Raw genomic sequence first — 54,363 nt, 5'->3', positions numbered from 1 at the left:
AGCGGGCTTGCTCGCGAATGCGGTGTGTCAGTCAGCCTATTCTTTTCTGACCCACCGCATTCGCGAGCAAGCCCGCTCCCACATTTGAAATTCTATTGGGTTTGAGAAGTGTGTACGCCCCAACAAAAAATGCGCCCCTAAGGGCGCATTTTTTTGTTGGGGCAGCTATCGCCTATCAGGCAATCGCATCCCAAGCGCGATCACCGTGCTCGTCTTTAATGCGAGTCGGCAATCCCATCACATCCAGCGCTTTCAGGAACGGCTCAGCCGGCAGTTCCTCGACGTTGGCCATGTGCTTCACGTCCCACTCGCCACGGGCGACCAGCAGCGCAGCGGCTACCGGTGGAACGCCAGCGGTGTAGGAGATGCCCTGGCTGTCGGTTTCGGCAAAGGCTTCTTCATGGCACGCCACGTTGTAGATGAACATCTCGTGGGGCTGGCCATTTTTGGTGCCTTTGACCAGGTCGCCGATGCAGGTCTTGCCGGTGTAGCCAGGCGCGAGCGAAGACGGGTCGGGCAGCACGGCCTTGACCAGTTTCAGCGGCACGACTTCCAGGCCTTCGGCGGTGGTGACCGGTTTTTCGGAGAGCAGGCCGAGGTTTTTCAGCACGGTGAACACGTTGATGTAGTGTTCGCCGAAGCTCATCCAGAAACGCACGTTGGGCACGTCGAGGTTTTTCGACAGCGAGTGCACTTCATCGTGGCCGGTGAGGTAGAGGTTCTGCGAACCCACGACTGGCAGGTCGTCGGTGCGTTTGACTTCGAACATGGTGTTGCTGGTCCACTGGCTGTTCTGCCAGCTCCACACCTGTCCGGTGAATTCGCGGAAGTTGATTTCCGGGTCGAAGTTGGTGGCGAAGTATTTGCCATGGGAGCCGGCATTGACGTCGAGAATGTCGATCGAATCAATGCGGTCGAAATGCTGTTGCTGCGCCAGCGCGGCATACGCGTTGACGACACCCGGGTCGAAGCCCACGCCAAGGATGGCGGTGATGTTCTTCTGTTTGCACTCTTCCAGGTGGTTCCACTCGTAGTTGCCGTACCACGGCGGGGTCTCGCAGACCTTGCCCGGCTCTTCGTGGATGGCGGTGTCGAGGTACGCAACGCCGGTGTCGATGCAGGCCCGCAGGACCGACATGTTGAGGAACGCGGAACCGACGTTGATGACGATCTGCGATTCGGTCTCGCGGATCAGGGCCTTGGTCGCTTCCACGTCCAGGGCGTTCAGCGCGAAGGCTTGGATGTCGGCGGGAACCTTGAGGCTACCCTTGGCCTTGACGCTGTCGATGATGGCCTGGCATTTGGAGATGTTGCGCGACGCGATAGCAATACGACCGAGTTCGTCGTTGTGCTGCGCGCACTTGTGGGCCACCACCTTGGCGACACCTCCTGCACCAATGATAAGAACGTTCTTTTTCAATTGCTTTATCTCTCCTTTATCCGCCAGCTTACGAAAGGCTGGACAGGTAGTCGTCGTAACCAAATTCACGAACCACCTCGACTGTACCGTCGAGTTGTTTCACTACGATGGACGGCATTTTCAGGCCGTTGAACCAGTTTTTCTTGACCATGGTGTAGCCTGCGGTGTCGATGAACGACAGCCGATCGCCGATGGCCAGCGGACGATCAAATTGGTACTCGCCGAAGATGTCCCCGGCCAGGCAGGATTTGCCGCACACCATCACAGTGTGTTCGCCATCGCTCGGCGCCAGCTTGGCGTTGAGGCGGTAGATCAGCAGGTCCAGCAGGTGGGCTTCGATGGAGCTGTCGACCACGGCGAGGTTCTTGCCGTTGTAGAGCGTGTCGAGCACGGTGACTTCCAGGGAGGCGCTGTTGGTGATCGCCGCTTCGCCGGGTTCCAGGTACACCTGCACGCCGTATTTTTCAGAGAAGGCTTTCAAGCGCGCGCAGAATGCGTCCACCGCATAGTCTTCACCGGTGAAGTGGATGCCGCCGCCGAGGCTGACCCACTCGACCTTGTGCAGCAGCGCGCCGAAGCGTTCTTCGATGGTGCCGAGCATCTTGTCGAACAGGCTGAAATCGCCGTTCTCGCAGTTGTTGTGGAACATGAAGCCGGATATCTGCTCGATCACGCCTTCGATCTTCACCGGGTCCCATTCGCCCAGGCGGCTGAACGGACGCGCCGGGTCGGCCAGCAGGTAGTCGGAGCTGCTCACCTGTGGGTTGACGCGCAGGCCGCGGGTCTTGCCTTCGGAGCGTACGGCAAAACGCTGCAGCTGGCTGATGGAGTTGAAGATGATCTTGTCGCAGTTATCCAGCATCTCTTCGATTTCGTCGTCGGCCCAGGCCACGCTGTAGGCGTGCGCCTCGCCTTCGAACTTCTGGCGGCCGAGCTTGAGCTCATACAACGACGACGAGGTGGTGCCGTCCATGTATTGCTGCATCAGGTCGAACACCGACCAGGTGGCAAAGCACTTGAGCGCCAGCAGAGCCTTGGCGCCGGACTGTTCGCGCACGTAAGCAATCTTCTGCATGTTGACCAGAAGCTTCTGTTTATCGATGAGGTAGTACGGCGTTTTGATCATTTTTGAGAGCCTGCGGCGGTGCCTGCCAAAAAAGGACACGCATTGTGCCCGCACTTGGATCGAATCGAAAGGTTAGTGGGCGGATTTTGCTGCGCTGCTTTTAAACTGACCCATGGATGTGACAGCTCAACGGTATGATGAGCCGCTGCCGTGATGGAATCCGGTTTGGACGACGAGAGGTAAGAATGGACGCATGGACACTGCATTGGCTGGAAGCTTCGGGCTCCCTGGCCGCGTTTCGCCAGGCACTGACGCAAGAATTCGACATCGCCTACCAGGCCATTTCCCGATGCGTGCCGGCGCCGCGCCTGGATGTGCTCCTCCAACGCCTGCCCGGCGAAACCATCGCTGAGCTTGGCCTGGTCGGGCGTGCGTATCGCAGCACGATGTTCTCGCTGACCCTGGATCCCGACAACCCGAACTTCGCCGCTAGCCTTGAGAGCGGGGCTGTGCGCCGGCATATCGTGCACGAGGTGCACCATTGCCTGCGCATGGCCGGGCCGGGGTACGGCTGGACGCTGGGGGAGGCGCTGATCAGTGAAGGCCTGGCCGGGCAGTTTGTGCAGCATGCACTGGGCAGCGAGCCGGAGCCGTGGGAGAGGGCGCTGAGCCTTGAAGCCTTGCAGGCGGCCCCGGTGAATATGACTGAACTGGCAGCGAACCACTACGATCACAGCGCCTGGTTCTTTGGCACCGGCGACAAGCCAAAATGGCTGGGGTATGCGCTGGGGCACCACATGGTCGGCCGATGGTTGGCCACTGCAGGCATGCTTGATGCAACCACCTGGGTCAACGTGCCTGCCCAAGACGTCCTGGCGGTGGCGGCGGGGCAGGGACTGGTGAAACAGACCTCATGACCACCGCCGATCCCCTGTGGGAGCTGGCTTGCCTGCGATGGCAGCGTATCAGTCACTGCAGAAGTGGCTGACCCACCGCTATCTCAGGCAAGCCACCACCTCTAAACGGCATCCGTCGCAATAAGGTGATGGGCCATCGATGACATCAAATTGTCATCTCCTCACCACCTGGCTGCCACATTCCCTCGCTACTGTCCTCGCCAATGAGATCGATCTCAAGCGAGTGACAATGACTGACCTGAAAGACGTAGCAAGGCTGGCCGGGGTCTCCCGCGCCACCGCCGCCCGCACTTTTGCTTCCCCTGACCAAGTGCGCCCGGCCACCCGTGAACAGGTGTTTGCCGCCGCCCGCGAGTTGGGCTTCCGCCCCAATCTGCTGGGCCGCCAACTGCGCCTGCAAACCACCCAGTTGATCGGCGTGGTGGTGCCCAACTTGCTCAACCCGGTATTCGCTGAACAATTCCAGGCCATGGAGCGCGCGGCTCGGGCGCGTGGCTATAGCCTGTTGCTGGCGACCACCGACTACGACAGCGAACGCGAAAGCAGCGTGGTGGAAGAACTGCTGCGCCAGCGCGTCGATGGCCTGGTGCTGACGGTCACCGATGCCGAAAGCAACAGCGTGCTCAGCAGCCTCAACACCGAACAGACCCCGTTCGTGCTGGCCTACCACCAACCGAGCAACCCCAACTACAGCGCCGTGTCGGTCGACAACCGCGCCGGCATGGCCCTGGCCACGCGTTATCTGCTGGAAGCCGGCCATCGACGCATCAGCATGGTCGCCGGCCCTGCGCTGCAATCCGACCGTGCCCGCCTGCGCTACGCCGGTTATTGCGATGCAATGCGCGAATACGCCCTCGACCCCCGCCCGGTGATTGAAATGCCGGCCCATACCCAGGTCGAGTTCGCCGCCATCGAACCCTTTCTTCAAGGCCCCGGTGCGCCCACCGCGCTGGTGTGTTCCAACGACTTCCTGGCAATCAGCTTGATCGCCGAACTGCGCCGCAACGCCTGGGATGTGCCCGAACAACTCTCGGTGATGGGCTTTGACGGCATCAGCCTCGGCACCCAGATTCACCCAACCCTGTGCAGCGTGGTGCAGCCCATCGCGCTGCTCGCCAGCACCGTGATTGACCAGCTGCTGGCGCAGATCGCCGGCAACGCCCCGATTTCCCACTGCCTGCCTTGCCATATTCGCCCCGGCGACAGTACCCAACCCCATGAGGAGACCCTAGATGCGCGCACTCAGTAAAACCCTCGCCGCCGTGCTGCTGTGCGGAGCGGCCAGCCTGGCCCAGGCCGCCGACACCGCAATTTGCTACAACTGCCCGCCGGACTGGGCCGACTGGGGCACCCAGCTCAAGGCCATCGCCGCCAGCACCGGCGTGCAGGTGCCGCTGGACAACAAGAACTCCGGCCAGTCCCTGGCGCAGTTGGTGGCGGAAAAAGCCGCACCTGTCGCCGACGTCGTGTACTACGGCGTGACCTTCGGCCTGCAGGCGCAAAAAGCCGAGGTGGTCGGCACCTACAAGCCCAAGGCCTGGGACCAGATCCCCGCTGGCCTCAAGGACCCGGCCGGCCATTGGTTCGCGATCCACTCCGGCACCTTGGGCATCATGGTCAACGTCGACGCGCTCGGTGGTTTGCCGGTGCCGCAAAGCTGGGCCGATCTGCTCAAGCCTGAGTACAAAGGCATGGTCGGTTACCTCGATCCCTCCAGCGCCTTCGTCGGCTACGTCTCGGCTGTGGCGATCAACCGCGCCCTGGGCGGTGACCTCGACAACTTCGCCCCCGGCATCGATTACTTCCAGAAACTGGCGAAGAACGCGCCCATCGTGCCCAAGCAAACCGCGTATGCACGGGTGCTGTCCGGTGAGTTGCCAATCCTGGTGGACTACGACTTCAACGCCTACCGCGCGCGCTACAAAGACAAGGCCAACGTCGCCTTCGTGATCCCCCAGGAAGGCAGCATCAGCGTGCCTTACGTGATGAGCCTGGTCGCCAACGCGCCACACCGCGCCAATGCGGAAAAAGTCCTCGACTTCGTGCTGTCGGACGAAGGCCAGGCGCTCTGGGCCAAGGCCTACCTGCGCCCTGTGCGGCCAATGAAAATGCCGGCTGACGTGGCCGCACAGTTCCTGCCCGACAGCGATTACGCCCGTGCCGGTGTGGTGGACTACGAAAAAATGGCCGCTGTGCAGGAAGCCTTCGCCGCCCGTTACTTGAACGAGGTTAAGTAAGTGGCTGCATCGGCAAGGCAGGCAGCCTGGGCACTGGCCCCGGCCTTTGCGGTACTGCTCGCGTTTTGGCTATTGCCGCTGGCGCACTTGGTGCTGCTCGGTGCCGAGAGCCGCGACAGCAACGGCAGCGGCTATTGGCAGGTGCTCAGTAGCGCGCAGTATTTGGGCAGCCTTGGGCAGACCCTGGTGCTGGCGGTGGTGGTGACGCTGGTGGCGCTGGTGATCGGCGGCATCAGCGGCGTGTTCCTCGCCCGCCAGCAGTTCTTCGGGCGCTCGGCGCTGGTGGCGTTGCTGACATTTCCCCTGGCCTTTCCTGGCGTGGTAGTGGGCTTCCTGGTGATCCTGCTGGCCGGGCGCCAGGGCTTGTTTGCCGCCCTGGGCCTGCAACTGGCGGGTGAGCGCTGGATCTTTGCCTACTCGCTGGCGGGGTTGTTCGTGGGCTACCTGTACTTCTCGATTCCACGGGTGATCCTCACGGTGATGGCGGCGTGCGAAAGCCTCGACCGCAGCCTGGAGGAAGCCGCGCACTCCCTGGGTGCCGGGCATTGGCGCGTGGTGTGCGATGTGATTGTGCCGGGCCTGGCGCCGGCGTTGGCGTCGTGCGGGGCGATCTGTTTCGCCACCTCCATGGGCGCCTTCGGCACCGCCTTTACGTTAGGCACGCGGCTGAATGTCACCCCGGTGGCGATCTACAACGTGTTTACCAACTACGCCAACTTTGCCGTGGCTGCCGCGCTGTCGGTGGTGCTCGGCGCGGTGACCTGGGCCGTGTTGCTGCTCACGCGGCGCCTGGTGAAAAACGCGGGGACTGTGCTGTGAAACGCTCATCGCTGTTTGTGCTGCAACTGCTGTTCACCCTGCTGGTGTGTGCCTTCATGCTGGTACCGGTGCTGATGTCGCTGCTGGCCGGGCTGACCCGCAACTTCTTTGTCGGCCTGTCCAGTGGCCTGACCTTCGACTGGTTGATCCAGGTATGGCAGGCCTATTCGCCCACCGTGTGGCTGTCCCTGCAATTGGCCCTGGCCTGCGCGGTGTGCGTCTGCGTGATTGGCGTACCGGCGGCCTACGCATTGGTGCGCCTGAACAACCGCTTCAGCCGCGCCTTTGAAGAACTGATGGTGCTGCCGGTGGCCATGCCGGGTTTGGCCAGTGCGCTGGCGTTGCTGCTCACCTATGGCCAGTTCGGCAGCTTTCGCAGCAGTTGGGTGTTCATTCTGGTCGGCCACGTGTTGTTCACCTTGCCGTTCCTGGTGCGCCCGGTGATGGCGGTGATGCAGCGCCAGCAATTGCCGGTGCTGGAGGAGGCGGCGGCGAGCCTGGGCGCGGGGCCTTTCAAGCGGTTTTTTTCCGTGGTGGTGCCCAACTGCCGCGCGGGGATCCTGGCAGGTGTGTTGATGGTGGTCACCTTGTCCCTGGGTGAATTCAACCTGACCTGGATGCTCCACACGCCGATGACCAAGACCTTGCCCGTGGGCCTGGCGGACAGCTACGCCTCGGCGCGCCTGGAAATCGCCAGCGCCTACACCCTTATCTTTTTGCTGATGATCGTGCCGCTGCTGATTGCGTTGCAGGCCATCAGTGCCCGTTTGTCCCGTGGAGAGCGTCGATGACCGCTATCACTATCCGCCTGCAAGGCTGTCGCAAGGCGTTCGCCGATGGCACCGTGGCCGTGCATGACTTGAACCTGACCGTCGAAGGCGGTGAAACCCTGGCGATCCTTGGCCCATCCGGCTGTGGCAAAACCACGACCTTGCGCCTGATCGCCGGCCTCGAACGCCCGGACGTGGGCCAGGTGCTGTTCGGTGACCAGGACGTGACCCGCCTGCCAATCGAGCGCCGCGATGTGGGCATGGTGTTCCAGAACTACGCGCTGTTTCCCAACCTGGATGTGGCCGGGAATATCGTCTACGGCTTGAAGATTCGCGGCATGTCGGTGCCTGAACGCAACAAGCGCTGCGACGAGTTGCTGGAGCTGGTGGGCTTGCAGAACCACGGCAAGCGCAGCATCCACGAGCTCTCCGGCGGCCAGCGCCAGCGCGTGGCCCTGGCCCGTGCCTTGGCGCCGCGCCCCAAGGTGTTACTGCTGGATGAGCCGCTGGCGGCGCTCGATGCACAACTGCGCGAACGCCTGCGCAGCGAGTTGAATGAACTGCTGCGCGGGCTCGGTATCACCTCGGTCTTCGTCACCCACGACCAGGGCGAAGCCATGGCCCTGGGCGACCGCATCCTGGTGATGGAGCACGGCCGTGTCGCCCAGTTGGCCAGCCCGCGCGACATCTACCAGAAACCGGCCAACGCCTTCGTCGCGGGGTTTGTCGGCAACCTCAATGCCTTCGCCGTGATCGCGTCGTCGGCCCATGGCTTGAAAGTCTGTGGCGGTGAACTGCCGTGGCACACCGCTGACCTGCCCAGCACCGTCTACTGCCGCCCCGAACACCTGCGGGTAATGGAGGGTGAAGGGCACTTGCACGGTCATCTGTTGGCGCAGTTCTTCCAGGGCGCGCAAAGCCGCCTGCTGGTGGATGTGGGCGGCCCGCAGCCGTTGCTGGTCGACAGCAGTGATAACCAGCTGTACGCCGTCGGCGCGCCGATTGCCCTGGCGATTGCGCCGCACATGTTGTTCACCCTGAATGCCTGAGAATCTATTGTGAATCGTCCGTTCCTTGTCGCGCAGATCAGCGACCTGCACCTTAAAGCCGGCCAGCGCCTCACCTATGGCGTGGTCGATACCCTCGGCGCGCTACGGCGTGCCGTCGACCACCTCAACGCCAGCTACCCACGGCCCGATATCGTGGTGATCAGCGGTGACCTGGTGGACTTCGGCCGCGCCGATGAATACGCCGTGCTGCACCCCGAACTCGCGCGCCTGCACATGCCGTGCTACCTGGTGCCAGGCAACCACGACACGCGTGGGCCGCTGCTGGAGGCATTCCGTGATCACCGCTACTTGCCGGCCTCGGCAGACGGCCCATTGGACTGGGTGGTGGAGGAGCACCCGCTGCGGCTGATCGGCCTGGATTCCACTATCCCTGGCGGCCACGGCGGCCAGTTGCTCGATAGCCAGTTGCAGTGGCTGGATGCACAACTGGCACTGCGTCCCGACGCGCCGACGCTGTTGATCCTGCATCACCCGCCCTTCATCAGTGGCATCGGCCACATGGACCGCGAACCTTTCATCAATGCCGCTGCGCTGGAGCACGTCGTGGCTCGCCATCCGCAAGTGGAACGCCTGCTGTGCGGGCACCTGCACCGGCCAATGCAACGGCGTTTCGGCGGCAGCCTCAGTTGTGTGTGCCCCGGCACCTCTCACCAGATCGTGCTGGATTTGCAAGAAGCGGCGCCCGCGCATTTCAACCTGGAGCCGGCGGGCTATTTGTTGCATCGCTGGGAGGCGCAACAAGGTTTGATCAGCCACAACGGCGTGTTCGGGGACTACCCGGGGCCGTATCCGTTTTATGACGCTCATGGATTGATTGACTGAGGTTATACGGAGGTTCACTCGTTCAACTAAGCCGCTAAACGTTCGTTCACGCACCGGCCAACCGAGTTTGGCCGTGTGTTTCCTGCTGCCCATTATTTGCGCCCGGAACTTGGATTCCGCGCCGGAGTTCGTCCTGATGAAAGCCACTTTGAATGTATTAAGCGTATTGACCGGCAGCCTGGGCATTGCCCTGAGCCCCTTGGCCTCGGCTGATTTCCTGGGTGACAGCAAAGCCAACTTGAGCCTGCGCAACTTCTACTTCAACAACGACAACCGCGACGGCGCCGCCGCGCCGTCGAAAACCGAAGAGTGGGGCCAGGCGTTTATCCTCAACTATCAGTCGGGCTTTACCGATGGCACTGTCGGGTTCGGCCTGGATGCGGTGGGCATGCTCGGCCTGACCCTCGACAGCGGCGCCGGGCGCCATGTGGGCAGCTCGATGATCCCCACCGACGACGGCAAGGCCGCCGACAACTGGGCCCGTGGCGGCGCGACAGCCAAGGCGCGTTTCGCCAAGAGCGAGTTGCGCTACGGCTACCTGCGGCCGAACCTGCCGATCCTTGTGAGCAACGATGGGCGCCTGTTACCGCAGTCGTTCGAAGGCGGGCAAATCACCAGCAAGGACATCGACAACCTGACCCTGATCGGCGGCCAACTGCAACACGCCACCGGCCGTGGCTCCAGCGACCGCAGCGGCCTGGCGGCAGCGGGCGGCACCCAGGAAAGCAACACATTCAATTACGCCGGCGCCGATTACCAAGTGACCAAGGACCTGATGGTCCAGTACTACTACGCCAACCTCGAAGACTATTACCAACAACACTTTGCCGGCCTGATCCATGTACTACCGCTGGGTGACTTTGGCTCATTGAAAACCGATTTGCGCTACTTCAAGACCCGCTCCGACGGCAAGAACAGCAGCGCCGCCGGCCGCGCCGAAGGCTACAAGCTCGGCGGCTATACCAAGAACGGCAACGGTGAAATCGACAACAACACCTGGAGCGCGGCGTTCATCTACTCCCTGGGCCCGCACGCGATCACTGCCGGTTACCAGCAAGTCTCGGACGACAGCAATTTCGCCCAGCTCAACCAGGGCGGCCTGGTCAATAAAGGGGAGGGCGGTTCCAGCCTGTACCTCTACACCGACCGTACCGTGCAGACCTTCATCCAGGCCGGCGAACGCACGGCCTTTGCCCAATACGCCTATGACTTCGCCTCGCTCGGCGTACCGGGCCTGAAGGCCTCCGTGATGTACCTGAAGGGCGACCACATCCTCACCACCGGCGGCAACGATGCGAGTGAATGGGAGCGCGATATTTCCCTGGACTACGTGGTGCAGAGCGGCACGTTCAAGAACGTCGGGTTCGGCTGGCGCAACGGAGTGTCGCGCAGCGAAGTGGCGCGGGACCAGGATCAGAATCGGGTGTTTGTGAGTTATTCGATTCCGTTGATGTAACGGCACATTAAGGCGCCACACGGCCAATAGGGGCGCCGTCGAGCCTTAGCGAGGCCGCGATGGCGGAGGCGATGCCAGCGGAGATTCAGGCTGACCCACCGCTATCGTAGCCTGGCTAAAGCTCACCATAATCGACTCACGCGACACACGATTATCGTGGTCAAGCCACGCGGTTCCTGCCCGCGGCCTTGGCCTCGTACAATTGCATATCCGCGCGCTTGAGCAGCGCCGAGGTGTCGCGGTCCGACGGTTCGGCGACGCCCACGCCGATGCTCACGGTCACATGGCCCACGGTTGGAAACACTGCCGTCTCAACGGCCTTACGGATTTTTTCCGCCACCACTTCAGGGCTGTCGGGTGCTTCGACTTCGGGCAGCAGCACCGCGAATTCCTCACCGCCGTAACGCGCCACAAAGTCGGTGGCGCGGGTGGTGTTTTCGATCAGCGCGGCCAGTTGGCACAGCACGTCGTCGCCGATGGCGTGGCCGTACGTGTCGTTGACGCGTTTGAAGTAGTCGGCATCGATCAACAGCAACGCGAAGGTGCGGCCTGTACGTTGGAACAGCAGGCTGTTTTCGGCGAGTTTTTCATCGAAGCGACGGCGGTTGTAGACGCCGGTCAATGCATCGTGGGTGGCGAGCTTGAGCAGCTCGGCATTGGCTTGGGTGAGGTCAGCGGTGCGTTGCGCGACGGTCGCTTCCAGGGAGGCGTTAGCCTCTTGCAACTGGCGCTCCTTGGACAGCAGGGATTGGGTCATGCCGGTGAGCGAGCGGCCCAACTGGGCAATTTCCAGCACCGGGTGATCCTGAGGGAAGACCGCGCCGGGTAGTTGGTCCTGCACCTGCTTGGCGGACCGGGCCAGGCGTTCGATCGGGCGGCTGAGGGTAGACGCCAGGTAGTAGGCGACCAGTCCAAACACCACGGCGGCGATCAGCCCCAGCAGCAACAGTTTGTACAGCAGCACACGCGCCGGTTGCAACGCAACGTCCAGGGGCTGGCGCACCATGATGTACCAGCTCACTTTTGCATTCGACGGGCTGGGCACCGCCACCGAGGCAGTGACGTAGCCATCGCCGGTGGACCAGCCCGACGGCTTGCCCAGGTTGGCCGGCGGCATCCGCTCACCCGTCAGTACTTCCGGGTAGAGCACTTTGCCGTCGAAGTCGACAATCAGCGCTTCAAGGTTCGGCACGGCATCTTTCTGCATCACGGCAGAATCGACGATTTGCGTGACCCAGCGCCAATGCGCATGTGCGCCCAGCACGCCGATGGTCTCGCCCTGGGCATTGCGAATCGGTGCGGCGAAATCGATAAAGCGCAGTGGCTCGCCGTTGGCGGCGCCCGGCAGCAGCTTGGCCAGCAGCACGGCTTCGTGGGGATCGCCGGTGTACTCGCCGCGCATGCCCGCCTGGAACCATGGCCGTTGCTGCACCGACTGACCGACCAGCAAGCCGTTGACCGCCTGGCGCACCTTGCCCTCGGCATCGGCCACGCCCATCCACGCATACTCGGCGCGCGACTGGGTGCGCAGTTCCATCAGGGTGAGGATATCTGGCGCGTCCAGGTCGCCCTGGCGAAACAACGGCGCCTTGCTCAGCAGTGACACTTCCAGCTGTCGCTCGCGCAATTGCACGGCCAGCAGGGCAGCGGCAGAGCGCGCCGTACTCAGCAGCGTACTGCCGCTGGCCTGCTTCACCTGTTCAGTGGCGATGTACCCCACGTAAAAGCCCACGCTCAATAACGTAAGCAACGATAAACCGGCGAACCAGAGGGTCAGGTGACTGCGCAGGCTGGCTTTGATCATGAGGGCTCTATGGAGTGGTCGTTTGGAACCATGGTAGGCGCAATGGATGGGCTGCGGCCAGTGATGGCGTCGCTTATCCAGGGGTATCAACCTGAGCGGTTTTTATGGTTGTCTGGAATATAATGAGTATGGCTCATTATGGACGCCTGTCGACAATGGCTGCCTTCCATCGCTGGCAAGCCAGCTCTCACAGAAAAGCAACCGGGGCCGCTACAGGTATTTGAGCCACGCCAAGTCACGGCGCCGAGCCTTGAGCGCTGCAAACCAGCGTACCGGCGGATACAGCGCCAAGGGCAGGAGCAATGCCACCAGCCAAATAGCGCCGATGCTGTCGAAACCGAAGTAGTTGCCGTGATTAAGCCCAAACAGCGCCACACAGGCAACGTAGAGGATTTTCAGCACATACAGGTGCAGCAGATAGAAGAACATGGGCGCCGCCCCGAACGTGGCCAGGATACCGATCCAGCGTTTTTGCCCCGCACGTTCAAACGCCAGCAACAGCAGCAAGCCAACCCCCAGGGTCAATGCCAGAAACAGCAGCGAAGGCGGGTACTTGGTGATGTTGAAAAAACTCATCAGGGTCTGCACGCCGTTCTCATAGGCATGCCACGGCTTCTCCCCATACCCATTGGCCGTGCGCAACACCACGAACCCCACCAATGCCCCCACACCGGCCAGCAACAGAAAGCGCTGGCGCAACGCCGATGGCATGCCCTGGGCAAACCAGGGGCCCAACCCGTAACCCAGGGCAATCACGCCGATCCACGGCAGCACCGGGTAGGTGGTACGCAGCCGCAGCGAATCGCCGACCTCGATCCAACTGCGTTCATGCAGGATTGTCCACGGCACATGCAGGGCCGAGCCCGCATCGAAGTGCAAGCCATCGAGCAAGTTGTGCCCGCCAATGATCACCAGTGCCACGGCAATCAGCACTGGGCGCGGCAACCACACCAGCGCGGCCAGGGCGAGCATGCTCACGCCAATCGCCCAGATCACCTGCATGTAGATCACGCTGGGTGGCAGTTGGAAGGTCCAGGCAAAGTTGACCAGGGTAAATTCCAGCACCACCAGGAACAGCCCGCGCTTGAACAGGAACGCCGACACATCGCGGCGGCCCGAGTACTTCTGGCCATAGAGCCAGGCCGACAAGCCTGTGAGCAACACAAACACCGGCGCACACAGGTGCGCGAGGGTGCGGCTGACAAACAGCGCGGGCTCGGTGCTGTCGATGATCATCGGGTCGCTGACCTGGCGGTGCAGCAGGAAGGTTTCGCGCACGTGGTCCAGCAGCATGAACAGGATCACCAGGCCGCGCAGGGCGTCGATGGAAAGCAGGCGTTGGCGCAGAGGTAAAGCGTCGGTCATGGGCAAGCATCACAGGGCAGGGCGGAAGTGGGGCGTTATCCTATAACATTAATTTGCGCGTTGCCGCGATTCCTTGGTCAGACTAGAATGCGATCAATTCTTAATTACTCCTTGGCTCCCCGCGCCGGTGATTCGCATGTCGTCCCCCCTCCATTTGCCTATCCAGGACCTGTACTGCGAACACCATGGATGGTTGTACCGCTGGCTCGACCGCAAGCTCGGCAACGCCAGTGATGCGGCCGACCTGGCCCACGACACCTTCATGCGCCTGCTCACCCGCCAGCCCGGCGCCGGTTTCGGCAGCGAGCCGCGAGCGTTGCTCACCCATATCGCCAAGGGCTTGATGATCGACAGTTGGCGCCGCCAGGAAGTCGAACGCGCCTACCTGGAGACCATCGCCCACCTGCCGGAGCAGGAAGTGCCGTCGCCGGAAACCCGTTGGCTGATCCTGGAGGCGCTGTACCGTATCGAAGCCATGCTGCGCGACTTGCCCGAAAAGACCCGCCAAGCCTTCCTGATGTCACAGATCGATGGCCTCACTTACGCGCAGATAGCCGAGCAATTGCAGGTGTCGCTGGTGTCGGTCAAACGCTATATGCGCGATGCGTTCCTGGCATGCCTGAGCGTGGCATGAACCCGTCCATTGACCCGCTGATCCTCGGCGAAGCCGCCGACTGGATGGTGCAATTGCAGTCCGGCAGCGCCACCGATGAAGACCGCCGCGCCATTGCCCAGTGGCAGGGCCGCAGCGCCCAGCACGCCCAGGCCTGGCAGCGCGCGCAAGCGATCCTGGGCGACTTCGACAGCGTGCCCGCCGCGATTGCCGGCGACACCCTCAAGCGCATCGGTCGCAAAAAATCCCTCGGCCGTCGCCAGGCCCTCGGGCTGTTGCTGTTGGCGGGGCCGGCGACCTGGCTGGCGTATCGGCAAAAACCGTGGCAATTGTGGACCGCCGACCAACACACCGCCACCGGCGAACAGCGCAGCCTTACCTTGCCCGATGGCACGCGCCTGCTGATCAATACGGCCAGCTCACTGAACATCGTCTTCACTGACCAAGTGCGGCGTATCGAGTTGCTGCAAGGCGAAGTGATGATCACCACCGCCAAGGATCCTGCACCCAGCCATCGCCCGTTTATCGTGCAGACCCGCCACGGCACCGCCCGCGCCCTGGGCACGCATTTCAGTGTGCGAGTCGGCGAGCAGAGCAGCCGCGTGGCCGTGCTCGACGGGGCGGTGGAAATGCTGCCAGCGCACGCCAACCGTGGGCTGACCCTCAAGGCCGGCGAGCAAGGCGCCTTCAGTGGCGACAGCGTGGCGCCCATGCAGCCGCTGGACATCGGCGCAACCACTTGGGAAAACGGCATGCTGCTGGCCCAACGGATGCGCCTGGCGGACTTGCTCGATGAGTTGGGCCGTTACCGTCGTGGCGTGTTGCGTTGCCACGCCAGTGTGGCCGCGCTGACCGTGTCCGGGGCGTTCCCCCTGCGTGACACCGATGCCAGCCTGCGTCTGTTGCAGGAAACCCTGCCGGTCAAGATAAGCAGCCTCACCGGCTACTGGGTGACCGTCGAGCCGCGCTGAGATTTTTTTCGACGTTCGCTGATACCTTTTTCGTTGTCGCTCGGTGTAGGGGAGAACCCTCAACTTTGCACCGCGCCGACAGGAATCTCCATGACCTTCACACCGCACCCCATCCGTCCCTTGAAGGCCTTGAGCCTGGCGGTTGCCCTGGCAGCCATGGCTCCGTTGCACAGCGCTGTGGCCGCAGACGCAGCGTCGACCAGCGCGGTGCGCAGCTACAACCTGGCGCCGGCGCCGTTGGGCAATGTGCTGGCGCAGTTTGCGGCGTTGTCCGGGGTGCCGTTGTCGTTTGATTCCACGCTGCTCAATGACCAGCAAAGCGCCGGTTTGCAGGGCAGTTTCACCGCACACGCGGGTTTCACGCAGTTGCTGCAAGGCAGCGGCTATGCCCTGCAAAGCACCGGCGCCAACGGCTACACCCTGGTGCCTGAGCCGACGGGCGACGCGTTGCAGTTGGGTGCGACCACCATCAGTGGGGAGAGCGGGGCGCAAGCGGACACCTATGCCGGTGGCCAGGTCGCACGTTCGGCGCGCCTCGGTGTGTTGGGCAACCGTTCGATCAATGACGTGCCGTTCAGCGTGGTCAGCTACACCGCCAAGGCCATCGCCGACCAGCAGGCGCGCACCGTGGGCGATGTGCTGCTCAATGATGCGTCGGTGCGCCAGTCCTCCGGCTTTGGCAATTTTTCCCAGGTGTTCACCATTCGCGGCCTGCCGCTGAACACCGATGACATTGCCTTCAACGGCCTGTACGGCGTACTGCCACGGCAGATCATCACCACCGAGGCGCTGGAGCGGGTCGAGTTGTTCAAGGGCCCCAATGCGTTCGTCAACGGCGTGTCGCCTGCGGGCAGCGGCATTGGCGGCAGCGTCAACCTGGTGCCCAAGCGTGCCGAAGAGGTGCCCACCCGCAGCATCACCCTCGACACCACCACCGATGGCCAGAGCGGCGGCCATCTCGACCTCGGCCAGCGGTTCGGCGAAGACAACCGCTTCGGCGCGCGGGTCAACCTCGCCAAGCATGGCGGCGACACAGCCACTGAGGATGAATTCAAAAGCTCGCAACTGGTGGCGGTGGCCTTGGATTACCGCGGCGATCGCCTACGGGTGTCGACCGACTTTGGCTACCAGAAAGAGCGCATCAACAACGGTCGTTCGGTGGTGTATCCCAATGGCACCCAGGTGCCGAAGGCGCCGTCCGCCAAGCACAACTACGCCCAGGACTGGAGCTGGTCGGAGCTGGAAGACACTTACGGCATGTTCAACGCCGAATACGATTTGAATGAAAGCTGGACGGCGTATGTGGGCGGTGGCGCCAAGCACACGCGGGAAAACGGCCAGTATTCGTCGCTGTATGTGGGCAACGATGGCAGCGGTCGCGTGGGCTTTTTGTACTCGCCCCACGATGAAGATAACAAGAGCGCCATGGCCGGTTTGAATGGGCACTTCACTACCGGGCCAGTGACCCATCAAGTCAACTTCGGCTTGTCGGGTATTTGGGGAGAGCAGCGTTCGGCCTTCGAGGCGATCCTGCAGGCCAACCGTCGGCCGGGCAATCTGTACAATCCAACGCAGATTCCGCGCCCCAGCGTCACGTACTTCGGCAGTGATATCCATGACCCGCGTATTGTCGGCAAGAACCGCATCAAGAGCGCAGCGGTGTCCGACACCCTGGGCTTTATCGATGATCGCGTACTGCTGACCCTGGGCGTGCGGCGCCAGACCATTGAAGTGGATGGGTGGAACACCACCACGGGTGTGCGCACTGCCAACTATGCCGAAAGCATCACCACGCCGGTGTATGGCCTGGTGGTCAAGCCGTGGGAGCACGTGTCGTTCTATGCCAACCGCATCGAGGGGCTGGCCCAGGGGCCGACGGCGCCGCTAACCAACGTCACCAACCCCGGCGAGGTGTTCGCGCCCAACCGTAGCAAACAGACCGAAGCGGGGGTCAAGCTGGATTGGGATACCTTTGGCGCGACCCTGGGTGTCTACCGCATCGAGCAGCCGAGCAGCGCCACCAACACCAACGCCAATGGCACCAACACCTTCAGCGTCGACGGCGAGCAGATCAACAAAGGCGTGGAGCTGAACGTCTTCGGCGAACCGGTCGACGGCCTGCGCCTGCTGGCCGGTGCGACCTGGATGAACACCGAACTGAAAAACACCTCCAACGGCCTCAGCGACGGCAACCGCGCCGCCGGCGTGCCGCGTTTCCAGTACAACATTGGCGCTGACTGGGATATTCCCGGCCTCCAGGGCGCCGCCGTCAACGCGCGGATGCTGCGCACCGGTGGCGAGTACGTCAACGCCACCAACACCCTGAGCATCCCCGCCTGGACCCGCGTCGACCTCGGCGCCCGCTATGGCTTCAAGGCCGACGACAAGTACATCACCCTGCGCGCCAACGTTGAGAACGTGGCGAACAAAGCGTATTGGGCGTCGGCGTCGACCGCCAACAACTACCTGACCCAGGGCGAGCCGCGCACGGTCAAGCTGTCGGCAACGGTGGACTTCTGATCGGCAAACCCAGTATTCCGCCAAGGAATGCCCCCATAAAAACAGCGCATTGTCTTTCTTGTGGCACATCTCGTAGCGTGGTGTTCCCCTCAAGGAGAATCGTTATGCGCCTGTATGTGGATCATCTGTACACCAGCCCTTATGCCATGTCGGTGTTTGTCGCCCTGCGCGAAAAAGGTCTGGCGTTCGACACGATCACCCTGGACCTGGATGCCGCGCAACAGCACGCGGCCGACTTTGCCCAACTGTCCCTGACCCAGCGCGTGCCCACCTTGGTAGAAGGCGATTTTGCGCTGTCCGAGTCCTCGGCGATCACCGAGTACCTGGAGCAGGCCTACCCCGAGACGCCGCTGTACCCGGCCGATCCAAAACAGCGGGCGAGGGCGCGTCAGGTGCAGGCATGGCTGCGCAGCGACTTGCTGGCGATCCGTCAGGAGCGCTCGACGATGGTGGTGTTCTACGGGCAAAAGATGCCGCCACTGTCGCCTGTGGCTGAAGCAGCGGCGGCGAAGTTGATCAAGGCGGCCCAGGCGCTGTTGGCGGGTAATCCGGCGTACTTGTTCGGTGAGTGGTCCATCGCTGACGTGGACCTGGCCGTGATGCTCAATCGCCTCATTCTCAATGGCGACAGCGTGCCTGCCGAGTTGGTGGAATACGCGCGCCGCCAGTGGCTGCGACCGTCCGTACAGGCGTGGGTCAATCAACAACGCCCTGCGCAGTAGAGCGTTCGGTGATCTGCAAGACGCGGCGGTCCAGGTCCTCCCAATCCGCCATGCCCAATACCCGCGTGGTGTTCAAGCCACGCAGGTAACCGCGCAGTTGATGGGCGCTGGCGCGGACCTGGTCGGCACTCGCCGCGGCGTCCTGCAGCACGTCTTCATAGTCGACTAGGTAATCGGCGACGCGCTCGCGAAATTCCGGCAGGACGGCTTCGCGGATGCGGTCGAAGGTTTTCTGGTGAGGCTTCATAGCGTGGTCCTTATAGGTTTTATGGGTGCACTATCGGTTCAGATAATAGTCACCATCACGGATCGCAAGTTCTGTTTTTGCTGGAAAAGCGGAAAATCAGCCCCATCGAGACGCTGTTCAAGGAAATGCGCGATGAGGACGTTTATTCAGCTGGCGTTGATGGCTTTGATGCTGGGCACCGTGGCTATCAACAACGCGGCACTCGCAGACGATCTGCGTACGGGCCATTTGCTACCTATCGGCGCTAGCGTAGAATCCCTGCAGCATGCACAGTCGGTGGGTGTCTTGCTGAGCGACAACACCCGCGACAACCTCGGCTACCTTGAACGCTACCACGACATGGCCTTGAATGGTGCCAAGGATGCCCTCGACGGGCGTATCCGCCAGGCGTTCGTCAACAGTTCCGATCCAGAGCTGGCCATCGACTGGTTGATGAGCTCGTTGCAAGGCACCTTTTTGTCGGTGACTGTCTACGACAACCTGGATGCGTTGGTGCAGGCTCACCCGGATGTGGTGGTGATGCTCGATACCCACAACCAACTGCTGACCCCGCGTAATGATGTGGTCGAGGCACGCTTTGTTGCGCGGTTCTATGACGCGAACCTGCAGTACATCGCCAAGGCCGAAGGCTCGGTGCACAAGCAGGTGCCGTCGGTGTGGGTGCATGACAAAGCCGCGCCGGAGATTGCCGCGCAGATCGAGCAGCAACGTGATGTGCAGCTCGATGCCTTGAAGCAGTTTGATGCGTCGCTCAAGTCTTTGGTCCGTGCCGGTTGATATGAACCTTTATTTTTGTAGTCAGGAATTTTTCATGCGCGCTCTTTTCGTCCCGGCCTTGGCCCTAGCCTCCCTGTTGCTGGCCGGTTGTGTCACCGCCCCCAACGCCCCAACCCTTACCTTGCAAACCAGCAAGGGGCCTGAGGCCTATGTGCAGTGTGTATTGCCCAAGCTGGAAAAGCATGGGATTACCTCGACCGTCACGCAGAACTCGCGTCACGCCAAGGTGGTGTTGACCAGTAAGATTGCTGCCGATGATGTGCTGGAGGCCTACAAGTCCCAGGACGGCGGCAAGGTGTTTCTGTATGAGCGCAAGCCGCTGGCGTCGACGATCACGCCATCGCGGTTGGAGTTGGCGGCGCAAGAGTGCAAATAACTCCGGGGCGTGCATAGCTGATGTGGGTGGGGGCTGGCTTGCGCTGGCGGCCTGATAGCCGACCGCTATCTAACTGTCACCCCACGATCCAAATGTGGGAGCTGGCTTGCCTGCGAAAGCGGCCTGACACCCGACCACAATCTAACTGTCACCCCACGATTCAAAAATGTGGGAGCTGGCTTGCCTGCGAAAGCGGCCTGACACCCGACCACAATCTAACTGTCACCCCACGATTCAAAAATGTGGGAGCTGGCTTGCCTGCGAAAGCGGCCTGACAGCCGACCACAATCTAACTGTCACCCCCACGATCCAAAAATGTGGGAGCTGGCTTGCCTGCCAAAGCGGCCAGACACCCGACCACAATCTAACTGTCACCCGCGATCCAAATGTGGGAGCTGGCTTGCCTGCGAAAGCGGCCTAACAGCCGACCACAATCTAACTGTCACCCCGCGATCCAAATGTGGGAGCTGGCTTGCCTGCGAAAGCGGCCTAACAGCCGACCACAATCTAACTGTCGCCCCGCGATCCAAAATGTGGGAACTGGCTTGCCTGCGAAGGCGGCCTGACAGCCGACCTGGATGTTGGATCAGACCGAGTACATATCCGTTATTTGGGTAACGGCTGCTATGGGTTCCGCCCTTACGGCGGGTCACTTTGGAAAAGCCCCAAAGTAACCAAAGGGCTCTTGCCCCAACACTCGGCACCTCGCCTAGGCTCGGTGTGCCCGTAATCCGACAGGTATTTGGGGGGCCGCCGCCACGCGCCATCCATGGCGCGGGGCGGCTAAACCGGCATCCCTGCCGGTTTACCCCCCAAATCCCTGTCGAATTCCGGCCAGCGTGTTTGACGGGGCGCCTGAGATCAAAAGCAAAATCAAAAGCTGGATCAAGAGCGGCTCGCTTCGCATTGTGGTTAGGTTTGTTGCTACGGGGGGTGTGTATGGCCTACGCAGGCAAGCGCCCCTCCCACTTTTTTTGATTCACGTAGGGCTCATGGTTTGGCTTCGTTACTGAACGCGTTGACTGTCTTGACCAACCCTTGCGCCGCCAACGCCACTAACTCTCCACCTTTCTCTATTGTCGCCAGCGCCGGGTCCGAGCCCATGCGTCCGTCGGGGAAGCGTGCGCGGAAGTCCAGCGCTTCACGGATCGGCCCGGTGTTGGCGATTTGTGGTGAGTAGTCGGCAGTCTTGATCGAGTCTGGGTACGCCCACTGTGTCACCGCAATCTCCGATGGGGTGGCATGGCTGCCATGGCCCACCGGGAATTGGCGTTGGGCCAGGTCGCTCACGCCTTCCAGGTCCCACCAGTTCACCAGTTTCAGCGCGAACCCGGCAGGGCGGCGGGCGAAGCTGGCCTCGGCGTACAGCTCCGAGAACGCTGCTTCGATGGTGGCGATATTGCCGCCGTGGCCGTTCAGAAACAGAATTTTCTCGAAACCATGCCCCGCCAGTGAGCGCACCCAATCGCCAATCGCAGCGATGAAGGTGGAAGGGCGCAGGGAAATGGTGCCGGGAAAACCCAAGTGATGCTGGGCCATGCCGATATTGAAGGTCGGGCCGATCAGGATGTCGGCGTTCTTCTGCGCCGCATTGGCGATGATTTCCGGGCACATCCAGTCGGTGCCCAGCAGGCCGGTGGGGCCGTGCTGTTCATTGGAACCGATGGGAATCACCACCGTGCGGCTGCGTTCCAGGAACTGGCCGATCTCGATCCAGGTGGAGTGGTGTAGAAGCATGTGTGGCTCTCTTTTTTTATCGATGGGGACAGGCTATCCGCCACGGATTGTACGACTACTCGCCACCTGCTGGGGTTTGCAATTGAGGTACGTCGAGGACTTCAGCCAACGTTGGTCGGGATACCAGGAAAACATGAACTGCCCATCCTTGAGCTTGTCCACCACTTGACGCGCCACCTGCGGGCGCACGGCTGGGCAACCCTGGCTGCGGCCGATGCGGCCTTCGCGCTTGCTCCACAGGGGGCTCACGTAGTCGGCCGCATGAATCACGATGGCGCGGTCGCGGGCCAGGTCATTGAAACCCGGCTCCAGGCCATCCATGCGCAGCGAGTAGCCGTGGGTGCCCAGGTAACTTTCCTGGGTGCGGAACAGGCCCAGGCTGGACTGGTGGCTGCCTTCGAGGTTGGAGAACTGGGTGGCGAAGTTTTCCCCGGACTTGGCGCCATGGGCAACCAGGTCGCGCAGCACTAGGGTCTTCTTGCGCAAATCGAAGATCCACAGCCGACGGGCGGTCGAAGGCTGGGAGTAGTCAATAACCGCTAGGCGCTCGGAACGTTCCTCGCCATTATTGACTGCGCACTGGACCGCGTTCAGGGCGCTTTTGAGTACAGTGGGATTGAGTTCTGGAGCCGAGCGCGCCAGGCTGCTATACAAGGAAGGAGGAGTGCCATTGGCGGCGAGCGCAGTCGTGCTCAAAGCGGCCAGGCTCACGGTGATCAAGCCCAGGGTGGTCATCCCGAGCCGGCACATAAAAGTCAGCATCTACAGTACATCCCCCCACTGTGGATTGGAGCAAAGTCAATTGTTCAAAAAACACGCATGTTACTTGAGCATTTGCCTGCTCGTTGCACCATTGGTCGCGACAGCCGACGCGCTGCCGGTCGAGCCGTTGCCGGTCACAACGCCGGCGCCGGTCGATCTGGCGCCGGTCCAACAGGCCCTGGCGCAACTGCCCAGTGTCTGCCCCGGTCTGGCGCCGCAGATCGACGCCGCCGCCCAACTGCGCCTGCAAGCTTTCTACCAACAGCAGGGTAATGTGCCGTTGTGGTCCGCCGACGAGCGTCGCCAAGCCCTGCAATCTCAGTTGTTGCTGCTGGCCGATGACGGCCTGGACCCCACCCACTATAGCCTGCCTGCGGCGGATGCCACGGCCAACGTGCTGTGCAGCGATATCGACACCAGCCAGCACTACCTGCAAGCCCTGCAGGATTTGCACTACGGGCGCCTGGAGCAATCGCGCTTCGAACCGCTGTGGCATTCCCAGCCGCCGACCCGCGACCCCAGCATTGACGTGCTGGCCTTTGCCGCCACGGGCCTGCAAGACATGGCCCAAGCGTTCGACCAGGCCCGGCCCAGCGCCGATTTGTACCGCAGCCTGCGCAATGCCTATTCCACCGTGCGCCAGCAGCCGTTGCCGCATTGGGACCCGGTCGCCACGGGCCCGCTGTTGCGTCCCGGCATGGAAGACCCGCGCGTCCCGGAACTGGCGCGGCGCCTGATCAGTGGCGGCTACCTGGCCAAGGCGCCCAGCGGCAAGCAATACCGCGACGACCTGGTCAAGGCGGTCAAGGCGTTCCAGCTCAGCCATTCGCTGCAGGCCGATGGCGTGATCGGCGCCGGTACCGTGGCCGAACTCAACATCAGCCCGGCCGTGCGTCGCGAACAACTGCGCATCAACCTTGAGCGCTTCCGCTGGCTGGCCCAGGACCTGGAGCCCGAAGGTGTGCTGGTCAACGTCGCCGCCGCGCAATTGAGCGTGTACCAGAGCGGCATTCCCGTGTGGCAAACCCGCCTGCAAGTCGGCCGCGCCGAACGCCAGACGCCGCTGCTGAAATCGCGCATCACCCGGCTGACCCTCAACCCGACCTGGACCATCCCGCCCACCATCATGCGCGAGGATAAACTCCCGGCGATCCGCCTCAACCCCGAATACCTGCGCCAGCAGAACCTGCAAGTGCTCGACGCCGAAGGCCACCCGCTGGCGCCGGAACAGATCGACTGGGCGCGCCCCGGCAATATCCTGCTGCGCCAGGAAGCCGGCCCCCGCAACCCGCTGGGCAAGATCGTGATGCGCTTCCCCAACCCGTACTCGGTGTACCTGCACGACACGCCGAGCCAGCCACTGTTCACCAAGGGGCCGCGGGCATTCAGCTCAGGCTGTGTCAGGGTTGAACAACCTTTGTTGCTGCGGGATCTGCTGGTGAGCCCGGCCGAACGCGCCCGCACCGATGAACTGCTGGCCACCGGCGTAACCCATGAATTCAGGCTGGCCACGCCGGTGCCGGTGCTGCTGGGCTACTGGACGGTGGAGGTCGACCGCCAGGGCGGCTTGGTGTATGCGCCGGATATCTACGCGCGCGATCTGGTGTTGATGAAGGCGATGGGGAGTGTGCTTTGAGGCGCGAGAGGGCGAGATTACCGGGGTGAGCGGGCAAGCCTGCTCACCACAGTTACCGCCTGCTCCGGCGTCATGAGGGCAGTGTCGATCTCTAGGGGCCTGCTCTCCCACGCTTCATATTCGTGTGCGAGAACGGACTGCCAGGTGGGTGGAATCAGGCCGGGAATGTCGCCTGTTCGGGTTTCTACCCGTCGTTGATGTTCCTCCCGGTCCGAGCAGGTCACCAGGATATCCAGCAACACCACCTTTGCCGTCGCAGCGACGGCCTTCCACGCCTCTCGGCTTTCCCTGACCGGGTTCACGCAGTCCGCCACCACGGTGTGCCCCACCTGCAGATTGCTCAACGCCAGCGCATTCGCTACGCCGTAGCCGCTGGCACCCACATCGCCGGCCAGTACGCCGGCCTTGCGGATCGCCTGTTCGATCACGTCGATACGCAGGTAAACCGCGCCGGTCTGGCGCGCCAGTTCGCGGGCGATGGTGGTCTTGCCAGTGCCGGGCAGTCCGCTGAAGACAATGAGCATGGAGAGGTCTCATGAAATTGGGCCAGTCAGGGTATCCTTCAGTGCCCCACAGGTCGACCACAGGACACCCGATGCTTCTGCCGTTCGTGAAAATGCACGCCCATGGCGACGATTTCATCATCGTTGATCGCCGTGGCCTGGATGATCCCATCACCGCGAAGGTCGCCCGCCAGCTGGGCGATCGTCATACCGGGATCGGCTTCAACCAACTGGCCGTGGTGCTCGACTGTGACGATGCCGCTGCGCGCGTCAAGTTCTGGAACCCCAACGGCACGCCGCTGGCCACCTGCGGCAGCGCCACCCGTGGCGTGGCCGACCGTTTGATGCATGAAACCGGCACGGCGTCGGTGGTGTTGCGAACCGACCGGGGCTTGCTGACCTGTGTACGTGCGCCGGGGCAACACGTCTCGGTGAACATGGGCGAACCGTCGCTGGACTGGTCGGCGGTACCGCTGGCCGAGGCCGTGGACACGCGCACCTTGCCCATCGAGGGCAACCCGGCGGCGTGCAGCATGGGCAACCCGCATTGCACGTATTTTGTGGAAGACATTGCGGCTGTCGACGTGGCGGCCGTGGGGCCTGCGCTGGAAACGCACCCGCTGTTCCCGGCCAAGACCAATGTGCATTTCGTGCAGGTACTTGATCGTGGCCATATCCGCCTACGCATCTGGGAGCGCGGCGGCGGCGTGCCGTTGGGGTCTGGCTCGTGCTGCTGCGGGGCCGTGGTCAATGGGATCCGGCGAGGATTGCTGGATGCCACGGTGCAGGTGCAGTGCGATGGCGGCACAGTGACGGTGCACTGGGACGGGCAGGGCGGGGTGGTGTTGACCGGGCGCGTGGAGCCGGTGCTACAGGGCAGTGCTTATTTGCCCTGAAACGTCACCGTAAAGGTGGTACCGCCCACCGCACAGGACTTCACCGCCACATCCCCGCCATGCACCCTGGCCAACTCGCGCACGATGTACAGGCCCAGGCCCACGCTGCGCACATCGCTGCCTTGGTCGGTGCCACGGGTCATGGGTTCGAACAGCCCGGCCAGCAAGCTTTCGGGAATCGGTTCGCCGTAGTTGTGCACGGACACTTCACACGCGCCATCGCACAGCCGTGACGTGACCGTGATCGGCCGCTGCAGGTCGCCATAGGCCACGCTGTTGGCCACCAGGTTGCCAATGATCTGCTGCACACGGTCGGGGTCCAGGCTCGCGTCGCCTTGGCCTTCGCTGTGATGCTCCAGCGTCGCCATGGGGAACGCCACGCGCAGTTCATCCACGGCGCGATGGATCACGCTGTGCAGATCCAGGGGGGCCGCCTTGATGCTGATGCCCTGGCCGACCCGGGCCTGGGTAAAGTCCAGCAGGTCGGCGATCATGCGTTGGGCGCGTTCGGATGACTGGCCGATATGCCCCAGCAACTGGCGCTCCTTGGGCGTGCGTTCGCTGCGGCTGAGAAAGTCAGAGGCCATGCGAATCGCCGTGAGCGGGTTTTTCAGGTCGTGGCTGACAATCGCCACCATCTGTTCAGCGAACAGCGCGCGGCGTTGGGAAACGGCGTAGGCCTCGCGCAGCTCGGCCTGAGCCTGCTGCAGGGCCAGTTCGGTGGCGGTTTTTTCCTGCAACAACGCTTCGGCCAAGTTGCGGGCGTTGAGCAGCTCGCGTTCGTACTTGTCGCGGTCGGTGGTGCCGAACAACGCCAGGTCGTACACCACGCTGTCGGCCTGTTCACGCTGGATGCCGTTGAGCAGTACAGTGACCTTGTGGCCGTCGCGGTGCAGCATGTCGAGCTTCACTTCGGTGACGCTGCCATGCATGCGCAACATCGGGGCTAGGTGAGTCTGGTGGAAGATGCGTCCGCCCATGGTCAGTAAATCCTGGAAACGCTTGCCGCACAGCTCGGTGTTGCTGAACCCCAGCCACTCGCTGAAGCGCGCGTTGGCTTGCAGGATCATGCCATCTTGCGCGGTGACGGCCAGGGCGCAGGCCGCGCTGTCGAATAGCTCAGCTGGCACGCGCAACCGCCCAGGGTGCCAGGAAATCGTCCATGGCTGCTGCGCAGGCCTGTGGCGCGCTCATGTGCGGGCAATGGCCGATGTTCTCCACCAGGCAATAGCGGCTGTGGGACAGCACGCTGTGCAGGTATTCACCTACGGCGACGGGAGCGATCAGGTCATCGGTGGATTGCAGGATCAGCACTGGGGTGGCCAGGCCGATCACGTCCTGGCGGTTGTCCGACATGAACGTCACCCGCGCGAATTGCTTGGCGATCTCAGGTTCAGTGCGGCAGAAACTCTCGGTCAACGCTTCGCCCAGCGCCGGTTGATCCGGTGCGCCCATGATCACCGGGGCCATGGCGCTGGACCAGCCGAGGTAGTTGCTGTCGAGGGTGTCGAGCAGGTCCTCGATATCGCCGCGTTTGAAGCCGCCGATGTAGCCGTCTTCATCGATATAGCGCGGCGATGGCCCGATCATCACATGGGCACTGATGCGGCCGGGGGCCAGGCGGTCGGCGATGGCGCCGATCATTGCGCTGACCGAATGCCCCACCAGGATCACCGGGCCGACGGCGTAGGCCTCGATGATTTCATTGAGGTCACGGGCGTAGCCCTCCAGCGTGCCGTACTTGGCCTTGTCGAAGGCGCCCAAGTCTGACAGCCCCGCGCCCACCAGGTCGTACATCACCACGCGAAAGCGTTCCAGGAAATGCGGCGCCAGGTAGTTCCACATAGCCTGGTTGCAGCCGAACCCGTGGGAAAACACCAGGGTCGAGGTCCCGTTGCCCATCACGCTGACATTGTTACGGTGGAGTAAGTCCATGGTTTTTCTCGGTTGTGGCGTATTGCTATGACTGCAGGGAGTTTAGATAGTCACAGGCGTGGGGTCACGCGTTATAGCGCCGTTAAGGTAAAGTCGCCGCCTTCAGGAAGAAATTTCAGGTAACAAAGCATGATGGCGATTTTGCGGCAATCCGTGTTGAGCCTGGTAGCGCTGGTGGTCTTTGGCCTGCTGGGCAACGCCCAGGCGGGCACTTCGCCCATCGGCGTGGCCCTTGACCAGCGGGTGATCGACCTCACCAACACCCTGGATGCCGCCACCACCACCCGTCTGAAAAACCAGCTCGCCGACCTCGAACAGCGCAAAGGCTCGCAAGTGGCCGTGCTGCTGGTGCCCACCACCGGCGGCGCGAGCATCGAGGATTACGCCAACCAGCTGTTCCGCGCCTGGAAGCTGGGCCGCAAGGACATCAATGACGGTATCCTGCTGGTGGTGGCCAAGGAGGACCGCAAGGTGCGCATCGAAGTCGGCTATGGCCTGGAAGGCACGGTCACGGATTTGCTGGCCCATCGCATTATCGAAGAACACATCACGCCGGCGTTTCGCCAAGGGGATTTCGCGGGCGGTGTGTCCCAGGGAGTGAACGACCTGGTGGTGCTGGTAGACGGTGGTGATCTGCCCAAGATCGCGGGGCGGGGGATCAATCCCCAGTTCATTGCAATACTGCTGGCGTTTGTCATCGGCGCGGTTGGCGGTGTGCTGATCAGTGCCGGCAAGCTGCACTGGCGCCGCGCCTTGATTGCCACGGTGGCGGCCACCGTGCTGCTCGCGATCCTGGGCGGAGGGCGCGACTGGCTGGTGTTCTTGCTGGTGATGCCGTTGACCCTGCTCATCGGTGGCGCAACCTTCGGCGCATTGTGGATGGCACGCTCGGTGTTTTACTGCGTCGTCGGGCTGCTGGCGTACATCCTTGGGTTGGTGGTGATTGATCGTCAGTACGCCGACGTCAACTTCATCCATTGGCTGGTATTTCCGCTGGGTGCGCTGGTGGTGCTGGGTTTGTACCTGGTGCTGCTGGTGATCATGAAGGCTGCCTGGAAGCAAAGTCGCGTGGGGTTTGTCGCGCGGCTGTCGGCAGCGGTGGGGGTGTATGTGGCAGCGGGGGTGTTGATAGAACTCGGACGTGACGGCTGGCTGTACGCGTTCCCGATTGCCTCGTTTGCGGCGCTGTTCATCTTTGGCAAGACCGGCGGTGGCTCTGGGTCGAGCGATGGGTCGAGCGATGGGTCGAGCTCGGGATCCAGCAGCTCCGGTTCCAGCAGCTCCAGCTCCTCCGGTGGCGGTGGTTCCAGTGGCGGCGGCGGGGCGTCCGGGAGTTGGTAGAGCCGCTAGCGCGGTTTATAGCCTACCCAGCCTCTAAAGCTGAAGCCGGCGTAGAACAACTCGACACCCTCGAACCCGGCTTCTGTCATCAGGGCTTGATCAGCCTCGGGTGACAGCACCGGCAATTTCTCACTAATCGCCGCAATCGCTCGCTCGGCATCTGCTGCCGGCACGCCCGAATCCACCGCAAACGCGGCGTAGCGCTTCAGCCAGCGGGCCTTATCGTCCGGCGCCTGCGGGATGCTGTGATGCGCCACCACCAGCGGCGCGCCCGGTAACAGGCGTAACCACAATGCCTTGAGGGTTTGCAGGCGCTGTTCGGCCGGGATGAAGTGCAAGGTCAGCAGGCAGGTGGCGCCGTCGAAAGGTCCCAGCGGGGCGGTGTCGATATAGCCTTCGTGCAATTGAGTTCGCGCATTCAACGGACCCAAGGTGGCCTCTGCCAGCTTCAGCATCTCGGCCGATGGGTCTACCCCCACAAAACGCCAGCCCGGTTCCGCGTCGGCAAAGCGCTTCAACTCCAGGCCACCGCCCGCACCCAACACCAGCACCTTGCCCGTGACCGGCACGCGTTCGCGCAGCAGCAGGGTGGTCATGCGTTGCAGCCCATCGAAACCCGGCACCAGGCGCACGGGCCCCTCGGCGTAACGGGCGACGGCATCGGGGTCGGAAAAAAAGCTCATGCTGGGCTCCTGGACATTGGGCAGGGGTAAACCCTACTGCGGCAAGCCTGCACTGGCAACATTCGCAAGCGGCGGAGAATGGCGCGGCGCAGAGGGGGGCGGCTGCTGGGTTGTTTGGCAAAACCCTGAACGTCACAGCACCTTGGACAGAAATACCCGGCTGCTGCCTTCGGGCTCGCACGGGATCTCGCCGAAGCGTACCCAGCCGTGCTTCTCGTAAAACCCAGGTGCCTGGAAACTCAGGGTGTACAGCACCGCGTTTGTGCAACCCCGACGCCGGGCTTCATCTTCGAAGGCTTGCAGTAACTGACTGCCGAGCCCCGTGCCCCGTAATGAATCGGGCAGGTGGAACAGGTCGAGGAACGCCGTGCCCAACGTGGTTTTACCGGTGATGCCGCCGAGGACCTGCCGGGTGTCGGGGTCCTTGATCAGCACCGTCAGCAGGCACCGGTCGTTGTAGCCGGTGATGGCTTCATTGAAGGCCGCGAGACCGCTGCCCAAGATGCGCTCGGCGTCGGGGTTGGGTTGGTCACTGATGTCGATGCGCGGTGTGTTCATTGCTAGAGCGCCATCTCCATCTCATGCCACGCCATGCCACCGTGATCCGACGGCGACGGCTGCACGTACTGGTACCCCATGCGCTCATACAGCGGCACGTGGTGCTGCTTGCACATCAAGTGAATCGTCTGCTTGCCCATCGCCCGCATGCGCTGCACAAATTCGGTCATCAGCAGCCTGGAGTAACCCTTGCCCTGATGCGCCGGGTCGACCACCACCGACATGATCACCACGTTCGGCGCATCGGCCGAATGGCCCACCAACTCCTTGAACGCCTCGTCGGACATCACCACCTTGTGGGCGCAACCGCAGTTGATGAAACCCACCACCGCGTCATCCGCCTCCAGGATCAGAAAGCCTTGCGGGTACTGCGCAATACGCGTGGCGATCTTCTCCAGGGTCGCGGCTTCGTCACCTTCGTAGGCGGTGGTTTCGATTTCAAAGCAACGGGCGGCGTCGGCGGGGAGGGCGTTGCGGAAGGTGAGGGCGGGCATGGGCGTTTCCTGGGGGTGTTGACTGAAAGGTGACATTTTAGGTATCAGGCAACCGCATAGCCACAGGTCGGCGTATCAATGTGCGTTTTCTACGCCTTCATGACGAAGCGTCTGTGCGAACTGTTCCTTGAAACAGGTGATCTTTTGTTGGAGTTCGGGGGTATAGGTGCCATCAGGGCCATCCGGGCGGAAGTCAAACTTGATCGGATAGCCGTCCCCCGGCGTCTCGAAATTCGCAGGTCCCGGGCCGCCAACTTCCGCGTTCGGAAATGCCATGCCCACCGTTTCGGCGATCCTGAAGGCAATATTTATGGTTTTGTCGACATCACTCGCCTTGACCAGCACCTCGATTTTTCCTCTGGCGATAGGCGCGGTGTTGACGGTGTTCTCAAGTGCGCCAACCTGTGACTGAGAGACGACAGTTGATGCCGATAGAGGTTGAAACTGGATAGCAGACATTCTGGTACTCGCTGATGGAGGTTGATAGAACGGTTGAATACACGCTAGCCTTTATGGCTGTATGCGTCCGTCTGGTTCCAAAAGCGGAGCCTGTGCAAAAGGTAACGAGTCCAGACTCATTGTCATCGCACTGTCGTAAAGTCTGATCGCCACCACATTGGATTTTTGTGGGTCTGCGAATATCGCCCTGACTAGAACTCAACATACGAAGCTGATCCCTGTGGGAGCGCTCGAGCCTCAGCGAGGTCGCGATGACGTCGATGTAGCCATCATCCATCCCAGTCAAATCAGCAATTCCCAGCTCACCAGAAACCAAAAACCAGAAAACCCGCCTAAGCGGGTTTCCTCACGTACCGTAAACACATCTGCCACACCCTAGACCAGAATCCGGGCGGTATTGGCGACGGTATTGATATCGTATTCGGCATAGTTCGACACATTGGAATAGGCCGTCAGATGGAGGTAGGCAAGGGCGGCGTTAAGGCGCTCACTAGCGCACGCGTGCAACTCGCTGAGGGGCGCGTCCCTGTCGATGAGCAGGACTGGGTAGTCGGTTGCAACTTGGGATATGGGGGGGAAGCAGCGGGGGCGGGTATTGAGTCGTCATGCTGTAAGTCGTCAAGTAAGAAGAATTACCACCGGCTCTGCTGCGAAACAGACTGGGTGGCAGCTGTGCGCGGGGTCGCAGGCCGGACGATTTACACCAAAGCCCGGCAGACCCGAAGGTATCCCACGCACAACCGCCATAAAACATTCGGCAGTCTGGCTTGGCTGGGGCATGTCTGACGGTGTTTGGTGTGAACCGTTTTAGGGCTGAGAAATCCTGTCTCTGGGTAAGCCAGTGACGAAGGACTAGAAATGGTGAGACGAATGAGTGCAACCTAGATGAGTCACGGCGAAAGGGAGTGAACGAGTGGCCAATCTCAGTAGTGTATGAACGGGAGTGACATGTAAAGACGGCAAAATAAATCGACTTCGTTAGCAGTTTCGCTGATTGTGATTACAATTAGTCGTCATGTTTATTTTATGCCCGGAAAATACCAGCGTACTGAGCAAATTTGAAGATTTCACCTTCCGAATGACGCTGTAAAAACACAGCATATCAGTAGCGCATCTGGCGTCTGAATGTGCGAACATACTAGGCGTGAAAAAATTAGGGTTGCACGAGTATCTGAGCCTTAGGGACGCAACTGGTGCCAGCGCATGTACATTGCTTTGGGGGGGGGATGGAAAACTACGGATTGGCGTTTGAATCGCGGCGTGCTGATGTTGAAACACTAATGGCTTGCACAGTACCGCGAACTACGGCAGCAGCTCATCTAGGCGGAGTTGCCATTGAGTGTCGGCTCAAAGATTTAGTCGTAAAGTACCACGGCATTACGTTCTGGGGGGATCTCGGCACAAGAATGAGAGATTCACGCAGAGGACAGCCCATAGAGCGCCCAGGTCATGGGCTACTTTCCTCTCTTAGGCTAATGGGTGACCTCAACAAGAAGGCGCTTTTAGATCCTGCGTTTCTAATACATTTTAAGTCGAGTTATGAACCCCGGGGGCGCAACCTCGCATGACTTTATCGATCTCCGATATGTCGGTGAGAATTTGGCAGGAAACACTTTAAGCGATTGGCGCCAAAGTTTGCGGTACGTAATCGGCTGGCTCGAAAAGAATGGAGAAAAGTGATGAAGACGGCAATTGAGTTGCGCCAAGACTTAGACTCCCTCTATGGTGATTCTTATGAGCTGGATGTTGGTAGCAAAAATATAGCTATTTTAACTGTTGTGGATGAGTCGTTTGAAGGTTTAGATCGAGCGCAGCGCCTTGGGCCTGTGAAAACATTAGTTGAAAGTGCAGGGTTTCAGTTGTCTATCGCAGAGTTGTACACTCATGCAGAAGCTAGGGAGAGAGGAGTCTCCATCAGTCGTCCCGACCAAGAGCCACCTGCTAGCTGGGGTACTGCTGTATCAATGATTGCGTCTGGAAAAAGGCCCAATAGCCGACCTGCAGGCTCAAAACCTAGGCGTGTAGTGTTCTACTCTTATAAGGGTGGAGTGGGCAGAACTACTGCTTTGGTCCACACCGCTTTTCATTTGGCTCGGGGAGGTGAGCGGGTAGCTGTTGTGGATCTTGATGTAGAAGCTCCAGGGTTACATAAGCTTCTTCCTAGACAAGATGATCAAAAAATTGAAGCGGGGATTATTGACTTTCTCTGGGAGAGACAGGTATTACCTTTTGATTCGGAGGCAAGTGAGAATTTGACTACGTGTCTCGTAGCTTCCGGCGATATGCAGAAGAAGGCCATTTCTTATGTAGTTGAAGATGAGACAACACGTGCGGAGGTACATGTTATCCCTGCTGGAGTAGTAAGTAATGAGTACGTCCAGCGGTTGTTTACTCTTTCCTCAGAAGTGGCTCTCCATAGGGCTGACGATGCTTGGGGGATGTTCGAAAAAGAGCTGATTGAGCAAATTGATCCTGATGTGCTCTTAATTGATGCACGCACGGGGCTTGGAGATTGGGGGGGGCTATCGCTACTACGCCTTGCCGATGAAGCGTTTTTGGTTATGTTTCCAAGTGAGCAGAATGCTGAGGGTATAAAATTTGTAAGAGAGACAATTAGTAGTCTTTCTAACGTAAGTGTAAATCTTATTCTATCTCCTGTTCCTGAAGGTCCTATTGGTAAGGAGATTGTTTCTAAGTTCTTGCCATGCTTGCAGTTGGGAGAGGATGAGGTGCCAACTGAAGTTTACTATAACCCTGGAATTGCTGCGGCTATTACTTATCCTGTAGAAGCGGCAATGCCTGGATATGCAAGAATTGCTAATATTCTTATGGATTCTGAGGCGGAGGACAAAGCTGAAGCATCTATGAGTAGGGTTGATCGAAGGAAAGTTATTGAGTCTTTAAACTTTCCTGAGCGTGAGGCCAAAGCTATTGCGGCGAATGATTTCGAAACGTTTTTTCAAAAAACGTCTGATTTTGACAAGTTTTTAGACGATGCACGTTGGGTTGTCCGTGGTCGAAAAGGTACTGGTAAATCCACTTTGTTTCATTTGTTTGTAGAACATAAAAGTAATGCGATGAAACGTGCGCGTGGGCGCCTGGAAAGTGTGGATATATTGCCAGGGCATGGTCCATCTCCAATGTCGATATTTAGACCTACTACCGATGTGTTTGATGAGATACAGCGTGGGTTGGTGAAGGATCAGCATGACTGGCTCTCGTTTTGGAGGGCTTATGCTGTTGTCCGAATTTACGTCTCCAGAACTGACTTGTTTGACGCGCTCCCTCGTTCGGCGGGCATGAAGGTAATCAAAGATTATCTGAGGCAGTATTTTGGGAAGGTGTCAGGGGCTGACCACTGGAAATCTAGCCACACCCAAGCGATCTTAGGGTTGCTATCGGATCCTTTGAAAGGATTATGTCGAGATCTAATGATTGACATAAATGGGGCCCTTACCTCCGAAAATAATAAACTATGGCTTTTGTATGATGACTTGGATCAGGATATTAAGGAAGAGAGTCCTTGGCAGGAAGATGCATTGGGCGGGCTGTTGAGGCTTGCTTATGATTCGAATAATCAGGACTTACATAATATTCGCTTCAAGGTTTTTTTAAGGGAGGATATTTGGAGTAAGTTGGTTTTTACTAACAAAAGCCACTTTAGCGAACCTCGAACACTGCTGCTGCAATGGAAAATTGAGGATTTCCTCAGGCTAGCGTATAGATTGGTGACAGGAGGATCGCAAGAGTTTCGTTCCATAGCTCTGAGAGAGTTTCCTCTTACAGATTCAGAGGTTGATTCTGCGGGTGAGGAAGATTTACGCAAGGCTCTAGTGCCACTGTGGGGGTTGCGACAAGAGAAGGGTAAAAATGCTACTGTCGCAAAGTGGGTTTATAATCGCCTAACTGATGCTCAAGGTAATACTTATCCGCGCTCGTTAACTGTACTGCTTCATAATGCTAGAGAGGAAGAGCTGCGGATATTTAATGCGAAGCAACCTGCTACAGATCGCTTACTAAGCCCAAGATCAATGCAGTTAGGGTTAGAGACGGCCTCAGTTGAGCGAGTGAACGCTCTAAAAAATGAATATCCTCTGCTAAGACCTTTTTTAGAGGATATAGAAAACAACCAAACCTTGAGGTCGCAGTTCACTTCGGCTGAGCTCAGAGATGCTTGGAGCCGATCATCGGAGCCTTTCGGAGCATTTGAAGCTTTTGTTTCTCATTTGAGTTTGGCAGGGCTTTTGGTTAAGAAAAAACCAGGAGCTAAGTTTGATTTTGGTATTGCTAGTTTGTATATCGATGGTTTGAAGGTTACTAGGGTTCAAGGGGAAAAGAAGTAGCACCTTAGTTTTGATGTGAGTGCTTTTACAGATGAGAGTAATCAGATTTTTATTGGGGGGTTGAATGTTCTGATGCTTATAATTGATTTTTTCTTTTTTTTGATCGTGGAGGTTATCAGCTCTATGGGCGAAGATTGAGAAAGCTTTAACCAAGGCTCAATATCGAGTTGTTGAGGGATGGCTTAACTTTTTGACTCTTGAGTCGATTAAAAACTACCCGACATATTTGTTAAGGCGACTATGTCGGGTGGTGTGTTTGCTCGTTACATACGTTTGGTAATCAAACCCCTCCCACCAACTTCCCTCCGTCCATCCGCCGCTTATACGCACTGTCCCGACTCGCCAACCAGAAGTACAACGGCGACGTCACCACCAACCCCACCACCCAAGACAAATCCGCGCCGTTGATGTGTTCCGAAATCGGCCCCACGTACAGGGGCGTGTTCATGAACGGAATCTGCACCACAATCCCAATCCCATATGCCAACAACGCCTGCGGGTTGTATCGGCCGTAGATCCCGCCGTCCACGCGGAAGATCGAGGCAATGTCGTACTTGCCCTTATGGATGGCGTAGAAGTCGATCAGGTTGATCGCCGTCCACGGCACCAGGACCACCAGCAACACCAGCACCATGTCGACGAAGTGGCCGATGAAGTCTTTCGAGGCGAACACCGCCGCAATTGCGCAGGCTGCCAGCACCAGGATCGAGATCACTGCACGGCTTTTTGCCGTGGGAATCCAGCGGTACGCAAAGGTCTGCACCAGGGTGATGATCGACAGCACGGCGCCATACAGGTTGAGGGCGTTGTGGCTGATTACGCTGAGCAGGAACAACACCAGCATCAACGGGCCGATGGCGCCAGTGGCGAGTTTGACTGCGTCCATGGTGTCCATGCCGATCGGGGTGGCGAGGACGGCAACGGCGCCGAAGATGAACGACAGGCTGGAGCCCAGCGCCGAGCCGAGGTAGGTGGTCCAGAAGGTGGAGGCAACCGGTACATCGGCCGGCAGGTAGCGCGAGTAGTCGGAGACGTAGGGCGCGAATGCGATCTGCCACAACGCCGCCAGGGACACGGTCGCCAGCACGCCTGCGATGTTGAATTCACCGCGCGTCAGGAAGTCCGTGGTCTGCAGGTGGGTGAAGATGTAGCCGAACCCCAGCACGATCCCGGCGCCCAGCACCCAGGTGCCGATGCGGTTGAGCACGTGGATGAAGCGGTAGCCGATGATGCCGATGATCCCGGAACCGATCGCACCGATCACGATGCCTACCGGTACGGGCACGGCGTCGACCACACCGTGCAGGGATTTACCCGCGAGCACGATGTTGGAGGCAAAAAAACCGATGTACATGACGCCGGCGATCACCACCACCAGCAAGGCGCCGAGGGAGCCGAACTGGGCGCGGCTCTGGATCATTTGCGGAATGCCCATCTGCGGGCCCTGGGCCGAGTGCAGCGCCATCAGCACGCCGCCGACCAGGTGGCCGACAAGAATGGCGACGATGCCCCACACCAGGTTGAGGTGAAACAGTTGCACACCCAGTGCGCCCGTGACGATGGGCAACGGCGCGATGTTGCCGCCGAACCACAGGGTGAACAGGTCTCTTACCTTTCCATGGCGATCTTCCGGGGGCACGTATCCAATCGTGTGTTTTTCGATAAGCGGGGCGGAGGATGTTGCAGTGGTAACCATGACGAGCTCCAAGGCAAGGTGAGTACGTTGACGTACTTCGCTGTGCGCCACCGGCGTGGCGCTTTGTTGTTGGTGTGATGATCTGCAATGGGCGCGGGGAGGTAAATTAGTAAGTTTGTTGCTATAGACCTTAAAAAATATAGCTCGCGCCTTGCCGCGCTCCGGTATGTTGCCTACACCTGTTTTGCGGGCGAAGTCCCACGTTTTTGGAGGTCCCGATGGCTGCCTATAACCTGCGCCAACTCAGATATTTCGTCACCACGGCCGAGTGCGGCAGTGTCGCCGAGGCGTCGCGCAAGCTGTATATCGCGCAGCCGTCGGTGTCCACGGCGATCAAGCAGCTCGAAGACAGCTTTGGCGTGCAGTTGTTTATCCGTCATCACGCCCAGGGCGTGTCGCTCACCCCCAGCGGCGCGCGGTTTTATCGCAAAGCGCTGGAACTGCTGCGGGTGGCCCATGAGTTCGAGCAGAACGCCCTGGCGGACAATGATGTGGTGGCCGGGCAGATCGATATCGGCTGCTTTGAAACCGTGGCGCCACTCTACCTGCCGCGCCTGATCGCCGGTTTCAAGGCGCGTTGGCCGGGGGTGGAGATCCGTATTCGTGATGGCGAACAGCAGGAGCTAGTGCAAGCGCTGACGGCGGGCAGCATCGACGTGGCCATGCTGTTCGAGCACGACTTGGGCGCCACCATCGAGACCACGCCGTTGATGCCGCCGCAGCAACCTTATGCGCTGTTGCCGGCCGATCATCGCTTTGCGCAACAAGCCAAGGTGTCGCTGGCAGACCTGGTGCTGGAACCGATGATTCTGCTGGACGTGCTGCCCAGTCGGACCTACTTCGTGAGCATCTTTGAAGAGCGCGGGCTGACGCCGAATATCGTGTTCAGCTCGCCGTCGATCGAGATGGTGCGGGGCATGGTGGGGCGGGGGTTCGGCTTTTCGATTCTGGTGACCAAGCCGTTCACTGAGTACACCTATGATGGGCAAAAGGTGGTGTGTGTGCCGCTGGCGGAGACGGTGACCGGCTCAGGCTTGTCAGCGGTATGGTTACGGCGGGCGCCGCTGACCAAACCGGTGCAGCTCTTCGTCGACTACTGCCGCGAAGAACTCGCCCGCCTGCTCGGCTGACAGAAATCCCCTGTAGGAGCCGGCTCCTACAGGGGAACGGTGATCTACGCGCGAATCGAGTCCAGCATCCGCCCCAGCATCGCGTCACACCCCGCCAGTTGTTCCAGGCTCACAAACTCATCCGGCTTATGCCCCTGGTCCATGCTCCCCGGCCCGCACACCACCGTGGGAATACCCACGGCGTCAAACAACCCACCCTCGGTCCCAAACGCTACCGTACCGAACGCCCGCGAGCCGGAAAACGCGGCGATCAACTCCGCCGCCTGGCTGCGCTCATCGGTGACCAACCCGGGGTACGCCGACAACTCGGTAAAGCGAATCGCACTCTGCGCGCTCACCGCCTGCATGCGCGGCAACACTTGTTGCTCGGCGTAGGCCTTCAGTTCGTCAGCCACTTCGGCTGGATCCTGCAACGGCAACGCACGCACTTCAAAATCAAACCGGCAATCCGCCGGCACGATATTCAGCGCCTTGCCGCCGCTGATCACCCCGGTCTGGACCGTGCTGAACGGTGGATCAAAGCGCGCATCCTGTGTCTCTCGCAGGCGCTGGCCGATCCGTCCCAGCTCGCCGATCAACTCGGCGGCGTGTTTGATCGCGTTCACCCCATACGGCGCATAGGCCGAATGACACGCCTCGCCATGCACGTCGCAGCGCATCGCCAGTTTGCCCTTGTGGCCGAGCACCGGTTTGAGTTCGGTGGGTTCGCCGATGATGCACAGCATGGGTTTCACTGGCCGTAATTCAAGCACCTTGAGTAACGAACGCACGCCCAGGCAACCGACTTCTTCGTCATAGGACAGTGCGATGTGCACCGGCATCCGCAGCGGCGCCGCGACCAATGCCGGCACCAGTGCCAACACGCAGGCGATATAACCCTTCATGTCGGCGGTGCCGCGGCCGAACAGCTTGCCGTCGCGTTCGGTCAGCTCGAACGGCGGTACGGTCCAGGGCTGGCCGTCCACCGGTACCACATCGGTGTGTCCCGACAGCACGATCCCCGGCAACTCAACCGGGCCCACGCTGGCAAACAAATTGGCCTTGCTGCGATCTTCGTTGTAGACCAACTCGCTGGATACCCCGAAACCGGCCAGGTAATCGCGTACAAACTCGATCAGTTGCAGGTTTGACTCGCGACTGGTGGTGTCAAACCCCACCAGCGTCTGCAGCAGTTCGCGGCTGCTGCTCATCGGTCGTCTCCCGCTACGCCGTAGCCGGGCGAACGGTCCGGGGCGAGGGCGCGGTCGATGTAGTCCTGCACTTGCGGGCGATAGGCATCCCACAGCTTTTGCAATTCAAGGATCGGTTGTTCATCGGCCCAATCAACCCGCAAATTGATGATCGGCCAGGTCAGTTCGCCCACCACCACCAGCGCGGCGGAATGCACCGGGCCCGCTTCGCCACCGGCGGCAATGGCGGCGTGCATGGCTGCCAGCAACCGGTCCGCCAACTGGCCTTCGCCTTGCTCGAAGGCGCTGACCATGGCCTCGATCACCGCACGGTCGGCAAGCATATTGCCCGCCGCCACGCACTGTTCGCCCGACACCGCATTATGGGTGCCGAGGGTTTCACTGCCGCTGAAATGCACGCTACGCCCCAGGTGATCAATCGCCGTGAGTTGCCGGTACTGGCTGTAGCCGTTGCGGGTCAGTGCCGTGTCGATGGCCTCGGCGGGGGCCAGGCCTTGTTCCAGCAAGTCGAGCACGTCCGGGCCCAGGGCCGGCAGCGTAATGTTCTGGGTCGACACCGCACCCACGCCTGGGCGCAGCCACGGGCAACGGGCGCCCACGGCGATGCTCGACGAGCTGATGGCAATGCCCAGTTGGCCGGTTTCGGCGCACCGGCCGACGATTGAAAAGGTCATGTGCGGCTCCTTACTCGGGGATAACGGCGATCACATCGATTTCCATCAACCACTGCGGCTGGCCGAGGGCCGACACCACCAGCCCGGTGGAGATCGGGAACACGCCCTTGAGCCACTTGCCAACTTCCTGATACACCGGCTCGCGGTAGCGCGGGTCGATCAGGTAGGTGGTGGTCTTGACGATATGGCTGAGGTCGCTGCCGGCTTCCTCCAGCAGTTGCTTGACGTTTTTCATCGCTTGCTCGGCCTGGGCACGCGGGTCGCCAAGGCCGATCAGGTTGCCGTCGAAATCGGTGCCGACCTGGCCGCGTACATACACGGTATTGCCAGCGCGCACGGCCTGGCACAGGTCGTTGTCCAGGCTCTGGTTGGGGTAGGTTTCCTTGGTGTTGAACATGCGGATACGAGTGTGAGTAGGCATCAAAAAAACTCCGGCAATAAAGTGATCAGGCGCTGACAGGGGAGGGGCGAGCCACCGGGGCGGCTTCGCGGTACTCAAGGTATTGACGCTGGATGGCGATGTGGTCGGCGACGTACTTGGCGTCGTGCCACACCCCCCAGATAAACGACGAACCACGGCGTGACTGCCACGGCAGGCCCAGGAAGTAGATCCCGGCCTCGCTGGACACGCCGCGCTGGTGCTGGGGTTTGCCGGCGGCGTCGAAGGCCGCCACATTCAACCAGCTGTAGTCCACCGCAAAACCGGTGGCCCAGATGATCGAGGTGACGCCGGCCTTGGCCAGGTCCAGTTCCAGGATCGGGTTCTTGATGCAGTCCGCGTCGGGGAACACGTGACGGGCTTCGGGCTCCAGCGGCAGGTCCAGGCCGTTGCGCTCGATGTAGGCATCGGCGGCATCCAGCAGGGCCAGGTAGTTTTCATCGCCGCGTGCGAGGTTTTCCACCAGGTTCGGCTGGAACGTGGCAACGTTGCCATTGAACGCTTGGGTCAGGCCGACCAGGGTCATGCCTTGCTGGGCCAGCTCGCGAAAGTCGATGGTTTTGCCGCCGTGTGCGCCGCTGACCGCAATGGTCACGTGTTCGCGGCCGGGCTTCATGGCTGCCTGGTCCCACTCGCCCAGTACACCCAGCCACCAGCAGAAGTCGCGATTGCGGTAAGCGCGAGGCGGGCGGTCGTGGGCGCCGACCGAGAGGTACACCTGACGCCCGGAGCGCTGCAATTCATCGGCAATCTGCACGCCGGATGAACCGGCCCCCACCACCAGCACGGCGCCGGCTGGCAGTTGCGCGGGGTTGCGATAGTCGGCGGAGTGGATCTGGTGCAGCGCGGTGTCGTTGGGCGCGATGGCCGGGATCACCGGCTTCTGGAACGGCCCGGTCGCCGCCACTACCCGGTTGGCTTCGATCACCCCTTCACTGGTGTGCACGGTAAAGCCAGGGCGGCCGACATTGCGGACCACCGACAACACGTCAACGCCGGTGCGGATCGGCGCATTGAACTTGCGGGCATAGGCTTCAAAGTAATCGGCCACGCGTTCCTTGGGCGCAAAGCCATCCGGGGCAACCGTGTCGAACTCCAGGCCGGGGAACCGGTCATGCCAGGCCGGCCCGTTGGCCACCAGCGAATCCCATCGTCCGGTGCGCCAGCGCTCGGCAATACGGCTGCGCTCCAGCACCAAGTGGGGTACGCCTTGCTTGCTCAGATGCTCGCTCATGGCCACGCCAGCTTGACCGGCGCCCACCACCAGGGTGTCTGTTTTTGTTATTGCTTCAGTCATGTCTCTGTCCTTGCGTAATGCAGTTGGATTCAGCGTTGGCATGACTTCAAGGCTAGGGGGAGGGGGGTTATAAATAAAATATTATTAAGCTGGGAAGTGAGCATAAATATCGGATGCAGAGCGCTGGGGCGCGTCACAAAAGTGTGCCAATCTGATCGGCCCTTCACCTCAGGCACAGCCCATGTTCAACCTTCGTGTGATGACCCCAGCCGACTACGACGCCGTTCTCGCCCTCATGCAAAACACCCCCGGTATCTCCCTGCGCGACGCCGACTCCCGTGAGGCCACCGAGCGCTACCTGGCACGCAACCCCGGCATGAGTTTTGTGGCCGAAGCCGAAGGTCAGTTGATCGCCTGCGTGATGTGCGGCCACGATGGGCGCCGTGGTTACCTGCAGCATTTGCTGGTACTGCCGGACTATCGCCGCCAAGGCATCGCGCAGGCGCTGACGCAACGTTGCCTCGACGTGCTGGCGCAACTGGGCATCCACAAATGCCACCTCGATGTGTTCAAGACCAACACCCGTGCCGCCCATTATTGGCAGGGTCAGGGCTGGACGCTGCGCACTGACATCGACCGCTATTCCTTCACCCGCCCCGGTGATGAAAACGCCTAGAACTCCCCGGAATACTTCACCGCGGCCGCCGCCCGGGAGGGCACATCCAGGGTGCGCAACAGCGACGACACATGAATGCGCACGGTGAACGGCGAGATAGCCAGGGCTTTGGCGATTTCCTTGTTGGTCTTGCCCTGGGCGATCAGGCTCAGCACGTCTTGCTGGCGGGCGGTGAGGGTGTGGGTGTCCAGCGGCAACAGGCCGGATGGGGCGAACTTGACCAGGACTTCACCGTCGCGGATCGCCAGCAACGCCTGGCCGATCTCGTCGGGGGCGATGTTCTTGCCGATGAAGCCGTCCGCGCCCAGGGCCATCACCTGGTCGATCAACGCCGGGTCGTCCACCATCGACACCACGATCAATGTGGTGCGCCGTAATTGCTGGCGCAGTTCGACCAGTTGGCTCATGCAGGTCAGGCCGGGGAAGCGCAGGTCGAGGATCAGTGTGTCGATATCGCCGCCTTCGCGGATCAACGCAAGCACGCTGTCGAGGTCGCCGGCTTCCTGCACCTGGGCGTGCGGTAGCAGGCGCTGCACGGTGCGCAGCATGCCTTCGCGGAACATCGGGTGGTCATCGGCGATGATGATACGGCCGGTCATGGGGTGCTCCTCCCTGGGGCAGGGTTATGCCGTTGCATGCTACCTTACCACCGCGCTCAGGGCCTGCCTGTGGCGCATGACGGATTTGTTGATTGCCGCACAAGGACGTAACCCATGAGTCTTGAGACCAACTCCGAACTCGACCAGGCCAACCTGCGCATTGTGGTGGCCACCATCGCTGTCGTGTACATCACCGCTCTGGGCTTTTTGCCCGGACAGTCGATGGACACCTACCTGCCGGTGATCCTGTATATCGTCCTGTTCCTGCTCGCCTCCATCGCGTTGCGCCAGGTGATCGCACGTTGGCCCGGGCATTACCCGGCGCGGCGGATTTTCGGGATGCTCCACGACTACACCGGCACCTCGTTCGGCATGGTGGTGGGCGGCGAAGCGGCATTGCCGCTGTATGCGGTGATGGTCTGGGTCAACCTGGGCAACGGCATGCGCTATGGCTCGCGCTACCTGGCGATTGCCACGGCATTGGCGTTGCTGGCGCTGCTGGTGGTGTATCGGCTCACGCCGGTGTGGCAGGCGCAGCCTTTCATGGTGCTGATGCTGATGATCACCAGCACGGTGATCCCGGTGTACGCGCATATCCTGCTGGAGCGCACGCGCAAGGCATCCGAGCAGGCCATCGCCGCCAACCTGGAAAAATCCCGTTTCCTCGCCCAGGCCAGCCATGATTTGCGCCAACCCATCCACTCCATTGGCCTGTTTACCGCGTGCCTGCGCGAAGCCCGGCTGGGCGATGAAGAGCGGCGCCTGGTGGATAACATCGACCGTTCGCTGCTGAACGTGTCGCAATTGTTCCGCTCGATTCTCGACCTCTACACCCTCGACAACGGCCGCCTGATGCCTAAATACCAGGCGGTGCACCTGGGCGAGTTCCTTGCCGACCTGGTGCGCCAGAACGCCGAGGCCGCGCGTTGGGCCGGGGTGGAGCTGCGCCTGCGGCCTTGCGCGCACTGGGTGCTGGTCGACCCGGCGCTGTTGGCTACCATGGTGCAGAACGTGCTGTCCAATTGCTTCAAATACGGTGCGCACCGCCCTGTGCTCATTGGCGTGCGCATTCGCGACGGCGGCTTGGCGGTGGAGATTCATGACCGGGGCCGGGGGATTGCCGAGGAGCATCTATCAAAGGTCTTCGAGGAGTTTTATCGAGTGCGCCACCTGCGTGACAAGGACGTCGAAGGCGTCGGCCTTGGACTGTCCATCGTCAAGCGCCTGGGGCAGTTGATGGGGGTGCAAGTAGGCCTGCGCTCACGGGTGGGCCATGGTACTTCTGTAAGCCTGTATGGCTTGACCCTGGCCTCTGCGCCACGTGCCACGGCACCGCGCGACGACACGCGCCAGGCCGGGCTCTTGACCGGGTTGAAGGTGTGCCTGGTGGAAGATGACCATAACGTAATGCTCGCCACCCAGGCGCTGCTGGAGCGCTGGGGGTGCGAGGTGCAGGCGGAGTCTTCGGGGCGTGCTCTGGTCAGTGACTGCGACATCATCGTCGCCGACTACGACCTGGGCAACCACGCTACTGGTATCGAATGCATCGATGCGCTGCGCGAGCAACGTGGCTGGGCCGTTCCTGCGCTGATTCTCACCGGGCATGACGTGGAGAGAATCCAGGCCGCCTTGCACGACCGCCGGATCGCCATTCTCTCCAAGCCGGTGCGTCCCGCCGAACTGCGCGGGACCTTGCGCGCCCTGAGCCAGCAGACAGTTACTGGGTGAAGCCCTGCAGTGGGTTGCCGCGTGCACCTTTGGGTTGGCAGTAGGCCGCAGGCTTCATCATGCCAAAGCTGGCCACGGCGAACATGCCGCCGCTGGCACCGCTGGGCACTGAGCAGTTGTACTCGCCGGAGGCGGCACTGGCGACGTAGTAGGTGGTCATCGAGTCGCTGCGCACATTGGAAATACGCTTGACCGGTTCGCCCAGGTTGGTCTCCGACAGCGTCTTGAGGTGATCTTCGGTAGGTTTGATGTTGCTGCAGCCGGCGACGCCGATGATCAGGGCGCCCAACAGGGTGAGGCGGGTAACGGAGGATTGCAGTTTCATGGTGCTTCTTCCTTGGGGTTGTTATGGTTTTTCCAGCGCACAACGCGCCCACGCGCAAGAAATGCACGGTGCCGGAGGAGCGCTGGAAGTGCCGGGGAATATAGCGCCGCAGGGGGGAGGGGTCGATTAGCACAAGTGTGCTAATGGCACGATGATTTCATGGAAGGAGATACACATGCTGGAGATCAAACGCGCCAACCAGGAACATGCCCAAGTGGCGTTCGACATCCGTTTGCAGGCCATTCGCAGCCAGTGCATCGGCGCCTACACGCAGGCGCAAATGCTGCTGTGGACGCAGGGTAAAGCCGAAGACGGCTACAGCGCGCTGATGGACAAACCGTTTTACCTGGGGTGGGTGCAGGGAGAGCCGGTGGCCACCGGCATGCTTGATCCGGACAACAACGAAGTCGGCGCATTGTTTGTGTTGCCTGGGTTCACCGGGCGCGGATATGGCAAGGCGATGCTCGATCACCTGGAGAGCGTTGCGCGGGAACAGGCGATTGAAACCCTGGTGCTGGATGCGACGTTGAATGCGGCGAGTTTCTATCGGGCCTGTGGGTACGTGGGTGATGAGCAGGCGATTTACCATTCGCCGTCGGGTTTGCAGTTGGCCTGTGTCCCGATGACCAAACACCTCACCTGCTGATACCACAGGGGATCTGTTTTAAGCTGGGCTTTTCACTCCGGTCTGAACGCAGCGCGCAATCGCGCGATCACCTGCTGCACGGATTCTCCCTGAACCGGCGGCGGCGTAGGGCTTTCCCCAAACTCCCGCCACACAAACAGCGTCAGTTCCGCGCCATCGGTCAAGGCCTGCGCCTGGCCCTGCGCGCCAAAACCTTGCAGCCGCCGATAGCGCTCATCCCGCCAGAACGCGTCCTCCACCCAGTCATACACCGGGATGAAATGAAAATGCAGCGGGAAGCCCGGCATGTGCCCATAGCGGCTGATATACAGCCATTTCGGCTCCAGCTGCGCCTCCATCACCCGCTGGGTCTTTGCCAGCAACCCGCCCAACTCGGTCAGCGCCGCTTCCGGCATGTCAGCCAGGGAGTGGGCTGGCGCCTTGGCGCCCAGCATCAGGTAACCGGGCAGTGCGGACGCCAGGTGGTGGTTGAGCCGCCAGTGTTCGGTTTCGTAAAGGACGTAGGTGGGGTCGATCTGCATAAGCGTATCCGTGAGAGCCGTGCAGGCAGGATACCTGTATCCCACAAAAGCGCTTGATCTGTGTCTATCGGCTGCCGCTCCAGGTCGATAGCCTCAAGCCCTGCACAACCATCATTGAGCCCATCATGGATCTGAACGCTGTTCCCTTTGGCACCACCGACTGGTCCACGGTCGAACCGGTTTCTCACCCTGGCGTGACGGGCAATGCCATATGGCGCACCGGCCACTTCGGCACGACCCGCGTGCGCATGGTCGAATACACCCCCGGCTACCTGGCGGATCACTGGTGCTGGCGCGGGCACATTCTGTTGTGCCTTGAAGGCGAGCTGCACACGGAGCTGGAAGACGGCCGCCAGTTCACCCTGACGACCGGAATGAGTTACCAGGTGGGCAATGACATGGAAGGCCATCGCTCTTCGACGCGTGTCGGGGCGAAATTGTTTATTGTGGATTGAGGCGCACGATCAACTTGCCGAAGTTGCGCCCCTCCAGCAGTCCGATAAAGGCTTCGGGCGCCTGTTCCAGACCCTCGACAATGTCTTCGCGCCATTTGAGTTTGCCGTCGGCGATCCACTGTGCGGCCTCTTTGAGGAACCTGTCCTGTTGTTGATCGGCGAACTCGGTCTGGATAAACCCGCGTACGGTCAGGCTCTTGGCGAGAATGTCATGCATCGTGGCTGGCAGGCGATCAGCGGTGGCTTCCTGCAGGGCGCCATCGTTGTAGTGGGCAATCAGCCCGCACACCGGAATCCGCGCAAAGTCATTGAGCAGTGGCCGCACGGCATCCCAGACAGGCCCGGCGACGTTCTCGAAGTACACGTCGATGCCATTCGGGCATGCCCTGGCCAGTTGTTCGGCAAAGTCTGGGGCCCGGTGGTCGATGACCGCATCAAAACCCAGTTCGTCTTTCACAAAAGCACACTTGTCCGCCCCACCCGCAATGCCCACGGCTCGGGCACCGTGCAGGCGAGCGATCTGGCCGACCACCGAGCCCACGGCCCCGCTGGCGGCTGCGACGACCACGGTGTCGCCGGATTTGGGTTGGCCAATGTTGAGCAGCCCGGCGTACGCCGTGAAGCCCGGCATGCCTAGCACGCCGAGGGCCGTGGTAAGGGGCGCGATGCTGGGGTCCAGGCGGCGCAGGTCGTGCCCGTCAGACACGGCAAAGCGCTGCCAGCCGGCGTAGGCCAGCACGAGGTCACCTTCGTGCCAGTCAGCGTGACGCGAGTGCGTGATACGCGCCACGGTGCCGCCCACCATCACTTCACCGATGCCGACGGGTTCGGCGTACGACTTGGCGTCGCTCATGCGCCAGCGCATGTACGGGTCGAGGGACAGGTAGAGATTTTCCAGCAGCACCTGGCCATCGGCAGGCGAGGGTATCGCAGCGTATTCGAGGCGAAAGTCGCTGGTTTTCGGGCGACCGTCGGGGCGAGCAGCCAATACGATGCGTGGGTTGCGGGGGTTATCCATGATGTTTGACTCACTGGTTGAACAGGCTGGGCAGCGTAGTCATCCGGTGGATATCAAGGTAGGGTGATAGCGGTTGATTCAGAGTTATGCCAAACATGATATCCGATGCCTTCGAACCCTATTTACTGCGCACCTTTGTCGCGGTGTGTCATCACGGCAGCCTCAGTGGCGCTGCGCAACAAGCGGGCAGGGCGCAATCGGCGCTGAGCGCACAGATTCGTCGGCTCGAAGAACTGCTCGGGCAACGCCTTTTGCGCCGTACCGGGCGTGGGGTGGTGCCGACCACCGAGGGCGAACTGTTGCTCAGCTACGCCACGCGCATCCTGGCGCTGGGAGAGACGGTGGCGACACGTCTCAAGGAGCGCACGGTAATGGGCACCGTGCGCGTCGGCCTTTCGGAAGACGTGGCGGTCTCGGCTTTGCCGGCCGCGCTGGGGCGGTTGCGGCGTGCCAGCCCGCATGTGCACATGGACATCACCGTGGACCACGGCGATGCCCTCGCCGAACGCTGGCACGATGGCTTGCTCGACGTCGCCATCGGCGTGAGCTCGGTGTTTGCCGCCGACCCCGTGCAGACCTGGAACATGCCCCTGTATTGGGTAAGCGGGATCGACGATGAGATCGACCCGGCACTGGCGTTGGATGTGATCGTGTATGCCGAGCCCTGCGCGTGGCGGCGCCTGATGTTTGATGCGTTGTTGAGCGCCGGTCGGGACTTCCGGGTAACCGTCACCAGCCCGAATATCGGCGTGATCATGGCGGCGGTGGAGAGCGGCTTGGGGGTCGCCCTGTTGCCTGCCGAGAATATTCGCCTGGACACCATGCGCGTGATCGCCCTGGGGCCCAACGCTAACCCGGCGTTGAGCGTCAACTACGGGTTATTTGCGGTGCCGCGCCAGACCGATAGCATCCGCGCCACGGTGGCGTTGCTCAGCGAGAGTTTTCACCTGATGACGCAGCCAAGGGCAAGTGGCCTGATCCCTTTCGATACAGTCCACCCAACTCCTGTGCCAAGTCGATAAGACGCTCGTTTGGTGTGGTGAGCGGGCTTGCCCCGCGCTGGGCTGCGAAGCAGCCCTAAAACCATGCACCGCGTTCTTTCAGAGGGGGTTGAGTGCTCGTGGGTGGGGCCGCTTCGCGCCCCAGCGCGGGGCAAGCCCGCTCACCACAGCAAGCCCGTTCACCACAATAAGCTCGCTCACCACAACAAGCACGCTCACCACAACAGAACTGACAAACCTTCAGAACCCGTCAGCCACAGCCGCCCTCAATGCATCTTGCTGTGATCCATCCCATCCAGGCCACGGGCAGGCGCGGTGACTTCAATCGCCTGCTTCTCGCCCTTGGCATTTTGTACGGTCAGGGTCAGGGGGACCTGGTCGCCTTCCTTGATCTGGCGGGTCAGGCCCATCAGCATCACGTGGTAACCGTCGGGGTCGAGGGTCACGGCCTTGCCGGCAGGCAGGGCTACCGAGTCCACTGGGCCCATGCGCATCACGTCGTCCTTCATGCTCATTTCATGGATCTGCACGTCCTTGGCCACTGGCGAGGCCACGCTCAGCAACGTGCTGTCGCTGTCGGCGGTGACGGTCATGAAGGCGCCGCTGGACGGCTGGCCCGGCACACTGGCGCGTACCCAGGCATCGGTGACTAGCACCTGGGCGCTGGCGTGGGCGGCGAGGCCCAGCAAGGTCATGCCGACCAGGGCGCGTTTGAGGTGTTGAACGGCAGTCATTAGCAGACCTCCATGACGGTGAGCAGGTCTTCTGCGCACTCTTTAGCAGTAAGGGATGCCTGCAGGCCCAGGCGCAGGTTGCCACGGGTATCGAACACGAAACTGGTGGCGGTGTGGGACAGGGTATAGGTGTCGCCGGCGGGAATCTTTTCATAAAAGATCCCGAATTCCTTGGCCGCCACGGCGATTTCTTCCGGGGTGCCGTACAGCGCTTCGAAGCTGGGGTCGAAGGCCTTGACGTACTTGTCGAGAATCTCGGGCGTGTCGCGTTCCGGGTCCAGGGTGATAAACACCACCTGCATGATTTCGCCGTCGCGGCCCATCAGCTTCTTGGCCTGGGCGGCGCGCGCCAGGGTGGTCGGGCACACGGCCGGGCACTGGGTGAAACCGAAGAACACCACCGGCATCAGGCCACGGTACGAGCTGAGGGTGACGGTCTCGCCGTCGGTGTTCTTGAGCTTGAAGGTGCGGCCCATGATCTTGTCGCTCAAGTCCTTGCCGTACTTGAAGTTCAGCTTGGGGCTGTAGTCACAGCCGCCCAGCAGGCTGCCCAGGCCCAACAGGCCCATACCGGTCAGCACTTTGCGGCGGGTGAATAACGTACTCATCAACTGTGCATCCTGTGAAGCGCCTGCATTGCTCTGGATCAATACGTCAGGCTTTGAGGGCGCCCAGTCTACCAACCCTGGGAAGCACACGTAATCTGCGACGTTCTGCCACAGGGGCATGCCGCGCTTCATCCTTTTGCGGCTCCGGTGGTAGAGTCGCCGCCATGAAATTGAGCCACCCCGACCGTTCCCTGATTGCCTGGGCCCTGTACTTCTGCGTGCTGATGAACCTGTTCGTCTGCGGTTTGGGGCATGGGCAGATGATGGGCGAGGCACTCAATGGCATCGGCGGGGCGTTCTGTTCGCTGGATGGCAAGCAGGCGCCACTTTCCGACAAAGGGTTGGGCAGCCCGTCTTCCAGCAACATCTCGAACTACTTTGCCTGCCCCGTCTGCAACGCTTTAACCGTTGCGCTGGTGTTTCTGGTCGGCCTGGCCTGGTTGTTGGGCCTGGAGCGCACCCCGCGACCGGCCCATGAGCGGCGCAACAAGGCGCCGCCACGCTATGCCTGGCCCTCGGCCAACCCCCGCGCTTCCCCCCGCATTCTGACGTATGCCCTGGGCCTCCTGAGACCAGGAGGCGTTCCATCGTCATGAATGTGAGTGCGTGTCATGAACCACCTGTTGCCCGCAGGCGCCCGCCGCCTGGTTAGCACGGCGTCCCGTCGCCTGCACGCGGAACCCGCGCCGCCTGAGTACCCCAGCAATTGCCGCAGCTTCGTGCACCTGGATGCACGCCTGTTGCCGTATTGGCACACCCTGTTCGATATCTGCCCGGCGCTGCTCAAGCTCGACCCGCCCGAGGGCCTGAACCTGTTTCGCAGCTTTATGACCTGGGCCTATCGGCACCGGCCGCCACGGGATTGGACCTACCATTTGAACGTCTGCCGCTGGCTGCTGGGTTCGGCGTATCGGTCGCAGATCGATGCCGAACCCATCGAGGCCTTTATGGCAGCGGCGGCTGCGCGCTGGGTCGACACGGATGACACCCCGGCCCAGGGCGTGGTCCTGGCCTGGCAGGGGTCGACGGTGTTCGACTGGAAGCGCGCCGCGTTGGCGGGCGCCGAACAGCAGGCGCTGCCGGGCACGCAATGGGATTTCGCCTGGGGCCCATTGAGCGCCCGGGGCGGATTCAGCGGCTGGTTGCCGGTGCCATGAGGTGTTGGCGACTCCACGTGTCTGCGTCGGTTACGCCGATGAATTGCCGAGCGTTGAGCGTCACGGCGGGAGTGATTGCGTTGTGGGCTTGGGTGGTGGAGAAGGGGGAGGATTTTCGGCGGGCGCGGGGCGGCTAACCCGGCGTCCTGCCGGGTTACCTACGGGTTCAAGCCTGCGTTCGGCCAGCGCGGTTGAGGGTCGCTTGAGATCAAGATCAAAAGCCTTGTGCGGCGTCATGCCGCGGTTCGGGGTTGATCGTGGTCAAGAGGTGGTGGGGTGGCAGTTCCCACACTGTGGGGAATTTCCTGGAGGACTGCACCATGCCTTTGTCTCTTGCGCAATTGCGCCGCAACTACACGCTTTATGGTCTTCGTGATGATTGTCCGCAGGCGGATCCGTTGGTGTTGTTTGGTCAGTGGCTGGAGCAGGCACGCAAGACTGAGCTGCCGCCGGCCGAGGCTAACTGCATGGCCCTGGCGACGGTGGACAGTCAGGGGCATGCCCATTGCCGCATGCTGTTGCTCAAGGGATTCAGTGCGCAGGGGTTTTTCTTTTTTGGCCATTACCAGAGTGCCAAGGGCCAGGAGTTGGCCGGCAATCCCCATGCCGCCATGACGTTTTTCTGGCCGGGGCTGGAACGTCAGGTGCGTGTCGAGGGGGCGGTGGTGAAGGCCGATGCCGAGCTATCGGACGATTACTTTGATGCACGTCCGGTAGCCAGTCAGTTGGGCAGTTGGGCCTCACCCCAGAGTCAGCCTCTGGTCCATCGCAATGAGTTGGAAGGGCGTCTGCGTGAGGTCACCGAGCGCTTCGCCGGGCGCCAACCGCCGCGGCCCGAGCATTGGGGAGGCTACTGCCTGCAACCCCGGCGTATCGAATTCTGGCAAGGCCGCCCCGACCGTTTGCATGACCGTCTCGATTATCGCTTGCACGACGGCGTGTGGCAGCGCACGCGTCTGGCGCCGTGACGGTATTTTTCAACACCTGGAGGCTGGCTCATGACCCGGTGTGACAGCGGCGAATGGCTGCCGATGGAGGAGGCCATTGACCGGTTTCTGGCCCAGTCACCGTCACCTCCGTCCACCGAAGTGATTGCGTTGACGGATGCCCTCGGGCGGGTGATGGCTGAAGACGTGTTTTCACCCCGCGACCTGCCGCGCTGGGACAACAGCGCCACAACCGGCTATGCCCTGCGTGCGCTTGACGTGCCTGAGCAGGGTGGTTACCTGCATGTGGTTGAGCGGCTCGCTGCCGTGGATAGCAAGGATGGGTCGTTGCAGGCCGGGCACGCTGTGCCGATTGTTACTGGCGCGCCGCTGCCGCAGGGTGCTGACACTGTGGTACCCCAGGCACGTTGCCGCGTCTACGGCCAGCGTATCTGGTGCCCACCCTTGTGCCGGGGCGAGCACGTACGCAAGCGTGGCGGGGCGTTGCAACGCGGGCAGCGCGTGGTGAGTGCGGGCATGCGCCTGCGCGGCCTGGAAATTGGCTTGCTGGCCGCTGCGGGCATTCCTAGGGTCAAGGTGTATCGGAGGGGGTGATAACCGAATCCCGGGCTGCCAGCCTTGATAGGGTGCTTCTGTTGTTTTGCGAATGCGGCCTGTTGCTCCGCGTTCGCGGCGTGGGGTGCCGAGTCACTGTATAGCCGCTGACCGCGGCACCCGGTGCAGAGGCTCGATGGCGCTCGAGCCGCCGCCTACGGATGAACCGTCAACTGCCCGACCGGGGTTTGTCTTTGCTGGGTTTATGGGTATCAGCAGGCTTGACCGGTTTGGTCGGCTGCTTGTCGGTGTCTTTGGTCTTCTTGCTACTGTCCGAAGGGCTGCTGGGGTAGGTGCCCGGCGGCAGGGCGGAACCGGCAGCGCTGTCGCCACTCAGGGTATTCGCCGAGGGTTCGGGGTTATCGCCGAATGCGGCGAAGGCAGGGCCGGTGAGCAGGGCTGACAAGCCAACGATAAGCAAGATCCTGTGGGACGATCTGGTCTTCATGACGCAATCCCCTCGCGTGATGGGTCAAGAGCCTGGCTCAGTTCCAGGCTCTGGACATGCCTCGATCAAGCCGCCATTGGCTTGGTCGACTGCAATTTTTTATGCGCTGCTTTCATCGCTTCCATTTCAGCGCCCAATTCTTCAAGCAGTGCTTTGCCCAGCAGCTTTTTAGCCTGCGGGAACATCTCGGTTTCTTCTTCTTCGATGTGGTGCTCCAGCAACTCCTTGACCACTTTGACGCGACCGGAAAACTCCGTGGTCGAGGGCTCGGTCTGTTTCAGGTCCGGCAGCACCAGGGAGTCAACCGTGCGGTGCTCTTCCTTGGCTTCGTGGTACATGATGTCCTGTTCCTTGCCACCGGCCTTCCTGAACGCCGGGTAGAGGATTTCTTCTTCCAGTTTAGTGTGCAGGCTGATTTCCGCTTCCAGCTTGGCCAACAGCTCAGTACGTTTTTTTACCCCACGCTCGGTGGACTCACTCAACTGAGTCAGCAGGGCCTTTACGCGTTCGTGGTCAGCTTTGAGCAGGTCAATGGCATTCATGGGTGACACCTCACGGGAAACTCAGGGCGTGTCGACATGCACGCCTCGTCCAGTACAGCTGTGCATCAGTTGTACCAACTTGAGCTATTGCTAATTCGCCAGGTAATTCAAGGGGCTACAAGGACGGGAAGGTTGTACCGGTCGTGCAGGTTGCATGGTCGGTCGTGTGGGACGTTGCATTCCACCACCCAAGGATGTTTGCGCAAATTTTAATGAACCCTCGCGGCCGATGCTTGACCTAACGTATACGACCTAGGAGGTGAAGCATGGAAATTCAATATGTCTGGATCGGCTTGGCGGTGATTCTGCTGCTACTGGAATTGTGGGCGATCAATGTCGTGCTGCGTAGTACGGGGGGCTGGGAAACAAAAGGATTGTGGTTGGTGGTGCTTATTTTTGTACCGCTACTGGGCCTGATTGCCTGGGCGATGTTCGGGCCGAAACGCGAGATGCCGGAACAGCGTAAAAGCTGAGGTCAGGGTTGACACAAAACAGGCGCCATCGAGGCGCCTGTTTTCGTTGCGCTTTAAAAAATCAGCCTGCCAGAGTCTTGGCGATGGCTTCATTGAAGGCTGGCAGATCATCCGGGGTGCGCGAGGTAATCAAGGTCCAGCCATTGGCCTTGCACTGCTTGACCTCGGCGTCGACCCATCCGGCGGCGCCGGCGTTTTCCAGGTCA

General features: G+C 61.0%; 57 protein-coding genes (1 of these 57 running past the window's edge). 29 read left to right on the top strand and 28 right to left on the bottom strand.

Going from position 1 to position 54,363, the window contains the following annotated elements; genetic code table 11:
- Positions 1–175 precede the first annotated feature (175 nt).
- Both KUA23_RS17530 and KUA23_RS17525 read right to left on the bottom strand, forming a co-directional pair.
- The gene (locus KUA23_RS17530) at positions 176–1,420 is read right to left on the bottom strand and encodes a saccharopine dehydrogenase family protein (protein WP_012724728.1); all 1,245 of its coding nucleotides are present in this window, start codon (positions 1,418–1,420) and stop codon (positions 176–178) included.
- 28 nt (positions 1,421–1,448) lie between these two features.
- Positions 1,449–2,546, bottom strand: a complete 1,098-nt coding sequence (locus KUA23_RS17525) for a carboxynorspermidine decarboxylase (RefSeq protein WP_252992518.1) — start codon at positions 2,544–2,546, stop codon at positions 1,449–1,451.
- 185 nt (positions 2,547–2,731) lie between these two features.
- Between KUA23_RS17525 and KUA23_RS17520 the strand changes: the two genes are divergently transcribed.
- From KUA23_RS17520 to KUA23_RS17485, 8 genes are all read left to right on the top strand, one after another.
- Positions 2,732–3,403, top strand: coding sequence for a DUF2268 domain-containing putative Zn-dependent protease (locus tag KUA23_RS17520; RefSeq protein WP_252992517.1), 672 nt, complete (start codon positions 2,732–2,734; stop codon positions 3,401–3,403).
- A gap of 229 nt (positions 3,404–3,632) precedes the next feature.
- Positions 3,633–4,652 carry a LacI family DNA-binding transcriptional regulator gene (locus KUA23_RS17515; RefSeq protein WP_252992516.1) on the top strand — a complete coding sequence of 340 codons (1,020 nt, stop codon included), beginning with the start codon at positions 3,633–3,635 and terminating at the stop codon, positions 4,650–4,652.
- Positions 4,636–5,640 carry an ABC transporter substrate-binding protein gene (locus tag KUA23_RS17510; protein ID WP_252992515.1) on the top strand — a complete coding sequence of 335 codons (1,005 nt, stop codon included), beginning with the start codon at positions 4,636–4,638 and terminating at the stop codon, positions 5,638–5,640. Before KUA23_RS17515 ends, KUA23_RS17510 begins: the two co-directional genes overlap by 17 nt.
- The gene (locus tag KUA23_RS17505) at positions 5,641–6,459 is read left to right on the top strand and encodes an ABC transporter permease (RefSeq protein ID WP_078048881.1); all 819 of its coding nucleotides are present in this window, start codon (positions 5,641–5,643) and stop codon (positions 6,457–6,459) included.
- Positions 6,456–7,250, top strand: a complete 795-nt coding sequence (locus KUA23_RS17500; protein ID WP_078048880.1) for an ABC transporter permease — start codon at positions 6,456–6,458, stop codon at positions 7,248–7,250. Before KUA23_RS17505 ends, KUA23_RS17500 begins: the two co-directional genes overlap by 4 nt.
- Positions 7,247–8,278: an ABC transporter ATP-binding protein gene (locus KUA23_RS17495; RefSeq protein WP_099491765.1), complete on the top strand. Its 1,032-nt coding sequence runs from the start codon at positions 7,247–7,249 to the stop codon at positions 8,276–8,278. Before KUA23_RS17500 ends, KUA23_RS17495 begins: the two co-directional genes overlap by 4 nt.
- Positions 8,279–8,287: 9 nt before the next feature.
- Positions 8,288–9,121, top strand: a complete 834-nt coding sequence (locus KUA23_RS17490) for a phosphodiesterase (protein ID WP_078048878.1) — start codon at positions 8,288–8,290, stop codon at positions 9,119–9,121.
- A 136-nt stretch (positions 9,122–9,257) separates the two neighbouring features.
- Complete coding sequence (locus KUA23_RS17485) at positions 9,258–10,577, top strand: OprD family porin (protein ID WP_100490446.1); 1,320 nt, start codon at positions 9,258–9,260, stop codon at positions 10,575–10,577.
- A 160-nt stretch (positions 10,578–10,737) separates the two neighbouring features.
- Here KUA23_RS17485 and KUA23_RS17480 read toward each other — a convergent pair whose 3' ends face one another.
- Entirely contained in the window at positions 10,738–12,381 is a 1,644-nt protein-coding gene (locus tag KUA23_RS17480; protein ID WP_252992514.1) for a sensor domain-containing diguanylate cyclase, read from the bottom strand.
- A gap of 210 nt (positions 12,382–12,591) precedes the next feature.
- On the bottom strand, positions 12,592–13,746 hold the full coding sequence (locus KUA23_RS17475; RefSeq protein WP_252992513.1) for an acetyltransferase domain-containing protein: 1,155 nt from the start codon (positions 13,744–13,746) through the stop codon (positions 12,592–12,594).
- Between the two features lie 136 nt (positions 13,747–13,882).
- Here KUA23_RS17475 and KUA23_RS17470 point away from each other — a divergent pair, with 136 nt between their 5' ends.
- From KUA23_RS17470 to yfcF, 4 genes are all read left to right on the top strand, one after another.
- Positions 13,883–14,380: a sigma-70 family RNA polymerase sigma factor gene (locus tag KUA23_RS17470; protein WP_078048874.1), complete on the top strand. Its 498-nt coding sequence runs from the start codon at positions 13,883–13,885 to the stop codon at positions 14,378–14,380.
- Complete coding sequence (locus KUA23_RS17465; protein WP_252992512.1) at positions 14,377–15,330, top strand: FecR domain-containing protein; 954 nt, start codon at positions 14,377–14,379, stop codon at positions 15,328–15,330. The genes KUA23_RS17470 and KUA23_RS17465 overlap by 4 nt, the downstream gene beginning before the upstream one ends.
- Before the next feature lie 90 nt (positions 15,331–15,420).
- Entirely contained in the window at positions 15,421–17,850 is a 2,430-nt protein-coding gene (locus tag KUA23_RS17460; RefSeq protein ID WP_252992511.1) for a TonB-dependent receptor, read from the top strand.
- Positions 17,851–17,954: 104 nt separating this feature from the next.
- A complete protein-coding gene (gene yfcF, locus KUA23_RS17455) occupies positions 17,955–18,572 on the top strand; it encodes a glutathione transferase (RefSeq protein ID WP_078048871.1) in 618 nt (205 codons plus the stop codon).
- Here yfcF and KUA23_RS17450 read toward each other — a convergent pair.
- A complete protein-coding gene (locus tag KUA23_RS17450) occupies positions 18,547–18,819 on the bottom strand; it encodes a hypothetical protein (protein ID WP_078048870.1) in 273 nt (90 codons plus the stop codon). The genes yfcF and KUA23_RS17450 overlap by 26 nt on opposite strands.
- Positions 18,820–18,951: 132 nt before the next feature.
- Between KUA23_RS17450 and KUA23_RS17445 the strand changes: the two genes are divergently transcribed.
- Positions 18,952–19,596 carry an ATPase gene (locus KUA23_RS17445; RefSeq protein ID WP_252992510.1) on the top strand — a complete coding sequence of 215 codons (645 nt, stop codon included), beginning with the start codon at positions 18,952–18,954 and terminating at the stop codon, positions 19,594–19,596.
- Between the two features lie 34 nt (positions 19,597–19,630).
- Positions 19,631–19,972: a hypothetical protein gene (locus KUA23_RS17440; protein WP_078048868.1), complete on the top strand. Its 342-nt coding sequence runs from the start codon at positions 19,631–19,633 to the stop codon at positions 19,970–19,972.
- A gap of 990 nt (positions 19,973–20,962) precedes the next feature.
- On the opposite strand, the gene KUA23_RS17435 is transcribed toward KUA23_RS17440, so the two are convergent.
- Together KUA23_RS17435 and KUA23_RS17430 are read right to left on the bottom strand one after the other, a co-directional pair.
- The gene (locus KUA23_RS17435; protein WP_252992509.1) at positions 20,963–21,709 is read right to left on the bottom strand and encodes a creatininase family protein; all 747 of its coding nucleotides are present in this window, start codon (positions 21,707–21,709) and stop codon (positions 20,963–20,965) included.
- A gap of 33 nt (positions 21,710–21,742) precedes the next feature.
- On the bottom strand, positions 21,743–22,471 hold the full coding sequence (locus KUA23_RS17430; RefSeq protein WP_078048866.1) for a murein L,D-transpeptidase catalytic domain family protein: 729 nt from the start codon (positions 22,469–22,471) through the stop codon (positions 21,743–21,745).
- A gap of 40 nt (positions 22,472–22,511) precedes the next feature.
- Between KUA23_RS17430 and KUA23_RS17425 the strand changes: the two genes are divergently transcribed.
- Positions 22,512–24,107: a L,D-transpeptidase family protein gene (locus tag KUA23_RS17425; RefSeq protein WP_100490449.1), complete on the top strand. Its 1,596-nt coding sequence runs from the start codon at positions 22,512–22,514 to the stop codon at positions 24,105–24,107.
- A gap of 17 nt (positions 24,108–24,124) precedes the next feature.
- On the opposite strand, the gene KUA23_RS17420 is transcribed toward KUA23_RS17425, so the two are convergent.
- Positions 24,125–24,631, bottom strand: coding sequence for a P-loop nucleotide/nucleoside kinase family protein (locus KUA23_RS17420; RefSeq protein WP_252992508.1), 507 nt, complete (start codon positions 24,629–24,631; stop codon positions 24,125–24,127).
- A 71-nt stretch (positions 24,632–24,702) separates the two neighbouring features.
- Here KUA23_RS17420 and dapF point away from each other — a divergent pair, with 71 nt between their 5' ends.
- On the top strand, positions 24,703–25,506 hold the full coding sequence (gene dapF, locus KUA23_RS17415; RefSeq protein WP_099491747.1) for a diaminopimelate epimerase: 804 nt from the start codon (positions 24,703–24,705) through the stop codon (positions 25,504–25,506).
- Here dapF and KUA23_RS17410 read toward each other — a convergent pair.
- Positions 25,494–26,636, bottom strand: a complete 1,143-nt coding sequence (locus tag KUA23_RS17410; protein ID WP_252992507.1) for a PAS domain-containing sensor histidine kinase — start codon at positions 26,634–26,636, stop codon at positions 25,494–25,496. The genes dapF and KUA23_RS17410 overlap by 13 nt on opposite strands.
- Positions 26,626–27,441, bottom strand: a complete 816-nt coding sequence (locus KUA23_RS17405; RefSeq protein ID WP_252992506.1) for an alpha/beta fold hydrolase — start codon at positions 27,439–27,441, stop codon at positions 26,626–26,628. The genes KUA23_RS17410 and KUA23_RS17405 overlap by 11 nt, the downstream gene beginning before the upstream one ends.
- 129 nt (positions 27,442–27,570) lie before the next feature.
- Here KUA23_RS17405 and KUA23_RS17400 point away from each other — a divergent pair, with 129 nt between their 5' ends.
- Entirely contained in the window at positions 27,571–28,782 is a 1,212-nt protein-coding gene (locus KUA23_RS17400) for a TPM domain-containing protein (RefSeq protein WP_252992505.1), read from the top strand.
- 5 nt (positions 28,783–28,787) lie between these two features.
- Here KUA23_RS17400 and KUA23_RS17395 read toward each other — a convergent pair whose 3' ends face one another.
- The 4 genes from KUA23_RS17395 to KUA23_RS17380 form a co-directional block, all read right to left on the bottom strand.
- A complete protein-coding gene (locus KUA23_RS17395; protein WP_252992504.1) occupies positions 28,788–29,465 on the bottom strand; it encodes a class I SAM-dependent methyltransferase in 678 nt (225 codons plus the stop codon).
- Positions 29,466–29,597: 132 nt separating this feature from the next.
- Positions 29,598–30,023 (bottom strand): GNAT family N-acetyltransferase, encoded by a 426-nt coding sequence (locus tag KUA23_RS17390; protein WP_099491739.1) that lies wholly within the window; start codon positions 30,021–30,023, stop codon positions 29,598–29,600.
- A 2-nt stretch (positions 30,024–30,025) separates the two neighbouring features.
- Positions 30,026–30,517, bottom strand: a complete 492-nt coding sequence (locus KUA23_RS17385) for a GNAT family N-acetyltransferase (RefSeq protein ID WP_252992503.1) — start codon at positions 30,515–30,517, stop codon at positions 30,026–30,028.
- Positions 30,518–30,592: 75 nt separating this feature from the next.
- Positions 30,593–30,976, bottom strand: coding sequence for a hypothetical protein (locus KUA23_RS17380; protein ID WP_252992502.1), 384 nt, complete (start codon positions 30,974–30,976; stop codon positions 30,593–30,595).
- A gap of 1,679 nt (positions 30,977–32,655) precedes the next feature.
- On the opposite strand from KUA23_RS17380, the gene KUA23_RS17370 reads away from it, so the two are divergent.
- Positions 32,656–35,319 (top strand): tyrosine-protein kinase family protein, encoded by a 2,664-nt coding sequence (locus KUA23_RS17370; RefSeq protein ID WP_346356344.1) that lies wholly within the window; start codon positions 32,656–32,658, stop codon positions 35,317–35,319.
- Positions 35,320–35,599: 280 nt separating this feature from the next.
- On the opposite strand, the gene KUA23_RS17365 is transcribed toward KUA23_RS17370, so the two are convergent.
- Positions 35,600–37,015, bottom strand: coding sequence for a purine-cytosine permease family protein (locus KUA23_RS17365; protein ID WP_078048857.1), 1,416 nt, complete (start codon positions 37,013–37,015; stop codon positions 35,600–35,602).
- 218 nt (positions 37,016–37,233) lie between these two features.
- Here KUA23_RS17365 and KUA23_RS17360 point away from each other — a divergent pair, with 218 nt between their 5' ends.
- Positions 37,234–38,145, top strand: a complete 912-nt coding sequence (locus KUA23_RS17360; protein ID WP_033896676.1) for a LysR substrate-binding domain-containing protein — start codon at positions 37,234–37,236, stop codon at positions 38,143–38,145.
- Positions 38,146–38,189: 44 nt separating this feature from the next.
- On the opposite strand, the gene argE is transcribed toward KUA23_RS17360, so the two are convergent.
- The 4 genes from argE to KUA23_RS17340 are packed head-to-tail and all read right to left on the bottom strand — an operon-like array spanning position 38,190 to position 41,787.
- Positions 38,190–39,335, bottom strand: coding sequence for an acetylornithine deacetylase (argE, locus tag KUA23_RS17355; RefSeq protein WP_252992499.1), 1,146 nt, complete (start codon positions 39,333–39,335; stop codon positions 38,190–38,192).
- Positions 39,332–40,009: a DUF1028 domain-containing protein gene (locus tag KUA23_RS17350; protein WP_078048855.1), complete on the bottom strand. Its 678-nt coding sequence runs from the start codon at positions 40,007–40,009 to the stop codon at positions 39,332–39,334. The genes argE and KUA23_RS17350 overlap by 4 nt, the downstream gene beginning before the upstream one ends.
- Positions 40,010–40,019: 10 nt before the next feature.
- Positions 40,020–40,430 carry a RidA family protein gene (locus KUA23_RS17345; RefSeq protein WP_003207327.1) on the bottom strand — a complete coding sequence of 137 codons (411 nt, stop codon included), beginning with the start codon at positions 40,428–40,430 and terminating at the stop codon, positions 40,020–40,022.
- A 25-nt stretch (positions 40,431–40,455) separates the two neighbouring features.
- A complete protein-coding gene (locus KUA23_RS17340) occupies positions 40,456–41,787 on the bottom strand; it encodes a flavin-containing monooxygenase (RefSeq protein ID WP_371857049.1) in 1,332 nt (443 codons plus the stop codon).
- A gap of 139 nt (positions 41,788–41,926) precedes the next feature.
- On the opposite strand from KUA23_RS17340, the gene KUA23_RS17335 reads away from it, so the two are divergent.
- A complete protein-coding gene (locus KUA23_RS17335; RefSeq protein WP_099491729.1) occupies positions 41,927–42,361 on the top strand; it encodes a GNAT family N-acetyltransferase in 435 nt (144 codons plus the stop codon).
- Here the strand turns inward: KUA23_RS17335 and KUA23_RS17330 are convergent.
- The gene (locus KUA23_RS17330; protein ID WP_252992498.1) at positions 42,358–42,960 is read right to left on the bottom strand and encodes a response regulator transcription factor; all 603 of its coding nucleotides are present in this window, start codon (positions 42,958–42,960) and stop codon (positions 42,358–42,360) included. The two genes, KUA23_RS17335 and KUA23_RS17330, sit on opposite strands and share 4 nt — an antisense overlap.
- Before the next feature lie 114 nt (positions 42,961–43,074).
- Between KUA23_RS17330 and KUA23_RS17325 the strand changes: the two genes are divergently transcribed.
- Positions 43,075–44,688 carry a hybrid sensor histidine kinase/response regulator gene (locus KUA23_RS17325; RefSeq protein ID WP_252992497.1) on the top strand — a complete coding sequence of 538 codons (1,614 nt, stop codon included), beginning with the start codon at positions 43,075–43,077 and terminating at the stop codon, positions 44,686–44,688.
- Here KUA23_RS17325 and KUA23_RS17320 read toward each other — a convergent pair.
- Entirely contained in the window at positions 44,678–45,013 is a 336-nt protein-coding gene (locus tag KUA23_RS17320) for a hypothetical protein (protein ID WP_033896666.1), read from the bottom strand. The genes KUA23_RS17325 and KUA23_RS17320 overlap by 11 nt on opposite strands.
- Before the next feature lie 175 nt (positions 45,014–45,188).
- On the opposite strand from KUA23_RS17320, the gene KUA23_RS17315 reads away from it, so the two are divergent.
- The gene (locus KUA23_RS17315) at positions 45,189–45,659 is read left to right on the top strand and encodes a GNAT family N-acetyltransferase (protein WP_252992496.1); all 471 of its coding nucleotides are present in this window, start codon (positions 45,189–45,191) and stop codon (positions 45,657–45,659) included.
- A gap of 32 nt (positions 45,660–45,691) precedes the next feature.
- On the opposite strand, the gene KUA23_RS17310 is transcribed toward KUA23_RS17315, so the two are convergent.
- Positions 45,692–46,180 carry an HIT family protein gene (locus tag KUA23_RS17310; protein WP_099491724.1) on the bottom strand — a complete coding sequence of 163 codons (489 nt, stop codon included), beginning with the start codon at positions 46,178–46,180 and terminating at the stop codon, positions 45,692–45,694.
- Positions 46,181–46,305: 125 nt separating this feature from the next.
- On the opposite strand from KUA23_RS17310, the gene KUA23_RS17305 reads away from it, so the two are divergent.
- On the top strand, positions 46,306–46,635 hold the full coding sequence (locus tag KUA23_RS17305; protein WP_252992495.1) for a DHCW motif cupin fold protein: 330 nt from the start codon (positions 46,306–46,308) through the stop codon (positions 46,633–46,635).
- Here KUA23_RS17305 and KUA23_RS17300 read toward each other — a convergent pair.
- Positions 46,622–47,653: an NADP-dependent oxidoreductase gene (locus tag KUA23_RS17300; protein WP_100490461.1), complete on the bottom strand. Its 1,032-nt coding sequence runs from the start codon at positions 47,651–47,653 to the stop codon at positions 46,622–46,624. The genes KUA23_RS17305 and KUA23_RS17300 overlap by 14 nt on opposite strands.
- An 86-nt stretch (positions 47,654–47,739) precedes the next feature.
- Between KUA23_RS17300 and KUA23_RS17295 the strand changes: the two genes are divergently transcribed.
- A complete protein-coding gene (locus tag KUA23_RS17295) occupies positions 47,740–48,675 on the top strand; it encodes a LysR family transcriptional regulator (RefSeq protein ID WP_078048846.1) in 936 nt (311 codons plus the stop codon).
- A gap of 245 nt (positions 48,676–48,920) precedes the next feature.
- Here the strand turns inward: KUA23_RS17295 and KUA23_RS17290 are convergent, their stop codons facing one another.
- Both KUA23_RS17290 and KUA23_RS17285 read right to left on the bottom strand, forming a co-directional pair.
- Positions 48,921–49,388 (bottom strand): copper chaperone PCu(A)C, encoded by a 468-nt coding sequence (locus tag KUA23_RS17290; RefSeq protein WP_252992494.1) that lies wholly within the window; start codon positions 49,386–49,388, stop codon positions 48,921–48,923.
- Positions 49,388–49,996: an SCO family protein gene (locus KUA23_RS17285; protein ID WP_034106413.1), complete on the bottom strand. Its 609-nt coding sequence runs from the start codon at positions 49,994–49,996 to the stop codon at positions 49,388–49,390. Before KUA23_RS17285 ends, KUA23_RS17290 begins: the two co-directional genes overlap by 1 nt.
- A 164-nt stretch (positions 49,997–50,160) precedes the next feature.
- Here KUA23_RS17285 and KUA23_RS17280 point away from each other — a divergent pair, with 164 nt between their 5' ends.
- From KUA23_RS17280 to KUA23_RS17265, 4 genes are all read left to right on the top strand, one after another.
- Entirely contained in the window at positions 50,161–50,592 is a 432-nt protein-coding gene (locus tag KUA23_RS17280) for a DUF2946 domain-containing protein (protein ID WP_252992493.1), read from the top strand.
- Positions 50,593–50,607: 15 nt separating this feature from the next.
- Positions 50,608–51,153 carry a putative natural product biosynthesis protein gene (locus KUA23_RS17275; RefSeq protein WP_252992492.1) on the top strand — a complete coding sequence of 182 codons (546 nt, stop codon included), beginning with the start codon at positions 50,608–50,610 and terminating at the stop codon, positions 51,151–51,153.
- Between the two features lie 320 nt (positions 51,154–51,473).
- The gene (gene pdxH, locus KUA23_RS17270) at positions 51,474–52,121 is read left to right on the top strand and encodes a pyridoxamine 5'-phosphate oxidase (protein WP_078048842.1); all 648 of its coding nucleotides are present in this window, start codon (positions 51,474–51,476) and stop codon (positions 52,119–52,121) included.
- Between the two features lie 30 nt (positions 52,122–52,151).
- Entirely contained in the window at positions 52,152–52,694 is a 543-nt protein-coding gene (locus KUA23_RS17265; RefSeq protein WP_252992491.1) for a molybdopterin-binding domain-containing protein, read from the top strand.
- Positions 52,695–52,863: 169 nt separating this feature from the next.
- Here KUA23_RS17265 and KUA23_RS17260 read toward each other — a convergent pair whose 3' ends face one another.
- On the bottom strand, positions 52,864–53,142 hold the full coding sequence (locus KUA23_RS17260; protein ID WP_078048841.1) for a hypothetical protein: 279 nt from the start codon (positions 53,140–53,142) through the stop codon (positions 52,864–52,866).
- A gap of 65 nt (positions 53,143–53,207) precedes the next feature.
- Positions 53,208–53,684 (bottom strand): PA2171 family ribosome-binding persister protein, encoded by a 477-nt coding sequence (locus KUA23_RS17255; RefSeq protein WP_028616598.1) that lies wholly within the window; start codon positions 53,682–53,684, stop codon positions 53,208–53,210.
- 266 nt (positions 53,685–53,950) lie between these two features.
- On the opposite strand from KUA23_RS17255, the gene KUA23_RS17250 reads away from it, so the two are divergent.
- Positions 53,951–54,157 carry a PLDc N-terminal domain-containing protein gene (locus KUA23_RS17250; RefSeq protein WP_078048840.1) on the top strand — a complete coding sequence of 69 codons (207 nt, stop codon included), beginning with the start codon at positions 53,951–53,953 and terminating at the stop codon, positions 54,155–54,157.
- Positions 54,158–54,218: 61 nt separating this feature from the next.
- Here KUA23_RS17250 and KUA23_RS17245 read toward each other — a convergent pair whose 3' ends face one another.
- Positions 54,219–54,363, bottom strand: partial view of a type 1 glutamine amidotransferase domain-containing protein gene (locus tag KUA23_RS17245; RefSeq protein WP_078048839.1) — the end only. The gene runs 416 nt beyond the window's last position; only the last 145 of its 561 coding nucleotides appear in the window; its start codon lies off the right edge, out of view; its stop codon occupies positions 54,219–54,221.

This window comes from Pseudomonas pergaminensis (genome assembly GCF_024112395.2).
Lineage (GTDB): Bacteria > Pseudomonadota > Gammaproteobacteria > Pseudomonadales > Pseudomonadaceae > Aquipseudomonas > Aquipseudomonas pergaminensis.
The sequence above is the reverse complement of the archived record's forward strand: the minus strand, read 5'-3'. Positions and strand labels throughout refer to the sequence as shown.

Bases quoted from the DNA above. Each gene is read 5' to 3' on its own strand.
- KUA23_RS17525 (WP_252992518.1), bottom strand. From the start codon at position 2,546: ATGATCAAAACGCCGTACTACCTCATCGATAAACAGAAGCTTCTGGTC.
- KUA23_RS17430 (WP_078048866.1), bottom strand. From the start codon at position 22,471: ATGCTGACTTTTATGTGCCGGCTCGGGATGACCACCCTGGGCTTGATC.
- KUA23_RS17260 (WP_078048841.1), bottom strand. From the start codon at position 53,142: ATGAAGACCAGATCGTCCCACAGGATCTTGCTTATCGTTGGCTTGTCA.
- KUA23_RS17365 (WP_078048857.1), bottom strand. From the start codon at position 37,015: ATGGTTACCACTGCAACATCCTCCGCCCCGCTTATCGAAAAACACACG.
- KUA23_RS17440 (WP_078048868.1), top strand. From the start codon at position 19,631: ATGCGCGCTCTTTTCGTCCCGGCCTTGGCCCTAGCCTCCCTGTTGCTG.
- KUA23_RS17300 (WP_100490461.1), bottom strand. From the start codon at position 47,653: ATGGATAACCCCCGCAACCCACGCATCGTATTGGCTGCTCGCCCCGAC.
- KUA23_RS17305 (WP_252992495.1), top strand. From the start codon at position 46,306: ATGGATCTGAACGCTGTTCCCTTTGGCACCACCGACTGGTCCACGGTC.
- KUA23_RS17325 (WP_252992497.1), top strand. From the start codon at position 43,075: ATGAGTCTTGAGACCAACTCCGAACTCGACCAGGCCAACCTGCGCATT.
- KUA23_RS17370 (WP_346356344.1), top strand. From the start codon at position 32,656: ATGAAGACGGCAATTGAGTTGCGCCAAGACTTAGACTCCCTCTATGGT.
- KUA23_RS17400 (WP_252992505.1), top strand. From the start codon at position 27,571: ATGATGGCGATTTTGCGGCAATCCGTGTTGAGCCTGGTAGCGCTGGTG.
- KUA23_RS17330 (WP_252992498.1), bottom strand. From the start codon at position 42,960: ATGACCGGCCGTATCATCATCGCCGATGACCACCCGATGTTCCGCGAA.
- KUA23_RS17495 (WP_099491765.1), top strand. From the start codon at position 7,247: ATGACCGCTATCACTATCCGCCTGCAAGGCTGTCGCAAGGCGTTCGCC.
- KUA23_RS17515 (WP_252992516.1), top strand. From the start codon at position 3,633: ATGACTGACCTGAAAGACGTAGCAAGGCTGGCCGGGGTCTCCCGCGCC.
- KUA23_RS17405 (WP_252992506.1), bottom strand. From the start codon at position 27,441: ATGGACTTACTCCACCGTAACAATGTCAGCGTGATGGGCAACGGGACC.
- KUA23_RS17435 (WP_252992509.1), bottom strand. From the start codon at position 21,709: ATGCTTCTACACCACTCCACCTGGATCGAGATCGGCCAGTTCCTGGAA.
- argE (WP_252992499.1), bottom strand. From the start codon at position 39,335: ATGAGCAGCAGCCGCGAACTGCTGCAGACGCTGGTGGGGTTTGACACC.
- KUA23_RS17250 (WP_078048840.1), top strand. From the start codon at position 53,951: ATGGAAATTCAATATGTCTGGATCGGCTTGGCGGTGATTCTGCTGCTA.
- KUA23_RS17470 (WP_078048874.1), top strand. From the start codon at position 13,883: ATGTCGTCCCCCCTCCATTTGCCTATCCAGGACCTGTACTGCGAACAC.
- KUA23_RS17385 (WP_252992503.1), bottom strand. From the start codon at position 30,517: ATGCCCGCCCTCACCTTCCGCAACGCCCTCCCCGCCGACGCCGCCCGT.
- dapF (WP_099491747.1), top strand. From the start codon at position 24,703: ATGCTTCTGCCGTTCGTGAAAATGCACGCCCATGGCGACGATTTCATC.
- KUA23_RS17345 (WP_003207327.1), bottom strand. From the start codon at position 40,430: ATGCCTACTCACACTCGTATCCGCATGTTCAACACCAAGGAAACCTAC.
- KUA23_RS17340 (WP_371857049.1), bottom strand. From the start codon at position 41,787: ATGCCAACGCTGAATCCAACTGCATTACGCAAGGACAGAGACATGACT.
- KUA23_RS17445 (WP_252992510.1), top strand. From the start codon at position 18,952: ATGAGGACGTTTATTCAGCTGGCGTTGATGGCTTTGATGCTGGGCACC.
- pdxH (WP_078048842.1), top strand. From the start codon at position 51,474: ATGCCTTTGTCTCTTGCGCAATTGCGCCGCAACTACACGCTTTATGGT.
- KUA23_RS17320 (WP_033896666.1), bottom strand. From the start codon at position 45,013: ATGAAACTGCAATCCTCCGTTACCCGCCTCACCCTGTTGGGCGCCCTG.
- KUA23_RS17280 (WP_252992493.1), top strand. From the start codon at position 50,161: ATGAAATTGAGCCACCCCGACCGTTCCCTGATTGCCTGGGCCCTGTAC.
- KUA23_RS17395 (WP_252992504.1), bottom strand. From the start codon at position 29,465: ATGAGCTTTTTTTCCGACCCCGATGCCGTCGCCCGTTACGCCGAGGGG.
- KUA23_RS17460 (WP_252992511.1), top strand. From the start codon at position 15,421: ATGACCTTCACACCGCACCCCATCCGTCCCTTGAAGGCCTTGAGCCTG.
- KUA23_RS17350 (WP_078048855.1), bottom strand. From the start codon at position 40,009: ATGACCTTTTCAATCGTCGGCCGGTGCGCCGAAACCGGCCAACTGGGC.
- KUA23_RS17285 (WP_034106413.1), bottom strand. From the start codon at position 49,996: ATGAGTACGTTATTCACCCGCCGCAAAGTGCTGACCGGTATGGGCCTG.
- KUA23_RS17390 (WP_099491739.1), bottom strand. From the start codon at position 30,023: ATGAACACACCGCGCATCGACATCAGTGACCAACCCAACCCCGACGCC.
- KUA23_RS17380 (WP_252992502.1), bottom strand. From the start codon at position 30,976: ATGTCTGCTATCCAGTTTCAACCTCTATCGGCATCAACTGTCGTCTCT.
- KUA23_RS17520 (WP_252992517.1), top strand. From the start codon at position 2,732: ATGGACGCATGGACACTGCATTGGCTGGAAGCTTCGGGCTCCCTGGCC.
- KUA23_RS17475 (WP_252992513.1), bottom strand. From the start codon at position 13,746: ATGACCGACGCTTTACCTCTGCGCCAACGCCTGCTTTCCATCGACGCC.
- yfcF (WP_078048871.1), top strand. From the start codon at position 17,955: ATGCGCCTGTATGTGGATCATCTGTACACCAGCCCTTATGCCATGTCG.
- KUA23_RS17275 (WP_252992492.1), top strand. From the start codon at position 50,608: ATGAACCACCTGTTGCCCGCAGGCGCCCGCCGCCTGGTTAGCACGGCG.
- KUA23_RS17335 (WP_099491729.1), top strand. From the start codon at position 41,927: ATGTTCAACCTTCGTGTGATGACCCCAGCCGACTACGACGCCGTTCTC.
- KUA23_RS17310 (WP_099491724.1), bottom strand. From the start codon at position 46,180: ATGCAGATCGACCCCACCTACGTCCTTTACGAAACCGAACACTGGCGG.
- KUA23_RS17465 (WP_252992512.1), top strand. From the start codon at position 14,377: ATGAACCCGTCCATTGACCCGCTGATCCTCGGCGAAGCCGCCGACTGG.
- KUA23_RS17450 (WP_078048870.1), bottom strand. From the start codon at position 18,819: ATGAAGCCTCACCAGAAAACCTTCGACCGCATCCGCGAAGCCGTCCTG.
- KUA23_RS17510 (WP_252992515.1), top strand. From the start codon at position 4,636: ATGCGCGCACTCAGTAAAACCCTCGCCGCCGTGCTGCTGTGCGGAGCG.
- KUA23_RS17420 (WP_252992508.1), bottom strand. From the start codon at position 24,631: ATGCTCATTGTCTTCAGCGGACTGCCCGGCACTGGCAAGACCACCATC.
- KUA23_RS17265 (WP_252992491.1), top strand. From the start codon at position 52,152: ATGACCCGGTGTGACAGCGGCGAATGGCTGCCGATGGAGGAGGCCATT.
- KUA23_RS17295 (WP_078048846.1), top strand. From the start codon at position 47,740: ATGCCAAACATGATATCCGATGCCTTCGAACCCTATTTACTGCGCACC.
- KUA23_RS17255 (WP_028616598.1), bottom strand. From the start codon at position 53,684: ATGAATGCCATTGACCTGCTCAAAGCTGACCACGAACGCGTAAAGGCC.
- KUA23_RS17480 (WP_252992514.1), bottom strand. From the start codon at position 12,381: ATGATCAAAGCCAGCCTGCGCAGTCACCTGACCCTCTGGTTCGCCGGT.
- KUA23_RS17360 (WP_033896676.1), top strand. From the start codon at position 37,234: ATGGCTGCCTATAACCTGCGCCAACTCAGATATTTCGTCACCACGGCC.
- KUA23_RS17315 (WP_252992496.1), top strand. From the start codon at position 45,189: ATGCTGGAGATCAAACGCGCCAACCAGGAACATGCCCAAGTGGCGTTC.
- KUA23_RS17290 (WP_252992494.1), bottom strand. From the start codon at position 49,388: ATGACTGCCGTTCAACACCTCAAACGCGCCCTGGTCGGCATGACCTTG.
- KUA23_RS17485 (WP_100490446.1), top strand. From the start codon at position 9,258: ATGAAAGCCACTTTGAATGTATTAAGCGTATTGACCGGCAGCCTGGGC.